The sequence below is a fragment of the Dyadobacter sandarakinus genome (genome assembly GCF_016894445.1).
Lineage (GTDB): Bacteria > Bacteroidota > Bacteroidia > Cytophagales > Spirosomataceae > Dyadobacter > Dyadobacter sandarakinus.
Genome location: NZ_CP056775.1, coordinates 3175947 through 3232981, shown reverse-complemented (window position 1 = coordinate 3232981; position 57035 = coordinate 3175947). Strand labels below are relative to the sequence as shown.

General features: G+C 48.5%; 58 protein-coding genes (2 of these 58 cut by a window edge). 28 read left to right on the top strand and 30 right to left on the bottom strand.

Annotated elements, in window-relative coordinates:
- The 3 genes from HWI92_RS13070 to HWI92_RS13060 all read right to left on the bottom strand — a co-directional run.
- On the bottom strand, positions 1–838 hold the start of the coding sequence (locus HWI92_RS13070; protein WP_204655747.1) for a bifunctional UDP-N-acetylmuramoyl-tripeptide:D-alanyl-D-alanine ligase/alanine racemase. It extends 1634 nt beyond the left edge of the window; only the first 838 of its 2472 coding nucleotides appear in the window; the start codon lies at positions 836–838; its stop codon lies beyond the left edge, outside the window.
- A 78-nt stretch (positions 839–916) separates the two neighbouring features.
- Positions 917–2020, bottom strand: a complete 1104-nt coding sequence (gene corA / locus HWI92_RS13065; RefSeq protein WP_204655745.1) for a magnesium/cobalt transporter CorA — start codon at positions 2018–2020, stop codon at positions 917–919.
- 25 nt (positions 2021–2045) lie between these two features.
- The gene (locus HWI92_RS13060; RefSeq protein ID WP_204655743.1) at positions 2046–2897 is read right to left on the bottom strand and encodes a universal stress protein; all 852 of its coding nucleotides are present in this window, start codon (positions 2895–2897) and stop codon (positions 2046–2048) included.
- 366 nt (positions 2898–3263) lie between these two features.
- On the opposite strand from HWI92_RS13060, the gene HWI92_RS13055 reads away from it, so the two are divergent.
- On the top strand, positions 3264–4664 hold the full coding sequence (locus HWI92_RS13055; RefSeq protein ID WP_204655740.1) for a dicarboxylate/amino acid:cation symporter: 1401 nt from the start codon (positions 3264–3266) through the stop codon (positions 4662–4664).
- A gap of 19 nt (positions 4665–4683) precedes the next feature.
- On the top strand, positions 4684–5037 hold the full coding sequence (locus tag HWI92_RS13050; RefSeq protein WP_204655738.1) for an ArsC family reductase: 354 nt from the start codon (positions 4684–4686) through the stop codon (positions 5035–5037).
- Here the strand turns inward: HWI92_RS13050 and HWI92_RS13045 are convergent.
- Entirely contained in the window at positions 5034–6269 is a 1236-nt protein-coding gene (locus HWI92_RS13045) for a THUMP-like domain-containing protein (RefSeq protein WP_204655736.1), read from the bottom strand. The two genes, HWI92_RS13050 and HWI92_RS13045, sit on opposite strands and share 4 nt — an antisense overlap.
- Positions 6270–6520: 251 nt before the next feature.
- On the opposite strand from HWI92_RS13045, the gene acs reads away from it, so the two are divergent.
- Positions 6521–8410, top strand: a complete 1890-nt coding sequence (gene acs / locus HWI92_RS13040; protein ID WP_204655734.1) for an acetate--CoA ligase — start codon at positions 6521–6523, stop codon at positions 8408–8410.
- Positions 8411–8470: 60 nt separating this feature from the next.
- On the opposite strand, the gene HWI92_RS13035 is transcribed toward acs, so the two are convergent.
- The 7 genes from HWI92_RS13035 to HWI92_RS13005 are packed head-to-tail and all read right to left on the bottom strand — an operon-like array spanning position 8471 to position 12589.
- A complete protein-coding gene (locus HWI92_RS13035) occupies positions 8471–8626 on the bottom strand; it encodes a FeoB-associated Cys-rich membrane protein (protein ID WP_204655732.1) in 156 nt (51 codons plus the stop codon).
- Between the two features lie 14 nt (positions 8627–8640).
- The gene (locus HWI92_RS13030) at positions 8641–9180 is read right to left on the bottom strand and encodes a YfiT family bacillithiol transferase (RefSeq protein WP_204655730.1); all 540 of its coding nucleotides are present in this window, start codon (positions 9178–9180) and stop codon (positions 8641–8643) included.
- A 25-nt stretch (positions 9181–9205) separates the two neighbouring features.
- On the bottom strand, positions 9206–9997 hold the full coding sequence (locus HWI92_RS13025; RefSeq protein WP_204655728.1) for an inositol monophosphatase family protein: 792 nt from the start codon (positions 9995–9997) through the stop codon (positions 9206–9208).
- Positions 9997–11184, bottom strand: coding sequence for a lipoprotein N-acyltransferase Lnb domain-containing protein (locus HWI92_RS13020; protein ID WP_229247914.1), 1188 nt, complete (start codon positions 11182–11184; stop codon positions 9997–9999). Before HWI92_RS13020 ends, HWI92_RS13025 begins: the two co-directional genes overlap by 1 nt.
- Positions 11174–11875, bottom strand: a complete 702-nt coding sequence (gene rsmI, locus HWI92_RS13015; RefSeq protein WP_204655726.1) for a 16S rRNA (cytidine(1402)-2'-O)-methyltransferase — start codon at positions 11873–11875, stop codon at positions 11174–11176. Before rsmI ends, HWI92_RS13020 begins: the two co-directional genes overlap by 11 nt.
- 21 nt (positions 11876–11896) lie before the next feature.
- Positions 11897–12139, bottom strand: coding sequence for a 4a-hydroxytetrahydrobiopterin dehydratase (locus tag HWI92_RS13010; protein ID WP_204655725.1), 243 nt, complete (start codon positions 12137–12139; stop codon positions 11897–11899).
- A 21-nt stretch (positions 12140–12160) separates the two neighbouring features.
- Positions 12161–12589 (bottom strand): hypothetical protein, encoded by a 429-nt coding sequence (locus tag HWI92_RS13005; RefSeq protein WP_204655723.1) that lies wholly within the window; start codon positions 12587–12589, stop codon positions 12161–12163.
- Between the two features lie 234 nt (positions 12590–12823).
- Here HWI92_RS13005 and HWI92_RS13000 point away from each other — a divergent pair, with 234 nt between their 5' ends.
- Together HWI92_RS13000 and HWI92_RS12995 are read left to right on the top strand one after the other, a co-directional pair.
- The gene (locus HWI92_RS13000) at positions 12824–13252 is read left to right on the top strand and encodes an OsmC family protein (protein ID WP_204655721.1); all 429 of its coding nucleotides are present in this window, start codon (positions 12824–12826) and stop codon (positions 13250–13252) included.
- A 31-nt stretch (positions 13253–13283) separates the two neighbouring features.
- A complete protein-coding gene (locus tag HWI92_RS12995; RefSeq protein WP_204655719.1) occupies positions 13284–14105 on the top strand; it encodes a thymidylate synthase in 822 nt (273 codons plus the stop codon).
- On the opposite strand, the gene HWI92_RS12990 is transcribed toward HWI92_RS12995, so the two are convergent.
- Positions 14106–15014, bottom strand: a complete 909-nt coding sequence (locus HWI92_RS12990; RefSeq protein WP_204655717.1) for a DUF2911 domain-containing protein — start codon at positions 15012–15014, stop codon at positions 14106–14108. It lies immediately after the preceding gene.
- A 70-nt stretch (positions 15015–15084) separates the two neighbouring features.
- Here HWI92_RS12990 and HWI92_RS12985 point away from each other — a divergent pair, with 70 nt between their 5' ends.
- Positions 15085–15621: an NUDIX hydrolase gene (locus tag HWI92_RS12985; protein WP_204655715.1), complete on the top strand. Its 537-nt coding sequence runs from the start codon at positions 15085–15087 to the stop codon at positions 15619–15621.
- On the opposite strand, the gene HWI92_RS12980 is transcribed toward HWI92_RS12985, so the two are convergent.
- From HWI92_RS12980 to HWI92_RS12965, 4 genes are all read right to left on the bottom strand, one after another.
- A complete protein-coding gene (locus HWI92_RS12980; RefSeq protein ID WP_204655713.1) occupies positions 15611–17272 on the bottom strand; it encodes a S8 family peptidase in 1662 nt (553 codons plus the stop codon). The genes HWI92_RS12985 and HWI92_RS12980 overlap by 11 nt on opposite strands.
- A 16-nt stretch (positions 17273–17288) precedes the next feature.
- Positions 17289–18524, bottom strand: a complete 1236-nt coding sequence (locus HWI92_RS12975; RefSeq protein ID WP_204655711.1) for a 3-phosphoshikimate 1-carboxyvinyltransferase — start codon at positions 18522–18524, stop codon at positions 17289–17291.
- A 45-nt stretch (positions 18525–18569) separates the two neighbouring features.
- The gene (locus tag HWI92_RS12970) at positions 18570–19184 is read right to left on the bottom strand and encodes a hypothetical protein (protein WP_204655709.1); all 615 of its coding nucleotides are present in this window, start codon (positions 19182–19184) and stop codon (positions 18570–18572) included.
- A gap of 85 nt (positions 19185–19269) precedes the next feature.
- Positions 19270–19893 carry a DUF502 domain-containing protein gene (locus HWI92_RS12965; RefSeq protein ID WP_204655707.1) on the bottom strand — a complete coding sequence of 208 codons (624 nt, stop codon included), beginning with the start codon at positions 19891–19893 and terminating at the stop codon, positions 19270–19272.
- 162 nt (positions 19894–20055) lie between these two features.
- Here HWI92_RS12965 and HWI92_RS12960 point away from each other — a divergent pair, with 162 nt between their 5' ends.
- From HWI92_RS12960 to HWI92_RS12915, 10 genes are all read left to right on the top strand, one after another.
- On the top strand, positions 20056–21135 hold the full coding sequence (locus tag HWI92_RS12960; RefSeq protein ID WP_204655705.1) for an Ldh family oxidoreductase: 1080 nt from the start codon (positions 20056–20058) through the stop codon (positions 21133–21135).
- A 52-nt stretch (positions 21136–21187) separates the two neighbouring features.
- A complete protein-coding gene (mltG, locus tag HWI92_RS12955; RefSeq protein ID WP_204655703.1) occupies positions 21188–22225 on the top strand; it encodes an endolytic transglycosylase MltG in 1038 nt (345 codons plus the stop codon).
- A gap of 32 nt (positions 22226–22257) precedes the next feature.
- Positions 22258–22674, top strand: a complete 417-nt coding sequence (locus HWI92_RS12950; RefSeq protein WP_204655701.1) for an acyl-CoA thioesterase — start codon at positions 22258–22260, stop codon at positions 22672–22674.
- A 9-nt stretch (positions 22675–22683) separates the two neighbouring features.
- Positions 22684–23598 carry a YihY/virulence factor BrkB family protein gene (locus tag HWI92_RS12945; protein ID WP_204655699.1) on the top strand — a complete coding sequence of 305 codons (915 nt, stop codon included), beginning with the start codon at positions 22684–22686 and terminating at the stop codon, positions 23596–23598.
- Between the two features lie 121 nt (positions 23599–23719).
- On the top strand, positions 23720–24712 hold the full coding sequence (locus HWI92_RS12940; RefSeq protein WP_204655698.1) for a glycosyltransferase: 993 nt from the start codon (positions 23720–23722) through the stop codon (positions 24710–24712).
- Positions 24713–24743: 31 nt separating this feature from the next.
- On the top strand, positions 24744–25370 hold the full coding sequence (locus tag HWI92_RS12935) for an L-threonylcarbamoyladenylate synthase (RefSeq protein ID WP_204655697.1): 627 nt from the start codon (positions 24744–24746) through the stop codon (positions 25368–25370).
- A 136-nt stretch (positions 25371–25506) separates the two neighbouring features.
- Positions 25507–26139 (top strand): WbqC family protein, encoded by a 633-nt coding sequence (locus tag HWI92_RS12930; RefSeq protein WP_204655696.1) that lies wholly within the window; start codon positions 25507–25509, stop codon positions 26137–26139.
- Positions 26140–26199: 60 nt separating this feature from the next.
- The gene (locus HWI92_RS12925; RefSeq protein ID WP_204655695.1) at positions 26200–28743 is read left to right on the top strand and encodes an ATP-dependent Clp protease ATP-binding subunit; all 2544 of its coding nucleotides are present in this window, start codon (positions 26200–26202) and stop codon (positions 28741–28743) included.
- 121 nt (positions 28744–28864) lie between these two features.
- Positions 28865–30541 (top strand): carboxylesterase family protein, encoded by a 1677-nt coding sequence (locus tag HWI92_RS12920; RefSeq protein ID WP_204655694.1) that lies wholly within the window; start codon positions 28865–28867, stop codon positions 30539–30541.
- Between the two features lie 30 nt (positions 30542–30571).
- Complete coding sequence (locus tag HWI92_RS12915) at positions 30572–31459, top strand: sugar phosphate isomerase/epimerase family protein (RefSeq protein ID WP_204655693.1); 888 nt, start codon at positions 30572–30574, stop codon at positions 31457–31459.
- A gap of 59 nt (positions 31460–31518) precedes the next feature.
- On the opposite strand, the gene atpH is transcribed toward HWI92_RS12915, so the two are convergent.
- The 6 genes from atpH to HWI92_RS12885 form a co-directional block, all read right to left on the bottom strand.
- Complete coding sequence (atpH, locus tag HWI92_RS12910) at positions 31519–32055, bottom strand: ATP synthase F1 subunit delta (RefSeq protein WP_204655692.1); 537 nt, start codon at positions 32053–32055, stop codon at positions 31519–31521.
- A 39-nt stretch (positions 32056–32094) separates the two neighbouring features.
- Entirely contained in the window at positions 32095–32589 is a 495-nt protein-coding gene (gene atpF, locus HWI92_RS12905) for a F0F1 ATP synthase subunit B (RefSeq protein ID WP_229247912.1), read from the bottom strand.
- Positions 32590–32740: 151 nt separating this feature from the next.
- A complete protein-coding gene (gene atpE / locus HWI92_RS12900) occupies positions 32741–33004 on the bottom strand; it encodes an ATP synthase F0 subunit C (protein WP_031525687.1) in 264 nt (87 codons plus the stop codon).
- 44 nt (positions 33005–33048) lie between these two features.
- Entirely contained in the window at positions 33049–34140 is a 1092-nt protein-coding gene (gene atpB, locus HWI92_RS12895; protein WP_204655690.1) for a F0F1 ATP synthase subunit A, read from the bottom strand.
- A gap of 25 nt (positions 34141–34165) precedes the next feature.
- Entirely contained in the window at positions 34166–34525 is a 360-nt protein-coding gene (locus HWI92_RS12890; protein ID WP_204655688.1) for a hypothetical protein, read from the bottom strand.
- A 16-nt stretch (positions 34526–34541) separates the two neighbouring features.
- Positions 34542–34784, bottom strand: a complete 243-nt coding sequence (locus tag HWI92_RS12885; protein WP_229247910.1) for an AtpZ/AtpI family protein — start codon at positions 34782–34784, stop codon at positions 34542–34544.
- 131 nt (positions 34785–34915) lie between these two features.
- On the opposite strand from HWI92_RS12885, the gene porW reads away from it, so the two are divergent.
- The 4 genes from porW to uvrC are packed head-to-tail and all read left to right on the top strand — an operon-like array spanning position 34916 to position 42461.
- Positions 34916–37123, top strand: a complete 2208-nt coding sequence (gene porW, locus HWI92_RS12880) for a type IX secretion system periplasmic lipoprotein PorW/SprE (protein WP_229247908.1) — start codon at positions 34916–34918, stop codon at positions 37121–37123.
- A 51-nt stretch (positions 37124–37174) separates the two neighbouring features.
- Complete coding sequence (locus HWI92_RS12875) at positions 37175–39475, top strand: penicillin-binding protein 1A (RefSeq protein ID WP_204655687.1); 2301 nt, start codon at positions 37175–37177, stop codon at positions 39473–39475.
- A gap of 5 nt (positions 39476–39480) precedes the next feature.
- Positions 39481–40614, top strand: a complete 1134-nt coding sequence (locus HWI92_RS12870) for a glycerate kinase (protein WP_204655680.1) — start codon at positions 39481–39483, stop codon at positions 40612–40614.
- A 38-nt stretch (positions 40615–40652) separates the two neighbouring features.
- Entirely contained in the window at positions 40653–42461 is a 1809-nt protein-coding gene (gene uvrC, locus HWI92_RS12865) for an excinuclease ABC subunit UvrC (RefSeq protein ID WP_204655678.1), read from the top strand.
- A gap of 3 nt (positions 42462–42464) precedes the next feature.
- On the opposite strand, the gene HWI92_RS12860 is transcribed toward uvrC, so the two are convergent.
- The gene (locus HWI92_RS12860; RefSeq protein ID WP_204655676.1) at positions 42465–43685 is read right to left on the bottom strand and encodes a BaiN/RdsA family NAD(P)/FAD-dependent oxidoreductase; all 1221 of its coding nucleotides are present in this window, start codon (positions 43683–43685) and stop codon (positions 42465–42467) included.
- Between the two features lie 318 nt (positions 43686–44003).
- On the opposite strand from HWI92_RS12860, the gene HWI92_RS12855 reads away from it, so the two are divergent.
- Genes HWI92_RS12855 through HWI92_RS12840 form a run of 4 tightly spaced genes read left to right on the top strand, consistent with a single transcriptional unit; the run spans position 44004 to position 46771 of the window.
- Positions 44004–44273, top strand: coding sequence for a PqqD family protein (locus HWI92_RS12855; RefSeq protein ID WP_204655674.1), 270 nt, complete (start codon positions 44004–44006; stop codon positions 44271–44273).
- Complete coding sequence (locus HWI92_RS12850) at positions 44273–44716, top strand: lasso peptide biosynthesis B2 protein (RefSeq protein ID WP_204655672.1); 444 nt, start codon at positions 44273–44275, stop codon at positions 44714–44716. Before HWI92_RS12855 ends, HWI92_RS12850 begins: the two co-directional genes overlap by 1 nt.
- Positions 44717–44733: 17 nt before the next feature.
- Complete coding sequence (locus tag HWI92_RS12845; RefSeq protein WP_204655663.1) at positions 44734–45654, top strand: phosphoenolpyruvate carboxykinase (ATP); 921 nt, start codon at positions 44734–44736, stop codon at positions 45652–45654.
- Positions 45647–46771, top strand: coding sequence for a nucleotidyltransferase family protein (locus tag HWI92_RS12840; RefSeq protein ID WP_229247906.1), 1125 nt, complete (start codon positions 45647–45649; stop codon positions 46769–46771). The genes HWI92_RS12845 and HWI92_RS12840 overlap by 8 nt, the downstream gene beginning before the upstream one ends.
- On the opposite strand, the gene HWI92_RS12835 is transcribed toward HWI92_RS12840, so the two are convergent.
- The 3 genes from HWI92_RS12835 to rsfS all read right to left on the bottom strand — a co-directional run bounded on the left by HWI92_RS12835 (position 46768) and on the right by rsfS (position 50338).
- Positions 46768–47715 carry an aldose 1-epimerase gene (locus HWI92_RS12835; RefSeq protein ID WP_204655661.1) on the bottom strand — a complete coding sequence of 316 codons (948 nt, stop codon included), beginning with the start codon at positions 47713–47715 and terminating at the stop codon, positions 46768–46770. The genes HWI92_RS12840 and HWI92_RS12835 overlap by 4 nt on opposite strands.
- Before the next feature lie 89 nt (positions 47716–47804).
- Complete coding sequence (gene ftsH / locus HWI92_RS12830) at positions 47805–49880, bottom strand: ATP-dependent zinc metalloprotease FtsH (RefSeq protein WP_204655659.1); 2076 nt, start codon at positions 49878–49880, stop codon at positions 47805–47807.
- 71 nt (positions 49881–49951) lie between these two features.
- Positions 49952–50338, bottom strand: a complete 387-nt coding sequence (gene rsfS / locus HWI92_RS12825) for a ribosome silencing factor (protein ID WP_204655657.1) — start codon at positions 50336–50338, stop codon at positions 49952–49954.
- A gap of 44 nt (positions 50339–50382) precedes the next feature.
- Between rsfS and HWI92_RS12820 the strand changes: the two genes are divergently transcribed.
- On the top strand, positions 50383–51150 hold the full coding sequence (locus tag HWI92_RS12820) for a biotin--[acetyl-CoA-carboxylase] ligase (RefSeq protein WP_204655650.1): 768 nt from the start codon (positions 50383–50385) through the stop codon (positions 51148–51150).
- Between the two features lie 2 nt (positions 51151–51152).
- Here the strand turns inward: HWI92_RS12820 and HWI92_RS12815 are convergent, their stop codons facing one another.
- Positions 51153–51482: a transmembrane 220 family protein gene (locus HWI92_RS12815; RefSeq protein WP_204655648.1), complete on the bottom strand. Its 330-nt coding sequence runs from the start codon at positions 51480–51482 to the stop codon at positions 51153–51155.
- A 14-nt stretch (positions 51483–51496) separates the two neighbouring features.
- The gene (locus HWI92_RS12810) at positions 51497–52210 is read right to left on the bottom strand and encodes a tetratricopeptide repeat protein (RefSeq protein ID WP_204655646.1); all 714 of its coding nucleotides are present in this window, start codon (positions 52208–52210) and stop codon (positions 51497–51499) included.
- 279 nt (positions 52211–52489) lie between these two features.
- Between HWI92_RS12810 and fsa the strand changes: the two genes are divergently transcribed.
- Together fsa and HWI92_RS12800 are read left to right on the top strand one after the other, a co-directional pair.
- Positions 52490–53146: a fructose-6-phosphate aldolase gene (gene fsa, locus HWI92_RS12805; RefSeq protein WP_204655644.1), complete on the top strand. Its 657-nt coding sequence runs from the start codon at positions 52490–52492 to the stop codon at positions 53144–53146.
- A 15-nt stretch (positions 53147–53161) separates the two neighbouring features.
- The gene (locus HWI92_RS12800; protein ID WP_204655642.1) at positions 53162–53839 is read left to right on the top strand and encodes a cell division ATP-binding protein FtsE; all 678 of its coding nucleotides are present in this window, start codon (positions 53162–53164) and stop codon (positions 53837–53839) included.
- 70 nt (positions 53840–53909) lie between these two features.
- Here HWI92_RS12800 and porX read toward each other — a convergent pair whose 3' ends face one another.
- Together porX and kdsB are read right to left on the bottom strand one after the other, a co-directional pair.
- Positions 53910–55475 (bottom strand): T9SS response regulator signal transducer PorX, encoded by a 1566-nt coding sequence (gene porX / locus HWI92_RS12795; RefSeq protein ID WP_204655633.1) that lies wholly within the window; start codon positions 55473–55475, stop codon positions 53910–53912.
- 150 nt (positions 55476–55625) lie between these two features.
- Positions 55626–56363 (bottom strand): 3-deoxy-manno-octulosonate cytidylyltransferase, encoded by a 738-nt coding sequence (kdsB, locus tag HWI92_RS12790; protein ID WP_204655631.1) that lies wholly within the window; start codon positions 56361–56363, stop codon positions 55626–55628.
- 99 nt (positions 56364–56462) lie between these two features.
- Between kdsB and HWI92_RS12785 the strand changes: the two genes are divergently transcribed.
- Positions 56463–57035 carry the 5' portion of a DUF4905 domain-containing protein gene (locus HWI92_RS12785; protein WP_204655629.1) on the top strand. Its footprint extends 171 nt past the window's final position, so 573 of the gene's 744 nt are visible here — the first part of the coding sequence; its start codon is at positions 56463–56465; its stop codon lies beyond the right edge, outside the window.

Genomic DNA, 57035 nt, shown 5'->3' with positions numbered 1-57035 from the left:
CGGTATGGAACCGGTGCACGCCAAGCTTTCCTGAAAGTGCAATGGTCGCGCCGGTTTGATCCGGTTCAAAGCGCACGGTTACGTCGGCTGCGGTAGCGGTAGCCCAGCTTAAAGCCTGCAGAAATGCATTGACAGGCTGTAAAATCAACACAATTTCCTGGTCTACCTGGGTATAGTCTTTCCGGTAAATGAGCTTGCGTACTTTGGTAAACAGGCGCAGTTTTTCGGTGATTTTCTGCTTGTTACTGCGGAAGCCATCATTGTGGGCGCTGCCGATATTGGTAAAAATACCTGTCGTAGGCTGCATGACAGGTTGCAGGTATTCCATTTCATGGGCCTGAGAGATCCCGGCCTCGAATATCCCCAGCGTATGCTCCGGCCCCATGTTCCAGACAGACAGCGGTACGCCGATCTGCGAATTATAGCTTTTCGGACTGGCCACGATCCGCTGATCGGGGGATAGAAGCTGCACAAGCCATTCTTTGACAATCGTTTTACCATTACTTCCCGCAATTCCGACCACCGGGATATGGAAGCTCCGGCGCCGCTGCGCTACCAGCTGCTGCATAGCCCGGATTGCAGACGGCACTACATATAGCTCCGCATCGGTCCAGGCTGCTGCCTGCTCCTGCAATTCGGCTGTCCATGAGGCTTCTTCCAGCACAAACTCCCGCACACCTTTGTCATACAGTTCCTGCACATATTGGTGTCCGTCATGACGGGCGCCTTTGATCGCGAAAAAAATGCTTTGTTCAGGAAAAGAAAGCTGGCGGCTGTCGGTAAGCAGGTAAGTGGCCTTGGTAGCAATGGTTTGCGGGTAGTATCCTGTAATGCTCATTTCAAAATGCATTTTGAGAGCACAAAGGTATCAATCCACACAGATGATCAGGACGAAAAGTGGAATTATTGCCGGCCGCTACATCCACTTTTTTGATTTAAAATAAAGGATCAGCGCAACCGTGACCACCGCCATCACTCCCCACACATAGAAGTACCCGTACCGGGAATGCAGCTCGGGCATGTTGTCGAAATTCATCCCGTACACACCCACGATAAAGGTCAGCGGCATAAATACGGCTGAAAAAATCGTCAGCGTTTTCATTACCGAATTCATCCGGTTGCTGATGGTCGACAAATGCACGTCCACCAGGCTTGCTACGAGCTCGCGGTACGAATCAATGGTGTCGATCACCTGCATTACATGGTCATAAAGATCGCGGTAGTACGGTATGATGTCTTTGCTGAGCATGGTATTGTCTTCCCGGATCAGCTGGTTGATCATGTCCCGTACCGGCCAGATCAGCCTGCGCGCCACTGTCAGCTCGCGTTTCAATGCGTACAGGTCTTTGAGCGAAAAATCATCCGCCCTGCTGATTACCTCATCTTCAGTTTTGTCCAGCGCGTCGCCGAGTTGTTCGAGCACGATGAAGTAATTGTCGATCACAATGTCGAGCAACGCAAAAAGCAGGTAGTCGGGGCCGTGGCGGCGCGTTTTGCCGGCAGAAGCTTCGAGCCGGGTCAGTACCGGGCTGAAAATATCATTGGTGAGCTCTTCCTGGAAAGAAAGCAGGTAGTCGGTGCCAAGCACAAAGCTGACATGCTCAGGGCTGATGCAAATGGGCGAAGACGACTCCACATGCAGCATTTTGAGTGTGATAAAAAGGTAGCCTGCATCATAAAATTCCAGCTTGGGCTTGTGCTCGGTATTGACCACATCTTCCAGCAGCAGCGGATGCAGATGATAAAGTTGTCCCAGCTTCTCGATCAGGCCGGTCTCGTGGATCCCGTCAACGTCCAGCCAGGTAGTAACTTTTTCGCCATTCTGCGCGGGCAGACATTCTTTCAATGATTTTACAAGCTCATTGGAAACACCATTTTCATTATACCGGATGCGCCGCACCTTGGTTTTCATCTCTACCTCGGGCCCGATGTATGTCAGCGTACCGGGTGAGGTCAGCAGGTTTTTGCGCTTGTAACGTTTGCGTTTGCCGACGTGTGTTTTCAGTTCATTTTGCTCCATAATGCATTGGTGTCAGGCACATTGCCTATTTCAGATGAAAAACGAGCAATGGAATATGGGTATCCACGATCAGCTTTTTTGTCACCGAAGGATTAATCAGAAACTCTTCTATGAACGATCTTTCGCGGGCGGACATAATCAGCAGGTCGGCCCGGGTTTCGTCACAATAATCTTCGATGCCATCGAGCGCGTGTTTTGCGGTACGAACCACAATATCTGCATCCGTAATCGCAAATTCAGACTTGATCTCATTGATGTACTGGTTGTCGGGCTGAATGTTGGGCTGGTGCTCGGCCTGTACTTTCAGCAGCGTAAGCCTGGCACCCAGGTAGTTCATGAGCACATACACCTCTTTCAGGATATCGGTTTCGTCGTACTCGAACTGTGTGGCATACACGACGTTCAGAAATTTGCGCGGCGTTGCCTGGGGCGGGATAACCATAACCGGACAAGCCGAATGCATCGCAAGCTGGGTTGCCGAGGTGCCGATCAGCTTGTCCAGAAAGCCGCCTGTGCCGGTGCGGCCAATGATGATCATGTTCGGCTTGTACTCGGCAGCGGCGTCTTCCACAGCGGATTGCAGTGACCCGAGTACCCACAGCGCCTCGGCCTGGTAACCCTCAGCCCTGAGCTCGGCCGTATATTGTTCAAGTTTTTTCTTGAACTCGTCTTCCAGGTCATTGGTGAGGGAAAGGAAATCGGGCGTGGCAATGCCCGGCATCATGTTGCCCGGCCTAACATTCACGTCGGCTATGTAAGGCTCGTAGGCATGGAGTACGAGCAGTTCGGTTTGTCCCGGTTCAGCCAAAATTTTGGCTGCGGCAAGCGCATGCACGGCGTTTTCCGAAAAATCTATCGGTATAAGAATTCTGTTCATAGCAGAAGCGGATTAGAATGGACCCTGTGGATTCCCAACATATCAAATTTAGCTGCTGAAACCAAGGCGCGTCCTGGTTTTAACAAAAACATCACAAGCCTGGTCAGCCAGCCTGCCCGTACAAAGGCGAAAATTCTATGCCCGTAGCTGAGATAGTGGTTACACCAGCTTTGCATTTATTTTTATTTAAACAGAAATAAATTTCTTCTGATTACGCATTTGCCATATAATAGTAAAATAGTATCTGCATAAAGTACTTTTTAATTTTGAAAGTAAGTGTAAATGCCTATTGCCGGGTTACTGTGCTTAAATTGATTTTTCATAAGTTTACATCTGTCATAGAACAGACTCACCTTAAAGATTTATATGAAGAGCAAGATTACCGTCATCAATTTCGCCCTCGTCACGATTGCAGCCATTACTACCGTACTCAGCGCTTACGACATCGTGCCCATAGACGGAAATGTGCTGCTCGGGCTGCGCTGGCTGGCATTGGCCGGGCTGATCATTTACGCGGTGATCAAAAAAAATCTTACTACCTCCATTCTGGTTTCCATGCTGGTAGGAACCGAGATCGGGTACGATTTTCCAAAGCTCGGTACCGAGCTGCATTTCCTGCGGCAGATCTTCCTGCAGATGATCAAAACGGTGATTGCGCCCCTGCTTTTTGCAACGCTCGTAACAGGTATAGCGGGCCACTCGGACCTGAAACAAGTAGGCCGTATGGGCTGGAAATCACTTCTTTACTTTGAAGTGGTTACTACTTTTGCACTGATTATCGGCTTGCTTTTTGCCAACTGGTTTCAGCCGGGTGCGGGCATTATTCCCCCGGAAACGCTCAATGCGGCCCTGCCCAAAGTGGAGCAGAAAGGATGGCAGGAAATTATCACTCACTCTTTTCCCGAAAACATCGCCAAATCCATCTACCACGGTGAAGTATTGCAGATTGTGGTATTCAGCGTATTGTTCGGAATCAGCCTTGCATTGCTGCCTGCCGGCAAAAAGGAGCGTTTTGTACATGGTGTGGAGCTGCTGGCCGAGGTAATGTTCAAATTTACCAAGATCATCATGCTTTTTGCGCCCATCGGCGTGGGAGCTGCCATCGCGGAAACGGTGGGTCATATGGGCATTGACGTTCTGAGAAACCTGGCTTTGCTGCTGGCTACGCTGTACTGTGCATTGTTTGTATTTATTCTGGTGGTCTTTGTGCCGGTTGCTTTGATCGCGCGTATTCCGGTATTCAAGTTTGCAAAAACCATTCTGGAACCCGTCTCCATCGCGTTTTCTACCACCAGCTCCGAGGCTGCATTACCCAAAGCCATGGAAAAAATGGAGAAGTTTGGTGTACCCCGCCAAATCGTATCCTTTGTCATGCCGACGGGTTATAGCTTCAATCTTGACGGTTCGACCCTTTACCTTGCCTTAGCAACGGTGTTCGTGGCCCAGGCTACCGGCACTGAAATGTCGTGGGGGCAGCAGCTGTCCATGGTTTTTCTACTAATGCTTACCAGCAAGGGGGTAGCGGGTATTCCGCGGGCCACACTGGTGATCCTGCTCGGCGCCATCGCCAACTTCGGTATGCCCGAGTGGCCGGTATTGCTGATTATGGGTATTGATGAGCTGATGGATATGGCCCGTACTTCGGTCAATGTGACGGGTAACTGCCTGGCTACGGCTGTGATCGCACGCTGGGAAGGCGAGCTCGATGATACCAAAATGCATGCGGAAGATGTGGCCGAAGACGAGCCGGTAATTACAGAAGTATAGTTGTTTTTCAAACCACCCTATGTTGACAGTTTACGGGATACCTAATTGTAATACAGTACAAAAAGTACGGGCCTGGCTTGATCTCCATAAGATCAGCTACGAGTTTCACGATTATAAAAAGAAAGGGATTACGGAGGAAAAACTGAATGAATGGTTCCGGGTATTTCCCTGGGACAAGCTCGTGAATAAGGCGGGTACTACCTGGAAAGCACTTACAGATGAGCAAAAGCAATCCATCACGGATGAAAAATCGGCAGCAAAGCTCATGATCGCAAATACGTCCGTCATCAAGCGTCCGGTTGTGGAGGATGCCTCGGGTAAGGCCGTGACGCTGGGCTTTTCAGAAAAAGAGTACCAAGACAAGTTTCTCTAAAAACCTGCTTTTCTGGTTACAATTACCACTTTGGACTGGTCGGAAAGGGTAGTGGCAAACAGGTAAAACGCTCCGCCCTCTTTCAGTTTCCACTTCTTGCGCAGGTCTTCTGTCTTTGCGGGGAAGTTGCGGGTAGTCAGGTTGGCTTTATCCCCGCCCATTATCCGTGCAATTTCCTTCATATCGGGCTTGCATACAGCCACTACTTCGAAGATTCTCCCCGGGAAACCGGATTGCAGCTGCTCCGAAGTATACAAGTGACTGTTTAAGGCCAGCTTTTTTACATCGAAAGTTGCCGCTACCGTCCTGAATGCTCCCGATTTGAGTACAGCGGCGTGCGGCTCGTACAAATACTGCTGAGGACCGGAGAAAGAAACCGCTGTTTCCCGCTCTGCCTGGCGGTCAAAACAAACTTCGTGCATGACCGCTCCCTCAGCATTAATCACCCTGGCCCGGATCGTTAATTCGCTCGCAGGAGCATCTTCTTCCAGAACAAAAAGCAGTTCCTTGCATTCCTGCTCATAGCCAATCACATGTACTTCTGTGACAAACCGGAGGTCGGCCACTGCCTGATCAATATCGAGTAAGGGGGAAGTTTTAACTAAAATTTTGGGTGCAAAACGGAACAGTGAGGGTACTGCCACAGTCATGTCCGGCTCACAGTCGCGCAGGAGTACGACCTTGTTTTTGTTGGCATCGCGCCGGGCCGGGTCCGCGAAGATCCAGTCCGAAGAAGGAAGGCTGCCGTGGCCCATGGCCTGCATTGCGTCGGTTGCATGCACCTGAATGTGAGTAGCACCAAGTACTCCGAAGTTAAAGGCAGCTGTACGGGCAACCTGCTCCTGCTGCTCAAAGTAGTGGACAGTCCGCAATTTTTGTCCCATATAAAAGCAGTCGATCCCCATGCCGCCTGTGAGGTCCGTCAGTACGTTCCCCGAAACCAGGGATGCCTTGTACCGGGCTGTGGCTTCCGAGGAGCATTGCTCCACAGACAACGGGGGCGGAAACACCAGTTCGGGCCGGGCAGTCCACTCCGGAAGCTTGCGTACTGCTTTTTGCCTGGACAGGATTTGGGCGGCAAGCTTCCGGACATCGAGCCCCTTGAACTGTGCTGCCCGGAGAACAAGCTGGCCGGGATCGTCGCGCAGGTGAGCCTGGATAAAAGCGACCTCTTCTTGCGTCAGGTCGGGGCCCTGCTGATGTATTTCGTGACCTTGCTGATCCTTTTCCAACTTTCTGCAAACTGTTTCTACACCCGAAAGTACTTCTTTTTGGCAGGGAGAGGCAAATGCCGGAGCATTAAAAAAGGAACAGAAACTTTAATGCGGTAATCTGCCCGGAAGGCCCGCCAGTTTGTCCTGATTATCAGTTTGGTCACGTTCTGGTGCCTGCAAATCCATTTTAGGGGGAGTAGGACTAACCAAATGAAAATTATAAATTGTCTTCCAATATCCTGTTTTCCTAAGTTAACCTTTAATCAATCATGAGAATCAGAACCTTTGAAGAGTATCAGACTGCCTACAAGCAAAGTGTAGACGATCCCGAAGGTTACTGGGCGGAAGTAGCCCAACAATTTCAATGGAAAAAACCGTGGAAGAGGGTCCTGAGCTGGGACTTCAATGAAGGCCGTACCAAATGGTTTGAAGGCGGTGTACTGAATGTCACTGAAAATGCCCTTGACCGTCATCTGGAAGTAAGGGGTGATCAGGCAGCCATCATCTGGGAACCCAATGATCCCGAAGACAGCTCAGTTACGATCACATACCGCGTCTTACACGAACGTGTTTGTCGTTTTGCCAATGTTCTTAAAAAATATGGGGTAAAAAAAGGCGACCGGGTCTGCATTTACCTGCCGATGGTGCCTGAGCTTACCGTAGCTGTGCTGGCCTGTGCGCGGATCGGTGCCATTCACTCCGTGGTATTCGGCGGTTTTTCAGCCAAGTCCATTGCCGACCGCATTAATGATGCAGCCTGCACGCTGGTGATCACGTCCGACGGGGCTTACCGCGGCTCAAAGGTAATTCCGATGAAGGATACTGTGGATGCAGCCCTGGTAACCTGCGATACCGTGCAGAAAGTGATTGTGATGACACGCACCCGTACGCCGGTTTCCATGCTCAAAGGCAGGGATCTCTGGTGGGAAGAGGAGGTAAAACACGTGGATTCCATTTGTCCGGCCGAGCCGATGGATGCGGAGGACGAGCTTTTCATCCTGTACACATCCGGATCCACGGGTAAGCCCAAAGGTGTGGTGCATACCTGCGGCGGGTACATGGTGTATGCCACCTATACCTTTACCAATGTATTTCAGTATGAGCCGGGCGAGGTGTATTTCTGTACTGCGGATATCGGCTGGATCACGGGTCACAGCTACATTGTATACGGACCCTTGTGCAGTGGGGCTACCTGTGTGATTTTCGAGGGCGTGCCTACTTACCCGGATGCGAGCCGCTTCTGGCAGATTGTAGAAAAACACAAGGTAAATATTCTTTATACAGCGCCTACCGCTATCCGTTCACTGATGAGTTTCGGGCTGGATTATGTTAAAAACCATGATCTTTCCTCACTTACCAAGCTGGGATCAGTAGGAGAGCCGATTAATGAAGAAGCCTGGCAGTGGTTTAAACATCATATCGGAGCAGACCATTGTCCGCTCGCCGATACCTGGTGGCAGACTGAAACAGGAGGAATCATGATCGCGCCGCTGGCGGGTATCACGCCGGAGAAAGCCACTTTTGCAACACTCCCGCTACCCGGCGTACAACTGGCATTGATGGATGAAAACGGGCAGGAACTGGAAGGAAATGGCGTAAGTGGCAACCTTTGCGTGAAGTTCCCATGGCCGGGCATTGTCCGCACTACTTACGGCGACCACGAGCGCTGCAAGCAAACCTATTTTTCTGCCTACCCGGGTAAATACTTTACAGGCGACGGCTGCTTGCGGGACGAGAGCGGTTACTACCGCATTACCGGCCGTGTGGACGACGTACTGAACGTGTCCGGTCACCGCATCGGTACGGCGGAAGTTGAGAATGCCATCAACATGCACCTTGGCGTGGTGGAATCTGCGGTGGTGGGTTATGCACACGATATTAAGGGGCAGGGAATTTACGCCTACGTGATCGCCGAGCATGAGCCCGATGATGCTGAAATGTTCAGGAAAGACATTGCTGCCACGGTTTCCCGGATTATTGGCCCCATTGCCAAGCCGGACAAGGTACAGTTTGTTACCGGGTTGCCGAAAACACGCTCAGGCAAAATCATGCGGCGGATTTTACGAAAAATTTCAGAGGGAGACACCGGCAATCTTGGTGATACCTCCACATTGCTCGACCCGAATGTGATTGAAGAAATCAGGAAAGGGGCATTGTAGCAAAAAGAAAAAGGAGGCCAAACGGCCTCCTTTTTTCATTTATCTCTATACATCAAAACATCAGACTTTCATAACCGGCGCCTTGTCCGAAGCACAACCACAACCTTTTGCACAACCTCCGGAATTACGCCGGTCAAATGCTTTCCAGGTTCGCCAGGAGATATAACCAGCAGCAGCCAGAAATAAAATCAGCACGATAATTGCTTGAAAGTCCATATAAGGTTAACATATTATCCTATCCAATTGTTCCTTCCGGCTAATTGAAATGCATGCTGGTAGTGGTGTTCACTATGCCAGGCATAATTGGCAATCACCTCATCAAGCCTGAAAGTACGGCCCGACTGCGGGTGAACGTAAGTACGGGCAAGCTCCTCCGGTCCGAATGAATTAAGCAGCAAAACCCAGCGAAGATGCACGTACCGCATCAGCTGCAGCGATAGCTCTACCTGCGCGGCTTTGGCATCGGGCAGCTCGGCCCACAGTTGCTCTTCATAAGGTTTAATCACCGGATTGTCCTCTGTCAGTGCAAGCCTGAAGCGGGTATATGCATTGATATGGCTATCGGCCACGTGATGGATCAGTTGCCTGATTGTCCAGCCATCCGGCCGGTACGGCGTATTGTACTGCTCATCGTTCCAGCCTCCGAGCAGATTGATAAAGCGCGATGGCAGTGCGCTGATGATCTGAATGTTGCTTTTTACTTCTGCAATCGAGTAGCTGTCCTGTCTGACAAACCTGCCGATAGGATACTTCAGTTGTTCTATGTCCATGGTGATTTTTAAATTTTCCGGGCTTTCAGAAATTTTCCCGCAGTACCTCCATCAGTTCCTGGTGCGCGCCGGCACCGGCCACGATGTCACCTCCGAACAGGTAGTTGTCGCCTCCTTTGAAGTCGGTTACCTTGCCGCCGGCCTCACGGATCATCAGTGTGCCGGCAGCCATATCCCAGGAGTTGAGATTGTATTCGTAAAAACCATCAAACCTTCCCGCCGCTACGTACGCCAGGTCCACGGCTGCTGCGCCCATCCGCCGGATACCGTGGGTTCGCTGCATGAGCAGTTCGAGGATATACATGTAACGTTTCTGCTTTTCGAATTTGTAGTAGGGAAAACCGGTAGCGATGAGGCTGTCGCTCAGCTGGGGCACTTTGGACACCTGCATGCGCTTTCCATTGCACCAGGCTCCGCCGCCCTGCCAGGCATAGAACATCTCATCGAGGCTGGGCTCGTGAATGACACCCGCCAGCAGCTCCTTACCCCTGGCTAATCCCACGCTTACGCAGTATACCGGGATGCCATGGATAAAGTTTGTAGTACCGTCAAGCGGGTCGATGATCCAGTTGAGGGCAGTGGGGTCGGGCGTCATGCCGGTGGTGCCCTCCTCGGTGATGAAGCTGGCTTCGGGCAGTAACTCGCTCAGCATGGCCACCAGCATCTTCTCGGCTTCCTTGTCCACGTACGAAACCAGGTTATTCAGGTCCTTGTACTCGATTTTATCCCGGGAAAATCCGGCTGCTTCCTGCTGGATAAAAGTGGAAGCCTTCCTTACAATTTCAATCGTTTGCTGGGTCAGGAGTTCTAAATCCATTATGCGGGCTCCGTTTGCGGGATTTTGGAAAGTGAATTATTGATATAATACAGCCGGATGATCAATGACAGCAGGATCGGGATCACCACACCATTGTGTTTATCAACATTAGCTGTCGCACAAAGTAAAAGAAATCCATAGAATATCAATAAGAACTGAAACCAGGCGGGCTTTTTTCGAGGCGAAATAAAGAATATGAGCGGCATCCAGAACGGGAATGCCCAGAGCAGGTCGTAGTTCCATTTGGTATCGCCATGCTCGGTAGCAAACCAGAGCAATGCCAGGATCCAGCCAGCTATGCCTGCCGCGCCGTACAGGACTTTGTCGTAGATAAAGCTGATCCTCTTTGCGGAAATCTGCCAGTAGGTAAATGCCAGCGTCACTGCCGCCAGGAGCCAGAATACGACCATAGGTGTGAAAATACCCTTATATACAATCGGTTCTGCTTCAAAATAATGGTTGGTAGCGGCTACGAGCGGGATCGTCCCGGAAGGCGTTTTCAGCTTTGCATCCGCAAATGCGATTGCCAGATTGTCGGGCAGGAAAGTAGCCTGAACAGGCGTGGCAATCTGGTCGGCCGGCGTACCCAGTGCCAGGTCCATTCCAAAATCCGCCCAGGGATTCTGTTTATAGGCATACCGGTCTATCCACTGCCGGAAACTCAGCTTTTCATGGGTATATCCCTGATAGGAGAGGCTGTCGCCGCAAGCTTCTTTCAGGGCAACACCGAGGCGGCTGGCGCAGTTGTCATAGAAGAACTTGTAGGGATAAATGCGGTTCTGCGGCAGGTAGTTGGTTTCAAGGTAGGTATAAAGCTTCTGTTTCTGGGCCTGACTGAGGTTGAGTACCTGCTCGCTGATAGACCGGTTCTCGGCCTTGTAGTATTCCAGCTGCGGACCGAGCGGCGACACTGAAATGCTGTATGGCAGGTAGCCCCGCATGAAGTTGATGTAAAAGTTACCCTGGTCAAAGCTGAAAGTCCCGTAGCTGTATGCATTGTCAAGCCGCAGTACCGGATCGTAAATCCAGAGTACACTATGACCGAAACCCGAGTAAAGCTCGTTACCGGGCCCGAAGGTCACCAGGCTCACTTTGGCCTCGCGGCTGAGCGTGGCAAAAGATTGTGCATGGGCAGCCTGAGCCACAAGCAGCATCACGAAAAGCGCCAGGACTTTGCTAATCCTCATATTTTTCCACCTTCTTTTTTTCCTCCTCCTTGCCGGCGAGGACAATGACAATTTCTCCTTTTATCGTCTTTTCAGAAAAATACCGGCCAACTTCCTGCACGGTACCTCTGACGGTTTCTTCATAAATCTTGGTCAGCTCCCGGGAAACACTCACCTGCCGCTCAGCCCCGAAAAACTCCTCGAATTGCAGCAAAGTTTTCAGCAGCCGATGCGGCGATTCGTAGAAAATCATGGTCCTTTCTTCATCGGCCAGGTTCTGCAGCCGGGTCTGCCTGCCTTTTTTATGCGGTAAAAAACCTTCGAAAACAAAGCGGTCGGAGGGAAGGCCTGAATTGACCAGCGCCGGAACAAAAGCTGTGGGGCCGGGCAGGCATTCTACTTCCACACCCTGCCTGATGCATTCACGCACCAGCAGAAAGCCCGGGTCCGAAACCGAGGGAGTACCGGCATCGGAGACGAGGGCCATTTTTTCTCCTTTCAGGATCCGGTCAACCAGCCGCACGACGGTCTGGTGTTCGTTGTGAATATGATAGCTCTGCATGGGCCGGGAAATGCCCAGGTGCTTCATGAGCGATCCCGAGGTGCGCGTGTCTTCGGCCAGCACCACGTCCACGCTTTTCAGCACATTGATGGCGCGCAGGGTAATATCTTCGAGGTTCCCGATGGGAGTTGGTACGAGGTAAAGTTTCATTCAGGTATATGGACGGGCAAACTACTTTCTTTTTTCAAAGATTTCGTTAACGATCCGGGCGAGTTCCCGGTCTTTGTCGGTGACGATATTGCCCGCGTCGTGGGTATGGAGTTCAAAACTGACCTTGTTGTAGGTGTTGGTCCAGGTAGGATGATGGTCGAGCTCATCCACTGCAAAAGCCACGTCGGTCATAAAGGCAAACGCTTCCTTGAAATCCCTGAACTCGAATGTATTTTTCAGCTTGTTATCTTCTTCCTTCCACATGGCTGATGAATGATTTGCGGATTACTTCTTGGTGACCCGGTACTCGATAATTCTGTCCGGACCATTGTTTTTGACGCAATGGATCGTTTCAATCACATACAGATTTTTACCTTTAAATACCCCCGTACCCTTCATCGAGATTACGCCGCAATCATCTTCGCCAATGCCGCGGTCGTAGGTAAACTCCATGCCATTCATACGGATCTGCTTGATGTGGTTAAAGGGTTTGAGCTCTTCAAGCTTCATTTCATGTTCAGAAATCCAGTCGAGTTTCAGGGATACCTGCAGAGAGTCGGTGCTGGATTTATCAAAAACCTTAAAGCCTTCGTACTCACCCGTGAGGCCCTTTTCTGAATCAATTTCCCCGGAAGCAGGCTCTTCGTCGCCCGCGGACTGGCATTGGGAAAACAGAAAAAAACAAAACAGGAACGGAAGATATATCTTCAACATATAATTTGGCTTGTTCTATTTGACAAAACGAATATACAAAGGTTACGCTGGTTTTTTAAATTATTCTGTTTGGTGCGAAGTAGGTCGTAAAGACTATATTTGAACTTTGATCGGCCCGCATGCATTATAAAAAGCATGACGGGTAAATGCCTGCAAATGCAAAACTTTTGCGCGTTTTTCCTGCCAGTATCTGGTCATTTTAACTAACCTTCCTGCGGTTCAGGATATTAGAATATGAAAGTTGAACTTGTCCGCGTTGATGACGCCTTCCACTTTGAAGGCAGCGGGTCATCTGAAATCAAAGTACATACCGATGGGTCTCCTGAAATCGGGGGTAGCAACCAGGGGGTAAGACCCATGGAATTATTGCTGATGGGCCTGGCAAGCTGCAGTGCGATCGATGTTGTTTTAATTTTGAAAAAACAACGCCAGGAAATTACGGATTTCCGGATCGTTGCCGACGGGGATCGTGAGCAGGAAGCCGATACGCAGCGCAAGCCTTTCCGTAAGATCCACCTGACTTTCAAGCTTACCGGAAACCAGCTCGACGAAAACAAGGTCAATCGGGCAATCGCACTTTCGATGGAAAAATATTGCTCTGCGACAGCCCAGCTGGAAGCGCTTGCAGCCATAACTTATGATGTTGAAATAGCTGCTGCCTGAGGCAGCTACATATTTTCCAATTACTTCCGATATGCAGCAGTACCACGATTTGCTACGTCACATTCTCGACAATGGCGTCCGTAAAACAGACCGCACAGGTACGGGCACGCTCAGCGTGTTCGGGTACCAGATGCGTTTTGACCTGAGCAAGGGCTTTCCACTGGTTACCACCAAGAAAGTACACACCAAATCGATCATTTATGAGCTGCTGTGGTTTCTGCAGGGGGATACCAATATCAAGTACCTGAAAGATCACGGCGTGTCGATCTGGGATGAATGGGCGGATGAGCAGGGTAACCTTGGGCCGGTTTACGGCAAGCAATGGAGATCGTGGGAGGGAGCAAACGGGAAGTCGGTGGACCAGCTTCAGGAAGTATTGAAGCTGCTGAAAAATACACCCGATTCCCGGCGGATACTCGTTTCGGCCTGGAATCCGGCTGAGCTTCCGGATATGAAGCTGCAACCCTGCCATGCGCTGTTCCAATTTTACGTAGCACCTCCTGATACGGAGAAAGGTGAGACAAAAGGCAGGCTTTCATGCCAGCTTTACCAGCGTAGTGCGGATGTGTTCCTGGGTGTGCCTTTCAATATTGCGAGCTATGCATTGCTAACCCTCATGATCGCGCAGGAATGCGGGCTTGAGGCGGGAGATTTTGTGTGGACAGGCGGAGATACGCACATTTACCTCAACCATTTGGAACAGGTGGAGCTGCAACTCAGCCGCGAGCCGCGCCCATTGCCCACCATGCACCTGAATCCGGACGTGAAAAATGTACTTGACTTCCGGTATGAAGATTTTGAGCTGCGGGACTACCATCCGTGGCCGGGTATCAAGGCACCGGTAGCTGTATAGTTACCGGTTGTTTTTCTTCTTTTTAGTTTTTGCTGCAACCGCTTTTCCCGCAGGGATTTTTGCCTGCATGTCTGCAATGCCCTTCTCGATCTGTCCTTTGTAAAAACCAAAAGCCTGATCATTGGCTGCCGGCCCAAGCGTAAGTGCCTTTTGTGCCACGGGCAATGCTTCCGCTGTCTTTCCCAGCTTGTTCAGGATTTGCGCTTTGAGCCACAGGTTCATATAAGTTTCCTTCAAACCGATGGCTTTGTCGGCCATACCGAGCGCTATCTGCAGATCTTTGCCTTTACTCAGCAGAAATCCGGCTGCACTTTGCAATACCGCAACATCCTCAGGGTTTTCTGCAACTGCTTTATTCAGGGCAGTCATCGTCAGCAAGCCGGTTTCCACAGCGAGCGGTACGGTCACATTCACCGACGACCATGCCAGGTTCAATGCAGCGGTGCTATCGGTTATGGGATCAATGGAAATGGTGAAGGCCTCGTGAAAATCGGATGAGGAAGGTACCGCCATGATGCGCGCCACGTCATTATCAGCTGAGTACGTATCTGCGCCGGTCTGGTAGTTTTTGTTTAAAATAACAGTCCAGGCTGCGCCGGAAGGAATGCTGTACAGGGCGTACTTGCCTGCGGGCACTTTACGGTCGCCGAACATGAATGGGGTGGAAGCCTCGAAGGTAGTCGGCATGTTGGCTCCGGTACGCCACAGCTGGTTGTAGGGCGCCAGCGCAGCACTGTCTGCAAACACTTTTCTTCCTTTTAAAAACGGCCTGGAATAATGCACTGTGAAATCCGTAATTCCGATGGTCTGGGACACAGTGGCAGAGGGACTTGCTGCCGGGATGCGCTGGGCAGAGACGGTGGTAAGCAGGTATACGGACAGGATTATGGCGAGGATATACTTCTTCATGTGATGGCTGTTATGCAGCTGAAATGTTAAACTTGCGGTGAAAATAGAATGAAAAAGTCAATTCGCTACTATGGAAAGAGACAGTTTGATCAGGTTGCTGGAAGCATACCAGCCCGAACCCGGGCAAGAGGCCGGTATGTACCTGCGTACACTCGCATTTGTGAAAGCTGAACCCGACTGTTTTGAACGCACATTGCTGAAAGGTCACGTAACAGCGTCGGGGTGGGTACTTTCACCTGATAAAAACTCGGTACTATTGCTGCACCACCGTAAACTCGACAAATGGTTCCAGCCCGGCGGGCATTGTGACGGCGACCCCGATGTAGTGCGTGTTGCGCGGAAGGAAGTGGAAGAGGAAACAGGACTTACCAGTCTGCAATTTTTACAGGAAGGTGTTTTTGATGTTGATATTCATACCATACCGGCAGGCAAGGACACCGGGGAACATGAGCATTTCGATGTCCGGTTTGCATTCCTTGCTTCCGAAAGCCAGCAGGTGGTTATCAATAATGAGTCGCGGGATGTGCGCTGGATACCACTGGAAGAGGTACCGCAGTACAACCATTCAGAGTCTATCCTCAGAATGGTAAGGAAGGTTACTGTTTGAAAAAGCGAAAAGTTTTTTCCTGGTTTTCAACCATCACATGCAGCAGGTAAATGCCGGAGGGAAGATCTGCTATTGCAATCATCTCTTTTGTCTGCAGGCGCCGGGCCGCCGACCAGTACTTTGCCCCGCTCACGGAAAAAAGGCTGAATGAAGCCTGCTTTCCTGCTAATGCAGCGGGTACTGCAATGCTGATCTCTTTTTGGGTAGGATTGGGCGACAGTGCCATTTGCCCGATGATTTCGGGTTCGGTACCCAGCGGTGTAAACTGCTCTTCAATAATGGTCTCTGCCCTGACAACGTCGGGAACGCCGTATCCAAGGAAATTATCGGGCCTGTCGGCCTGGTGGCCGGAATGTTTCAATGCATAAATCAGCTGCTGGGCTGTGAGTTCAGGGTGCGCCTGCCATAAGATTGCAGCCAGGCCGGCCACCAGGGGAGAAGCAAAAGAGGTCCCGTTCCCGCTGGACACATTGCCGGAGATACCTCCTATAATGGCACCTACCCCTACTGCCGCGACGTCCGGTTTTTGCTGGCCGGCTGCATTAGGACCTACGGAGCTCAGCGAAGCATAGCTTCTGTCGTAGGTACTGGCACCTACCGTAAGTACCGAGTCCACATCGGCAGGAGCGGTAATGTACCGCCAGGAGTTCCCGCCTTCATTTCCGGCTGCTGTTACCACCACCATACCCGTGCGCGAAGCATACCGTGCTGCCCGGCTGATGATCGTGGTTTTGCCATCCATATCCGCATAAGTATGATTGTACGCGGCATTGTTAAACGGTCCTTCAAAAGTATTATAGCCCAGTGAAGAGTTGATCACATCGGCTCCCAGGCTATCGGCTCGCTCTGCGGCAAGCAGCCAGGTAATTTCCTCATAGGGGGCTTCAATGTCGTCGTTTTCGGTGCGGTAGAGGGCGTAGCTTGCTTTGAAAGCACCGCCTACCATGCGGCCCGGATCATAGGCAGCCATGGTGGAAAGCACATTGAGTCCATGCGAACCATCGTTATATACATCGCCGTCCCTGGCTACAAAGTCATGCGTATCAGCAATGCGGTTTTCATCCCTTAATGCTTTCAGGTACCCTACTGTATTTCCATTCACAAAGCCATTATCCAGCACAGCGATGATCATACCCTGTCCCTCAAACCCCCTTTGATGCAGCACAGGCACCTGCATTAAGGCAAGCTGCGCCCGGGCATTTCCGTAATCAATATCTTCCGTAGTACCGAACTTGTGGGTGACCGCTGCGGACCGCAACACTCCTTCCGAAGGCATGGTCAGATTGGCAACGGGGAGGTTCAGCTCGGTTCCTTTGTAAAAGGACAGCTCTTTAATTGCCTTTAACTGACTATCCGAAGCTTCCACAAGCGTACCGTTGAACCAGCGGGAGGTATAAATGACCATTGCCCCTGTTTTTCGTACGGCATCCACATAGGCGGGATTCACCGGCAGATCGGCTGTTGTCAGCGCAATACCCTGGCGGTTCCGCCGCGAAATTGCGCGTTGCGAAAGGTACTCAGCCGGTTTTTCAATGGAGTAGGGAGAATTCTTTTTGTCTTTAAATAAAATCAGGTACCGTGGATTGCTCTGCGCGCGGCAGTTTGTATAAACACTGAACACAAAGAGGGTCAGGAGCAAAATCCGGTTCATAGCAGCTTGTTTAGGGTTATACTTCCTCCCACTGGGTAACTTTTGCAAGATCATCCCAGTAGCCCGGATACGATTTCACAACGACGCCTGGCTCTTCAATGATAAGCGGGCTCACCATTGCCGCAGGCGCAAATGCCATTGCCATGCGGTGGTCATCATAGGTATGGATGGAAGTGGTAGCAGGCCAGGCTTCGCCGGCTACCGGGCTTACTTCATACAAATGGTTTGTCTCAACTTCAATCAGTTCCGCTCCAAGTTTGTGCAGCTCCTGCTGCAATGCAAGAACCCGGTCCGTTTCTTTGATTTTCAGACTTTCGATGCCGGTCAATGTCAGTTTGATCTTTTTCACAGCCGCACATACGGCCACTGTTTGTGCCAGGTCGGGGCAGGCACTGAAATCCCAGGCTACTGCCGCTGCATGAGGAATCTTGGATAGTTTGACTCCTTTTTCGGTAAATACACTTTTTACACCCAAAAGCTCCATAATCTGGACAATCGCACTGTCGCCTTGGAGAGAATTTTCTTTCAACCCCAGCAGCTCTACTTCGGCACTTTTGGCCAGCGCTACGATGCTGTACCAGTAGCTCGCACCCGACCAGTCCGACTCGATGGCGTAGGGTTTGGGATGGTATTTAAATGGGGGTATGTGTAAAATATTGTGCGTCCAGTCAGCATGGTATTCGATTCCGAAATGCGCCATCTGGTTCAATGTCATTTCTATATAGGGCCGCGAGCCGACTTCTCCTTCCAGCGTGATCTTCAGACCATCGGGGAGCTGCGGAGCGATCAGCAGAAGCGCCGAGATATACTGGCTGCTCACATCGCCGCGCATGGTCAGTTCGTTAACGCCCGAGTAGGTAAACCCATTGATCTGCAAAGGAGGATAGCCGGGTACTTTTTCGTAAGTAATGTCTGCACCCAATGTCCGTAATGCGTCCACCAGTATCCCGATCGGCCGCTCGCACATTCGCGGCGTGCCTGTCATGCGTTTTTGCTGATTGGTCACAGCGAAGTAGGCTGTGAGAAAACGCATGGTAGTGCCCGCATCAATTACATCCGCTACCGGACCGTCATCATTGAGCAGGCGGAGCATGGTTTGGGAGTCACGTGCTTCCGAAATATTGGAAAGCTCACAGGCAAATCCGGTAAGTGCATTGATGATCAGTGCACGGTTGCATTCACTTTTGGAAGCTGCAAGCCTGATTTCGGCACGTATGGGTTGCTGGGGGGAATGTACGAGAATGGAGTTCACTATAAAATCGGATTATACAGCAGTGAACACTGCCGGCGTTTTATGTCAGTAGGTTTCGAGTACCTTAAGTTTGTTTTTCCCGTTGATTTTCAGGGAAGAAAATGTCAGTTTATAGCAGATAATGCCCGCTGCAATCAGTGCTCCGCCCACGATCAGCGATGAGCCGTCTGTGGTGAACCGCTTATTATCAACACCTTTATTAAAAAAGTCGGCACCCATGTAAATCAGTCCGGCCAGGGGCAGGAGCGGCGCAGCCTGGGAGATAAAGGGGATGTTGCGGGAGACTTTCATCAGCCTTACATCTTTCAGCAGGATTTCCTGGTAATCCACCCTGCCGACCGCTTCATTGACAATCCCGATGGTAAACGAGGAGTCCGAAACAGCGGCTATGGTTTCATTGAACCGGATGGTTTCATTGCGCATCCTGAACTTGATATTGTCTCCCGGAAAAAAGCGGTACCGGTGAAAGCCGCCCAGGAAAGGGGAGGCGTCGAGGACAAGGTACTTCTGGCCAGGCGACGAAATGGCCCTGCTGCTGTTGCCCTGTTTGAGGAAAAGTGCTTCGCTGGACATCACTTTGGTGGAGTCGTAGCGGTCCTGCGACCAGGCGGGGAGATTCCCAAGCAGAAAAAGGGCGACAATAACAGAAAGTTGTCTCATAAGCCGGTAAGAATGGTCAAAGATAGGGAATCCATTCTTTTAAACGGCTAAAATGCCCGCTTTGTTGCTGCCGGATACAATCAACTTAAAGGCTTTCAGGGGCTTCTTCTTTGGGTACTTTCATGGATATTCCACCCGAAACAAGCATTTTCATCACGTCGGTGGCGGATGCATCCAGTACGGTAACCTGATCACCCGGCACAATGAAGAGCTCACCGGAAAGCGAATACGAAAGCGGCATGTACACGGCTACATGATCGCTGATTTTCAGGTGACTGAGATCTGTTTGTGTGATAAAACCAATTTTTTTAATGCCCGTATCACGGTACATGGTTACCAGCACGGGCTGGTTGAATTTTTTATTGTCTCCTACGAAAGCAAGTATGAGGTCTTTGATGGAGTAATAAATGATACTGACCAGCGGTACTTTCCGGAGCAGTCGCTCGGCGAAGGAAAAAAACGATTGGGGAACGATCGTGGAAAAGAAAAAGCCCAGCAGGATAATACCGACAAAGATCACGAGCACACCCAGTCCCGGCATGTACAGCGTGCGGTTTCCCGAAATCGGAATCTCGGTGTTAAGAATGTTGTCAAGGTATCCGACACCGCTCCAGATGATGATGATTGTGGCGTAAATAGGAGCAACCAGCACCAGTCCGCGAATGAAGTAGCTGACAATCCGCTTGGCAAAAGAATTTTTGATTTCCATGGGGATGATGGTGTCTGCAAAGAATAAACGGACCCGAATAAATCAGCCGATCGGCGTAGAATATTGGACAGTGCCAATCGAATTTGGATATTTGCAGCGCCACGCAGCGCCGCACGGACCTGTGTCTGGTAAAATTAGAAAGAAGTTATCTCATTAACGTATATGTACCAGGCGGGTTATTTAAAACATTTTACGGAGCAGGTTTTTCTGGCATTGGGCTGTTCCGAGGCTGATGCGCAGCTGGCTGCCCGGGTACTGATCAGTGCCGACCTGCGCGGGGTGGACTCCCACGGAATTGCGCGGCTTGCGGGGTATGTCAGGCTTTATGATCATGGCAGGCTCAATCCCAATCCTGATATCAGGGTGGTGTATGAAACGCCAAGTACAGCGGTGGTGGACGGGGACCGCGGGTTGGGCCTGGTAGTTGCTCCCAAAGCCATGCAGATCGCGATCGAAAAGGCGAAAGTGGCGGGCTCCGGATGGATTTCAGTACGGAACTCCAATCACTTTGGCATTGCGGGCTATCATGCCATGATGGCATTGGAGCATGATATGATCGGCTGGACGATGACCAATGCGGCTCCGCTCGTGACACCTACTTTTTCGTTGGATAAAATGCTGGGTACAAACCCGATTGCGGTTGCGGTACCTGCTGGAGAAGAGACTCCTTTCGTGGCCGACTTTGCTTCTACTGCGGTAGCTTACGGGAAATTTGAAATTCTGCAGCGGAAAGGATTGCCCGCGCCGCTGGGATGGGCGCAGGATGCGGATGGCAATCCCACCACAGACTCCAATGCAGTTAAAAGCGGGGGCGGTTTGTTGCCGCTGGGCTCGGATCGAGAGCATGGCAGTCACAAAGGTTATGGATTGGGCGCGATTGTCGATATATTTTCAGGTGTGTTGTCTGGTGCGAACTTCGGGCCTTGGGTGCCTCCTTTTGCAACGGCTGGATTCATGAGTGCGGGTGAAGGTGTGGGTCTGGGAACCGGACATTTTGTCGGTGCTATGCGTGTGGATGGGTTCAGGCCGGCAGATGAGTTCAAAAAAGATATGGACAAGTGGATCAGGGCATTCCAGAATGCACGTCCGGTCGATGGCCGGAAAGTACTGGTGCCCGGCGATCCCGAGCGGGAAATTGAAGCCGAGCGCCGTGTAAATGGGATTGCATTGCTGGAACCGGTAGTTTTGTCACTCGATGAGCTTGCCAAGCGGTTCAGCATACCTTTTGAGATTAATTTATAAAAAACATTAACCAGCCGACGGCCCATAGCCGGAAGCTGACAGCCAGCACAATATGTCTCGTAATTTCAAGATCGGGTTGTTTGTTACCATTGCAATCCTTTTTACCACATTCTCTTTCTATTTCTGGCAGATTTTCAAAACGCCTAACCTCATGGTCGACAAGCAGTCCAGCTTTGCACTGCTGATCCCGGAAGGAGCATCGTACGAATCTGTGATAGATACCCTTAATAAGCATGAGGTTATTAATGACCACATTTCTTTCCGCTTTCTGGCCAAGTTGCTGAAGTATCCTGAAAAGGTGAAGGCAGGCCGCTACCTGATCAAGCCCAACTCCAATAACTATACGATTGTAAGAAAACTGAGTGCGGGCAGCCAGGATGCGGTACGGCTTACATTCAACAACATCAGGCTGAAAGAGGACCTGATCAAAAGGATCGGTAACAGGTTTGCGTTCGGGGAAGATGGTTTCAGAAAAGCACTCGACAGCCCCAAGGTCTGTGAAAAGTACGGCCTGGATACACTGACGATCGTGTCCATGTTTTTACCAAATACCTATGATGTGTACTGGACTACCGGCACCGAGAAGTTTCTGGACAGAATGCATAGTGAGTACAAAAAGTATTGGACCGACGAGCGCCTGGCCAAAGCCAAAGAGATTGGTCTCACGCCGGTACAGGTGTCGATACTGGCATCGATTGTGGAAGAGGAGCAGGCCCGGAAAGTGGACGAGCGTGCCCGGGTAGCAGGATTGTACATCAACAGGCTGCGTGCTCAGATGCCTTTACAGGCTGACCCGACCATCAAGTTTGCATTGCAGAACTTTGGTATAAAAAGGATCTTAAATGATCAGCTGCGGATTATTTCTCCTTACAATACGTATGTCAATACAGGCCTTCCTCCCGGCCCGATCCGTGTGGCTGACTTTAATTCATTGAATGCGGTTCTTAATTATGAAAAGCATGACTATGTGTACATGTGCGCGAAGGCAGACTTGTCGGGCTACCATGCATTTGCTACCAATTACACCGATCACTTGAAAAATGCACGGATGTACCAGGCCGAGTTGAACCGTCTTCAGATCATGAACTAGGGTCTCCACGAACCTGTAAACCAAGGTACTGCATGTTTACCTATGAAGTAAAAGGAGTGCGCGTCCGGTATGCGGATACTGACCAGATGGGTTATGTATATTATGGAAATTACGCACGCTACTATGAAATCGGCAGGGTAGAGGCATTGCGGAGCCTCGACTTTCATTATAAAGCCATGGAGGATGAAGGCGTGATGATGCCGGTTTATGAAAACCACTCGCGCTACATCAGGCCTGCGCGCTATGATGACCTGCTGAGTATCCGCGTCAGCCTTCAGGAACTGCCCGGTGTGCGGGTTACCTTTCATTATGAGATCCGCAATCAGGATGATGTGCTGCTGAATACGGGTGAAACAAAGCTTGTATTTCAGAGGCGGGATAATGGCAGGCTGTGTGCGGCGCCCGGTCCATTGCTGGAAAAGCTAAGGCCTTATTTTGAAGGCAAATAGAAAAACGCCATGCGTGAAAGATTGCTCAGAATCCGGTTTGTCGGTCGCATTATTGTGTGGTTACAGCAAACCAGGCTCGGGAGAGGAACGGCTTCCCTGTACGACATTCTTCAGAACCTGATCCAGAGCAACCGCGATTACGATATCGACCAGCGTGCCTCTGCTGTGGCTTACAGCCTGACCCTCGCCCTTTTTCCGGGTATCATCTTTCTTTTTACACTGATCCCCTACATTCCGATCGAGCATCTGGACATGCAGATCATGGAAGTACTGCGCGAAAACATTCCCAAGGGTATTTACCAGGATGCCGACCAGACTATCCTGGATATCATCGGCAGGCCGAGAAGCGGCGTACTTTCATTGGGTTTCTTCTTTGCACTGCTCGCATCGACCAATGGCATGCTGTCGCTGATGCGCTCGTTTGATATGGTTTATGAGGATAAAGAGACGAGGGGTTTCCTGAAAACCCGGGGTATTGCAATTGTACTGACACTGCTGCTGATTGCCGTGCTTTTCCTCTCAGTCATTTTGCTGATCGTGGGTGATGCTGTGATGCACCTGATCGGAGAGTGGAATATCATCCAGGAAAACTGGGTAATTTTCCTGCTGAACATGACGCGCTACCTGATCAGTTTCGGTTCGCTGATGCTGGCAATTTCACTCGTGTATCGCTTTGCTCCTTCTCATGGAAGGCAGTACGGGTTTGTCAATGCAGGCTCAGTGATCGCGTCTGTGTTGATACTTCTTTCGACATACGGCTTTTCGTATTATCTCTCCCGTTTCAGCTCCTACAACAAGCTTTATGGGTCTATAGGTACGATGATCGCACTCATGATCTGGCTGTACCTGCTGGCCCTAGTGATCATCCTGGGGTTTGAAATCAATGCCAGTATTCGCGCTGCCTCAATGAGAAAAACAGCCTGAAAACTCTTGCCGGCCGGATAATAACTGTTTGGATCACTTCTGTTTATTGTTGGTAGTTTTGCCTTAATGGTGCTTTCAAACCGCACCATTAACGGACGGAGTCAGGACTTTGCTAAGCAAAATGAAACAGGATAAGCAGCCGCTGGTAAGCGTCATTGTGACGGCTTACAATCATGAACTATACATACAGGAAGCACTCATATCGGTTTTCCAGCAAACGTACCGCCAAATCGAGGTGATCGTTATTGATAATGGAAGTACCGATCATACGCTGGGTGTGCTGGAATGCCAGCAGGAAATTCTGCCCTACTTCAAACTGATCAGGAATAACAGTAATTACGGACTCTGCAAAGCATTCAACCAGGGGCTGGCACTGGCAGGAGGCAAGTATATTATTGATCTTTCCGGCGACGACACACTGATGCCGGAGCGCATTGCGCACCAGGTCGCATTGTTTGAATCCCTGCCCGACGACTATGCTGTGGTTTTTTCCAATGCAGCTTACATGGATGCGGAGGGAAGGGAGCTGCGCAAGCATTTTCCGGTGGGTAAAAACGGGTGTGCATTGCGCAGGGTACCGTCAGGGGACGTTTACAAAAATATCCTGCAAAGATATTTTATCTGCACGCCTACCATGATGATCCGCACGTCCGTTTTGCGGCAGCTGGGCGGGTATGATGAGTCACTTTGCTTTGAAGATTTTGATTTCTGGATACGCTCGGCCGTACGTTTCAAATATTTTTACCAGGATGAAATCCTGACCAGGAAAAGAATTCTGCCGAAGTCACTGGCTTCCCGCGTTTATCAGAAAGGCAGCGGCATGCTCGACTCTTATTATGCGGTCTGTAACAAAGCCTACGACCTTAACCGCGACCAGGAGGAGTTTGATTTGCTTGCAGCCCGCATCCGTACTTTCATCCGTAAATGTTTGTATGCACAGGAGTTTGAGCTGGCACTCCGTTTCAGGAAATTGCTCAACTTTATTGAGAATCCGGGACTGGCGACGGACCTCGTTGTGCTGCTTTGCAGGCTCCATTTGCCGGTTAATTTTGCCTACCGTTTTTATCTTAAAAATCTAAAAAAAGCATTCAGACAGGAAGGATTTAGCTTTTAGGATTGTTCTCCTGAAAAGATAAATTCTGATTATGGCTGCCGAATTTGTAAAGATATACCCGAAAAATCCTGACGAAAGGCGTATTCGTCAGGTAGTGGACTGCCTTCGTGACGGAGGACTTGTCATTTATCCTACCGATACTGTTTACGGGCTTGGGTGTGATATTTACAACACCCGGTCGGTGGAACGGATTGCGCGCATCAAGGGGATCAAGCCTCAAAAAAATGATTTCTCCTTTATCTGCTACGATCTCAGCCACATTGCAGATTTTGCAAAGGTGGGAAACATCGCATTTAAGACGATGAAAAAAGTGCTTCCGGGTCCTTACACCTTTATTCTGGAAGCCAACAGCAATGTTCCCAAACTGCTGAATACCAATAAAAAAACAGTTGGTATCAGGGTCCCCGGCAACATGATTCCCCGCCTGATCGTCAAAGAGCTGGGTAATCCCATTGTGACTACCTCCATCAAAGACGATGATGAAATTATCGAGTACTCTACAGATCCTGAGCTCATTTACGAGAAGTTTCAGCACCAGGTAGACATGGTTGTGGACGGCGGTTACGGAGGTAACATTCCATCTACCATTGTACAGGCTGATCAGGATACTTTTGAGGTCATACGGGAAGGATTGGGCGATGCCAGCATTTTCATGTAAGCGCTAAATTGTGCCCGTACAGGCATGTGCCGCATATTCTTTAACAGTGAAAATAATTATCAGAATTTTTTTGACATTGTGCCTGTGCTTCGCCATATTTGGTTAAAGCAGAGTTCATCAGTGGTCGCGATTATCCGTGGAGGTTAAAATAGAGTTACAGTATCTTCCTTGTCTAGAATATTTTGCCTGTATTCTTTCCTCCGACCGGATTTACATTGATGTTAACGAAAAGTATCAGAAGCAAACTTACCGGAACCGGTGCAGTGTACTCACTGCAAATAAAGTTGATACTTTAACAGTTCCGGTCAAAAGCTACGAAGCGGCCAGCCTTACCCGAGACATACAAATTGATTACAGCCAGGATTGGATGCGCCGGCATTTGGGGTGCTTCAAATCAGCATATGGGAAGTCGCCTTTTTACGAATATTATGCGCCTGAATTGCTGGATGTTTTTCAAAGAAAGTTGTCATTTCTGGTCGATCTGAATTATGAATTATTGACATTTTGTCTTAGATTGGTAGGAATAAAGAAAGATATTCAGTACAATTTGTCAGGTTACTCCGAAGAGGAAAAAGGCACTTTTAATGCTATATCTCTAATTAACAACCGCAAAGCGTCAAAATCTTCTGATTTTTATCAGCCGGAGCCATATTATCAGACTTTCGGGAATGATTTTGTGGGTAATTTAAGCATCGTTGATTTGTTGTTTAATATGGGTCCTGAGTCCCGCCTGATTTTGTCTAGATCCTGCAAATCGCTTTCGAGCTGAAATTGAACAAAGTAGATTCACTCAGCGTTTACAATACTATAACACTTTTATTGCTGCATAATGGAAGCAAAATTTTCGAATAGAGTGAAGGAAGTAATTTCAATGAGCCGTGAGGAAGCCCTTCGCCTCGGCCATGATTACATTGGAGCAGAGCACTTGTTATTGGGAATGATTCGTGAGGGCGATGGTGTTGCAATTGGGTTGTTGAAAAAGCTCGGGGTTTCGCTGGACGATGTGCGGCAAACAATTGAGCAGGCAACCAAGGGTGCAGCTACCAACAATGTAAAAAATCTGCAGAATATTCCTCTTACCAGGCAGTCTGAAAAAGTGCTGAAAATTACCTACCTGGAAGCCAAGATATTTAAAAGCAGCCTCATTGGTACAGAGCATTTGCTGCTGTCCATTCTTAGGGATGTTGACAATGTAGGAACGCAGATATTGCACAAGTTTAATGTTAACTACGAAGTCATTAAAGAGATGTTAGAATATCAATCATCCGGATCAAGACCTCATATGGGTCCTGAGACCGAAGACGGAGATGACGAAGCAAGAGGCGGAATGTTTGGAGGTGGCGGCAGTGGCTCTTCATCCGGAAAGGAATCAAAAGGAGCAGAGAAATCGCGTACACCGGTTTTAGATAATTTTGGCCGTGATCTTACCAAAATGGCCGAGATGGGCAAGCTTGACCCGATCGTAGGACGTGAAAAGGAAATTGAGCGTGTAGCGCAGATCCTGAGCCGTCGTAAGAAAAATAATCCGATCCTGATCGGTGAGCCTGGTGTTGGTAAGACAGCGATTGCAGAAGGTCTTGCTCTGCGCATTGTTCAGAAAAAGGTATCACGCGTACTTTTTGGAAAACGTGTGGTCACATTGGATCTGGCATCGCTGGTAGCAGGTACCAAGTACCGCGGCCAGTTTGAAGAGCGTATGAAAGCTGTAATGAACGAGCTTGAAAAGTCGCCCGATGTGATCCTTTTCATTGATGAGCTGCATACGATTGTAGGTGCTGGTGGCGCTTCCGGCTCCCTGGATGCTTCTAACATGTTCAAGCCTGCATTGTCACGCGGAGAGATTCAATGTATTGGTGCTACTACGCTGGATGAGTACCGTCAGTACATCGAGAAAGACGGTGCCCTGGCCCGCCGGTTCCAGATGGTCATGGTAGATGCAACTTCCATTGAGGAAACTGTTCAGATTCTTCAGAACATCAAAGACAAGTATGAAGATCACCACCATGTAAACTATACACCGGAATCCATCAGCACGGCTGTGAAACTTTCGGAACGGTATATTACCGACAGGTTTTTACCAGATAAAGCAATTGACGTACTGGATGAAGTAGGTGCACGGGTGCATATCAGCAACATTACGGTTCCTGAAGACATTCTTGTGCTTGAAGAGCAGATCGAGAATATCAAGCAGGAGAAAAACCGGGTTGTAAAAAGCCAGAAATACGAGGAAGCTGCACAGCTGAGAGATCGTGAGAAAAAGCTGATCGACCAGCTGGAACGTGCAAAACAAGCCTGGGAAGAAGAAACCAAGCAAAAACGCTACACGGTAACAGAGCAGAATGTTGCGGAAGTAGTAGCGATGATGACAGGCATTCCTGTTACCAACGTTTCCATGGACGAAGGCAAAAAGCTGCTGAACATGGGCGAAGAGTTGAAAAACAAGGTAATTGGCCAGGATCCTGCTATCGAGAAGCTGGTGAAAGCCATTCAGCGCACGCGTGTCGGTCTGAAAGATCCTAAAAAGCCAATTGGTTCATTTATTTTCCTTGGACCAACCGGGGTAGGTAAGACAGAGCTTGCAAAGGTACTGGCAACTTATCTATTTGATAAAGACGATTCGCTGGTTCGTATTGACATGAGTGAATACATGGAGAAATTCAGTGTATCACGTCTGGTAGGAGCGCCTCCGGGATATGTGGGTTACGAAGAAGGTGGTCAGCTGACAGAGAAAATCAGAAGAAAACCATACAGTGTAGTACTGCTCGACGAGATCGAGAAAGCGCACCCGGATGTATTCAATATCCTGTTGCAGGTATTGGATGATGGTATTTTGACTGACGGTCTCGGACGTCGCGTAGACTTCCGGAATACGATCATTATCATGACCTCCAACATTGGTGCCCGTGACTTGAAAGATTTTGGATCAGGTATTGGTTTTTCAACCCGCGCCAGATCTGAAAACCAGGACGAGATCATGAAAGGGACAATTCAGAGTGCACTGCGGAAGGCTTTCTCTCCTGAGTTCCTCAACCGTCTTGATGATGTGATTGTATTCAATTCGCTCCAACGTGAAGATCTGCACCGCATCATTGATATTTCACTTGGCAAACTGTTCAGCCGCGTGAAAGGATTGGGATATGAAATCGAGCTGACCGTTGCTGCTAAAGATTTCCTGTCAGGCAAAGGATATGATCCCCAGTATGGAGCCCGTCCTTTAAACAGGGCGATCCAGAAATACCTGGAAGATCCCGTCGCTGAGGAAATTTTGAAAGGTGACCTTCGCGAAGGCGATGTACTGGTTGCTGATCATGAAGAAAACAGCGAGCAGCTTGTAATTACTGTTCGGAAAAAAGAAGAGCAGCTGGCCGACTAGGTGAGCAGTTTCTCTGAATACATATTAAAGGCAGGTCATCATGACCTGCCTTTTTGTTTTCCAACTTACCGGTAATTCCTTATGAATTCCTTTATATTTAGCCCTCGAAAATTCTCATAATATGAAGCACTTCGTACAAGGATTCTTGTTCACGTTATTGTTTGCATTGGTACTTCTGCCGCAGCATTCACAGGCCCAAAAACTAAAATCCGGACCGCAGGTACTGACCTTCTTTTCGGATGCTGATGATACTGATCAGCCTTATGGACTGTATCTCCCCAAAAATTACGATGAAAATAAAAAGTACCCTCTGGTTATCATGTTGCATGGAGCAGGCTCCAATCACCGGCTTGATCTGCGACGTGTGTTTGGTAAAAGTAACCAGAATGAAGAGACGGACGTAGAAGCTACCAGGTACTTTCCGGCCTGGGATGATGTGGACTTTATCGTAGCCGCACCGCTTGCGCGCGGTACGATCGGGTACCAGGGCATTCCGGAACAGGACGTGTATGATGTACTCGACGATGTACAAAAACGCTTTCAGATTGATGAAAACAGGATTTATCTCACAGGATTGTCGATGGGAGGAGGAGGTACCCTGTGGATTGGACTTACCCGCCCGGATATCTGGGCAGCCATCGCGCCGGTATGTCCGGCACCACCAGAAGGTACCTTTGATCTTGCTTCCAATGCATTGAATTTTCCAATCCACTTTTTTCATGGCGATGCCGACCCGGTTGTACCTGTTGCAGGTACGCGCAAGTGGGTGGAGCATTTGCAGCAGATCGGTGCTGAGGTAAGTTATAAGGAGTTTGTGGATGTGAAGCACGATAGCTGGGTAAGTGCCTACGATAATGAATTTATCTTTGAGTGGTTCAGCCATGCCGTGCGTGATCCGCATCCTGATCGCGTATTTTTTTCCGCTAAGCAGTACAAGTATAATAAGGCATACTGGGTAACGTTTGATAAAATCGTACAGGGTGCAGTAGCCAAAATCGAGGCAAGGATCACATCCGGCAACATAATTACGATTACTTCTGAAAACCTGAATGCATTCACATTAAACCTGAAAGGACATCCGAAATTTAAGGCAGGATCAACACTTACATTGAAAGTAGACGGAGCGACACTGACTGCCAAAACGGACAGTACGGTTTCATTCAATAAGGCCGGCAGCGCCTGGCGAGTTGGTAAAGTATCTGCTACGGAAGAATTGGTGAAGAAAAAGGGAGCCGAGGGACCTATATTCGATGCATTCTCATCCAGGCACATTTATGTATATGGGACGGCAGGCAATCCCTCGCCCGAAGAATTAAAGAAGCGCATGACAACGGCCAGCCAGGCTGCTGACTGGGCTTATTACAGGGGTACGTTTCCGGGCAGGGTCATGTTTTTTCCAAGGGTAGTCGCAGACAAAGATGTACGGCCCAGCGATCTGGAAAGCTGTAATCTCATATTGTTTGGTACCAAAGAAGATAACCTGCTGATCAACAAATATGCCGCTCAGCTGCCTATGCATCTGAATGCCGGTGCCGGTGATTACGGGCTTTTCTATGTGTTTCCGGTGGGTACGCATTATGTGGCGATTAATTCGGGCCTACCCTGGTGGAGTGGGGATCAAAGCCATGATTATCCGTTTATGCCGGTCAACCATCGCAAACTAGCGGGGTATAAAGATTATATTCTTTTCAAGGACAATGCCTCCAATGTAGTAGCCGACGGCTATTTTACGGAACAATGGAAAGTAACTCCCGAGGCTCAGCAGAAGCTATCAGGTGCCGTTAATTTTAACAAGTAGCATTTACCATCTAATTACTGAATTATAAAGATGAAAAGCAGCGTAAAGATTTCCCGGAAATCATTCATCAAAGCCAGCGCCTTTGCCCTCATGGCGCCAGCAGTGTCCCGGTTGGATTGGGATGTAAAAGCTTCCTCAAAGGTAGGTTTGCAGTTATATACCCTTCGTGATCAACTTTCGAAAGATCTGGAAGGTACCCTCAAAAAAGTGGCTGAGATCGGCTATAAAGAAGTGGAGCTTTTTGGCTATACAGACGGCAAGTTTTTCGGAAAAACACCGAAGGAGTTTAAAGCTTTGCTGAAAGGCTTGGGCCTTGATCCTGTAAGCGGGCATTATGGAGCTGGTGTGGAGCGTAAAGATGTAAAAGGTACACTCAGCAATGACTGGCAGCGCGCAGTGGACGACGCGGCAGAAATTGGTCAGAAATATGTCAACTGTGCCTATCTCACAGATACCGAACGTAAGTCCATCGATGACTACAAGAAATACGTAGATCTTTTTAACAAATCGGGAGAAGTAGCTAAGAAAGCAGGACTACAATTTGGCTACCACAACCATGACTTTGAATTTAAAAAACTGGACGGTCAAATTCCTTATGACATCATCGCAGGGCAAACAGACCCTAACCTGGTAAAGTTGGAGCTTGACCTGTACTGGGCTGTCCGTGCCGGCCTTGATCCGGTTGAATTGTTCAAAAAATATCCCGGACGGTTCCCTTTATGGCATGTGAAGGATATGGATAAGGGAGATCAATCCTTTGCTGAAGTAGGTACGGGCTCCATTAACTTTGGAAAAATATTTGCTGCCCGGAAAACAGCAGGATTGACGCACTTTTTCGTAGAGCAGGACGTCGCGAAACGTCCGCCGCTGGAAGCGATTGAAATCAGCTATAAGAATATCGCCAAGATGAAGGTATAGCATAAAAAAAGACCCGGCGCATAGCAGCCGGGTCTTTCCAAATTATGCAGATAAAAATATCAGTTTGTTAACTGTAATTTAAGTTCGTTCAATCTGCTGCGGAGCGATGCGTCAATCTGACGGTCATCTATGCGCAGCAAAAAGCCGCCGATCAGGCTTGGATCTACTTTTTCGGAAAGTTGTACCTGTTTTCCGGTAGATGATAATACAAGGTTGGAAATCCGCTGGCGCAGCTCATCTGTCAATGGAGTAGAGCTTACGACTGTGGCATTTTGAATGCCTTTGTAAAGGTTGTAGCTCTTAATGAACTCCAATGCAATTTCATCCAGGATCGACTCCCTGTTTTTACGCGTAATAATGGTAAAGATCGCGTAAGTGATGGGATTGACGCGTGCTTCAAAAAGGGATTTGAGTATACCCAGTTTTTTCTCATGACGAACGATTGGGCTTTTCAGCGCAAGCATCAGGCCGCGGTTCTTGTCGGCTGTATCTTTGAACAAAAGCATATCCTGGTACACTGCCTCTAAAGAGTTTTGTTCTTTGGCCAGCTCGATCAACGACTTTGCGTACCTGGAAGCAACTATACTTACTGACATGGAATCTTAAATTGAAAGTGAGTAAAAAGTACAGCCGGCTTAGTTAAGGCGGGCAGTGGAAGCCAGTTCGCCGATAAGTTGCTCCTGTGCTTCCTTGTCTTTCAGTTCACGCTGCAATACTTTTTCAGCGATTTCCAGCGACAGGGTAGCTACTTCCTTACGGATTTTGGCAACTGCAGTCTGCTGCTCGTTACGGATTGTTTCACGGGCTGCATCAATGATTCTTTGTCCCTCGACAGCAGCCTTTTCTTTTGACTCTTCAATGTTGCGGTCGGCTGCCTCTTTGGCATCGCGCAAAATGCGGTCACGTACAGCATTCGCTTCTGCGATCAGTTTTTCATTGTCGGATTTAAGCTGAATCATCTCGGCACGTGTCCTTTCAGCAAGGTCCAGCGCACCCTGAATTTCATTCTCACGGTCTTTCAATCCTTTGATAATCGGCTTCCATGCAAATTTGGCCAGGATGAAAACAACCAGTAAAAAGACCACAATCATCCAGAAAATAAGTCCGGGGTTGGGGGTTAGCAATGACATGTTTTGTAAATGTTTTGAGTTAAACTGTTCGTAGTAACTGTCTCTTTTTTTACTAAAAAGTGTGGAAGCCTAATGCTTCCACGCTCAATTTCTTTACCAGTTTTTACCTAATGTGAAAACAGGCAGGGATCGTCTTCCCGCAGATTTTTTGTTAAAGCTTAAACGAAATAAGCAGACAGATAACCGCTGCAAAAAGCGCTACCGCTTCGATAAGTGCCGCGATGATAAGCATGGCAGTCTGGATAGCACCGGCAGCTTCTGGCTGACGAGCGATACCTTCTACTGCGCTACCACCGATTTTACCAATACCCAGACCAGCGCCGATAGCAGCCAGACCAGCGCCGATAGCAGCACCGAAAACAGCCAGACCTGCACCACTTTGTTCAGCAGCCTGAAGCAAAATTTGAAGCAACATAATTGTGTTAGTTTAAAATATAATTAATAAAAAAGAGATTCAGATCAATGTCCGTGATCAGCGTGGCCATGCTCTTCGATGGCGCTGCCGATGTACATGGACGACAACAGGGTAAAGATAAATGCCTGGATAAACGCTACCATGATCTCGATAAAGTTCAGGAACAGCGCGAAAAGGGAAATAACAGGCGCAATGAAAATGCTTTGAAAGATAAAGATCAGACCGAACAAGCTCAGGAGGATAATGTGGCCTGCGGTAATGTTGGCGAACAACCGGACCATCAGTGAAAACGGCTTCATGAATACACCCACAATCTCAACCGGAATCATGATCAGCAACAGCGGTGCCGGTACGCCCGGAGGGCTCAGCAAGTGCTTGTAGTAGTTACCATTCGCATTCAGGTGAACGATGATAAATGTAAGTATTGCCAGTGTCATCGTCACGGCGATATTACCGGTGAGGTTGGCTGACCCCGGAAGGAGACCCAGGATATTGTTGATCAGAATAAAGAAAAACAATGTCAGCAGGTAGGGAAGGTATTTCTCGTATTTGGGACCTACATTCGGTTTAACCACCTCATCACGAATGAACAGGATGATCACCTCCATGGCAGACTGGAATCCTTTCGGCGCCTTACCCTTGTTGTTTTTATACCAGCTTGCGATGCTTGTAAATACCAGGATCAGGATCAATGCACTCAGCAGCATGGACGCCACATTCTTGGTAATGGAAAAGTCGTAAACTTTACGGCTTTCATCTACCGGCTGAATCACTTCAGAATCACCGTGTACCAAGTGATAACCATTGTATTCGTGGTGTTCGTTGTGGAAATTGGAAGAGGAGAAAACTTCCAGGCCGCGATCTTGTGAGTACAGGATCACAGGAAGCGGGAGGACAGCACCATGTGAAAACTCCCACTCATGGGAATCCGCAATGTGGTGCATGATCATATCACCGATGTTGAACTTCTGCTCGTTCTCTTCAAGATTATGTTCAATTTCTTGCTCCTTCTCATGGACGCTGCTTTCCACTTTCTCAGCTTCGTGCTGGGTTGGTTCAGCGGCCTTCGCGAGCGGGCTGAAAAGGCAGGCTATCGCGATAAATGCAGTAAAAAACAGGCGGAAACGAGTATACATAAAGGCTTGAAATACATTGGCTTTGTCAATCGCGGCGCAAGTTACGATACAAACCATATATTTCAAAGCAGGTATAAAATAAATAGAGTGCAAAAAAGTTGGTAACAAATAAGAATGAATCGGTTAGCCCGCGGTATAAAAAAACGCCGATGAAAATCAGGCTGAGAACAATCCGGCCCGCAATGGTAGCCATGTAAAAAGTCACGAATTTTTCACGCCTGTTGCGCAGGCCAACTTCCATCAGCTGGTGCTGGAAAAAAGAGAGTCCTGCAAAAAATGCGAGTATGTACCAGATATAGGGATGGAGAATGGAATCGGCATGAAAATACCTGGCAAGGAAAAATACAATTCCGAGTAGGAGGGTAGCAATGAAGGTCCGGAGCATGTCTGGTTGTATGTACTTACTTTTTGGTAAAGCTTCTGATCAGCATGTAGAGCGAAGCTGCAATGGAAAGCAGGGAAAGTACGAGCGTCCAAACGGGAATCTTGTTTCCCGAGCGGCCATCGAGCCAGTAGCCTGCATAGGTAAATGCGAGAATTGTTCCCAGCATTTGCATGGCAGCACCGGAGTAACGCATCCATTTCGCTGACTCTCTGGCAGGGAGCCCTGGCTTGTGCGGCATTTTTCTATCATCTGGTTCCATATCCTGCGCTGTTTTATTCTTGTAAAATTGAGCCAAATTTTACAAATGCGCTATATTCGATACGTTAATGTAAAATTAGCCGTTTTATTTTTGCTTGTTTTGATCTCAGACAGGGCCCTAACACATTATTCGTGAACCGTATATTCTACATCTTTTCGCGCTGCACAGCCTCTCTGATGATTGCCGGCGTTTTGCTTTCGGCCTGCTCCCAATATAGTACGAGGCCCGGAGCGATCAGCTTTCACAACCTTTCTGCACGTTATAATGCCTATTTTATGGCGCAGCAGGACCTGCTGAATGCCGAGTATGATGTTCAGAAGGCCTATAAGGAAAACTACAACCAGCTTTTGCCCCTATTACTTCCGATGGATTCCGTGCTTTTCAGGCCGGTGAAGGCGAAGCTGGAAGATGCCGTGCGCAAAGCATCCATCGTGGCGGAAAAGCACCAGAACAGTAAATGGCTCGACAACAGTTACCTGATACTCGGGAAAGCGCGCCTTTATATGGGACAGTGGGCCGATGGTCTGGAAGCGCTTCGTTATATATATGCCAATGGCAAAGACGAAGGAGATAAGAATGATGCATTGATCCTGCTGATGCGTGCTTACATAACCAGAAAGGACTATTCGAATGCATTGGGCGTGGCGGAATACCTGAGCCAGCAGCCGCTTGACAAATCATCCACCAGGGACTTTTACCTGACAAAAGCTTACCTCCACCAGCAAAGCGGGGAATACCTGACTTCGGTTGCGATCCTGGAAGAGACGTTCCCGTTACTTGGAAAATCGCCTGAGACTGCACGTATCCATTTTGCAGCGGCACAAATGTATGATCAGCTCGGTCAGTATGCATTGGCGAACAGGCATTATAAAGCAGTAAGTAAAAATCGCGCAGGCTACGACCTGAATTTTTACGCCTCCATGAATTCCCTGCAGAACCAGGTGGTACTCAGTCCTGAAAAAGACCTGAATGAGGTGGGTTTCAGTAAAATGCTGAATGATCGTAAAAATGATGATCTGAAAGACAAAATTTACTTCACGATGGGTTTGCTTGCTGAGCACCGGAAGCAAATCCCGGAAGCACTCGGCTATCTTCAGAAGTCTGCGGCAGCCTCCAAGGGAACCAATCCGCAACAAAAAGCATACACCTACCTGCAACTTGCCAGGATCAACTACGAGCGTCTTGAGAAATTCAATGCAGCCAAATCCTATTATGACAGCGCACTTGCCTTAATGCCCGAAACCGCACCGGAGTACCGGCTGGTAGCCGACCGCAAGATGGCCCTGGATGAATTTGTTTCAAAATACGAAGTTGTGGCAAGGGAAGATAGCCTTCAAAAGCTTGCAGGAATGAATCCCGCCGCATTGGACAACTACATTGATACCTACATGGAAGCGCAGGAAAAAGCGCGGCAGGAAGAGGAAGAAAAAGCCAGGAAGGAAGCCGAGGCGGCTCAGGCCCTGAATCCGCAGAGTAATCCCAGCCCGCTTTTAGGCCCAAATGAACGAAGGTGGGAGCTGTATGATCCTGCACTCGTAAATCAGGGTAAAATTGACTTCAAGAGAATCTGGGGAAACCGGGCACTCGAAGATGACTGGCGGCGAAGCAAGCGCCAGATGCGCGCGCTGGCCAGCGGTAATCCGGCTGCTGCGGCAGACTCTCTGACCATGGAGCAGGAAGAACCGGAGAACAAAAGTCTTGTAAAAGGTACGCCTGCCTGGCAGGAAATGCATGACCGTCTCAAACAGGATATTCCGCTTACGGCTGAAACCATGGCCGAGTCACAGGGCCGGAAAGAAAATGCATTGTACCAGCTAGGAAAAATTTACCGGTTTGACTTGCAGGAACCACAAAGGTCCATCGCAAGCTTCGAGCGTTTGTTAGCCGATTATCCGGGTACTACGTATAAGGAGGAGCTTTATTACCTGCTGTACCTGACCTACCCGGACAATGATGCCGCCAAAAACACGTACAAGGATAGACTATTGAAAGAGTATCCAAATTCTACTTACGCGCGGCTTGTGACGAAGCCCGGGAGCGCCGGTCCCGAGGGAGCCAGCAGTCAGTTGAAAGAGTACGAAGCCGCATACAGTCTGTATTCGCAGGGTAATTATACCAAGGCGCTTGAAGATATTGAAGCCAATCTGCCTGCCTATAAAGGTGGTCCGCTGGAAGACAAGTTTGCCCTGCTGCGCGTTTTTCTGATAGGAAAAGTGAGAGGTAAAGATGCTTATTCACAAGCTATTGCCGAGTTCATCAGCCTTTATCCGGATAGTATTTACCTGCCCCGTCTCAAAGAAATGCAGGAGCTTAATTCACTTTCGATGGGGAAAAGATAACTTCCCGAAATAGTATCTTTGTCCTTTGTACCTCAAATAACCCTACCATTTATGATTGAATTGCAGCCTGGAAGGTATCGTCGCAACATTATCCGCCTATGGCAAATTGTTACGTTCGGTCTGGGTCTTTTGATTCTTTACATCGTTGCCGTCAGATTTAATTTTTTGTGGCTTTTTGGTGGCATGCCCGACCTAAAAACGCTGGAAAATCCCAAAAGTGAACTGGCATCCGAGCTGATCAGTGAAGATGGCAAGTCGCTCGGAAAGTACTTTTTTGAAAACCGCACCCAGATTGATATTGCGCAGATTTCGCCCAACCTGATTGATGCGCTTGTAGCTACCGAGGATGCCCGGTTTGTAAATCACTCGGGCATTGACCCGCGAAGTCTGCTGCGGGTTTTCAAGGGGGTTGTAAGTGGAAATTCAAGTTCCGGCGGAGGTAGCACGCTTACCCAGCAGGTCGCCAAAAACCTGTTCAATACGCGATCCGAGGAGTTTGAAGGTATATTCGGGAAAATTCCGGTTGTCCGGATTGTCATTGCCAAGACCAAAGAATGGATATTGGCGGTAATCCTGGAAAGGAAATATACCAAGCAGGAAATTATGCAGATGTACCTGAACACGGTGTCATTTGGTAACAATACCTATGGTATCAAGGTCGCTGCCAAGACGTACTTCGACAAGGAAGCCTGGGACCTGAATGTGACCGAGGCGGCGTTGCTTGTAGGAATGCTGCAGAATCCCACGCTCTTCAATCCGCTTCGCTTTCCGACCAATGCATTGAACCGCAGGAATACAGTACTTGCCCAGATGGCCAAATACGAATACCTGCCACGTGAAGATTTTGATAAGCTGAAAGAAAAACCGCTGGGACTTGAATTTACGGTAGATAGTCACAATACGGGACTGGCCCCTTACTTCCGTGAATCAATGCGGGGATATCTGAAAAGCTGGGTCAAAATCTACAATGAAGAGCACGGAACCAGCTATGATCTGTATACCAGTGGTCTGCGTATTTACACGACCATTGATTCACGCATGCAGCGTTACCAGGAAGATGCATTGACGCAGCACATGAAACAGCAGCAGAAGTTGTTTGATGACCACTGGAAGGGCCGTAACCCGTGGACCTACGATACAGGTAAGGAAATTCCCGGCTTCATCAATGCAGCCGCCCGGAAATCCCCTCATTACCTGGCGTTGAAACGTGACCTGGGCGAGGAGGAAGCCTGGAAAATTATGAAGAAGCCCTACAAAATGAAGGTTTTTTCATGGAATGGGGAGAAAGAGGTGACCATGAGTCCGATTGATTCCATTGCCTACTACAAGCGCTTTCTGCGGGCTGGTATCATGTCCATGGATCCGCGCAATGGGCATGTGAAAGCGTGGGTAGGAGGTATTAATTTTAAATATTTCAAATACGACCACGTAAAACAGGGAAGACGCCAGCCAGGCTCCACGTTCAAGCCATTTGTGTATGTATCTGCGCTGGACAAAAACTTTCTTACCCCTTGTGACCATGTTGTGGACGAACCTGTTTACTTCTCCCGGGAGGAAGGAGGAGGACCCAATGGCTGGTCGCCGCATAACTCTACAAACAAGTATTCGTATCAGTCACTGTCTCTCCGGCAGGCTTTGGGTAAATCGGTCAATACGGTAAGCGCTTACCTGATGAAGATGGTACGGCCTAAAACTGTGATTGAGTATGCACACAAGCTGGGAATTGACAGCCGTCTTCAGGAAGTTCCGTCTTTGTGTCTTGGGATCAGTGATGTGTCGGTATTTGAGATGGTAGGGGCCTATTGCGCATTTGCAAATGGTGGTCATCGCACTGAACCCATGACCGTGCTCCGCATTGAAGATCGCTATGGTAATGTCCTGCAGGAGTTTTTTCAGAAGCAAAATCAGGAAATCAGCGAGAATATGGCTTACAACATGCTATACCTGATGCGCGGAGCGGTGGAAGATCCGGGTGGTACTGCCGGGAGGCTGCGGCAGTTTGGCGTGACTGAGGGTAATGAAATTGCTGCCAAAACTGGTACTACCTCCAATTACTCTGACGGCTGGTTTATGGGCATGACCCAGCACCTGGTCTCGGGGATCTGGGTTGGGGGAGAAGACAGGAGTATCCACTTCCGGACAATTACTTATGGTCAGGGTGGACGCATTGCAATGCCGGCCTGGGGATTATTTATGCAAAAAGTATATGCTGATCCCAGCCTTGTCCAATATCGCAAAGGTCCGTTTATCAAGCCTGAAAACTATGTGCAGGGTTGTGGAGGCGTGGTTTCTGACAGTACCGACACTTACATTCCTCCGTCCCGCTCTGACGACGAAGGCGTTCTTTTCTGAAAATTGTGAAAATTCTGATTGCTCCTGACAAATTTCGTGGTTCCCTTGAAGCTGACGAAGTTTGTCAGGCAGCAGAAAAGGGTATTCTGCGCGCCTTTCCGCAAGCCGAAGTTACATGCATTCCGCTCGCGGATGGAGGCGAAGGTACTGCCGCTATTTTAACGCACTATGCGGGAGGAGTATCTGTTTCTACGCAGGTAAATGATCCGCTGGGCAGACCGATTGAAGCCTCTTACGGCCTTTCTGCCGATGGTACCACTGCCTTTATTGAAATGGCTGCTGCCTCGGGCCTTGCTTTGTTATCCAAAATGGAGCGGAATCCCGAACGTACCAGCACCTTTGGCAGCGGGCAGCTGATCCGTGATGCATTGGACCGCGGTGCCAGAAAGTTGGTGCTCGGCATAGGAGGGAGCGCCACTACTGACGCAGGCATCGGAATGGCAGCTGCACTCGGATTTTTATTTAAAGATCAAAATGGCCGGCCGGTCAGTCCGGCTGGCCATGCTCTTTCCAGCATTGCATTTATCGACAGCTCACAGGCAGATCCCCGTCTTGCAGAAACTTCCGTCACTGTTGCCTGCGACGTAACCAATCCTCTTTTTGGAAGTACAGGTGCAGCCGTCATTTATGGTCCGCAAAAAGGCGCTGATCCAGCGATGGTGCAACGCCTAGATGCGGGTTTAAAGCACTTTGCAGGCATAGCTGAATCTCATTTCGGTAAAAAAGCGAGCAGCTTGCCTGGTGCAGGCGCAGCTGGCGGGCTGGGTGCGGGCGCAATCTGGTTTCTGAATGCCACCCTGCGCGACGGCGTAAGCATTGTCATGGAGTACTCCCGGATTTTCGAGCTGATCCGGCAGTCCGATCTGGTCATTACCGGCGAAGGAAAAGTGGATAATCAGACTCTGAGCGGAAAAGTAGTAAAGGGCCTCGCCGATGCATGTACCAGCGCGGGTGTGCCGCTGGCTGTTATTTGCGGAACATTGCATATAAAACCCGAAGCTGCCGCTGCTGCGGGCATGACCTTTGTAACATCCGTGCTCGACCGCCCTGTGACGCTTGAACAGGCGCAGCAAAATGCCCCCAGGCTGGTCAGTGACGCAACTTTTCACCTGGCGAGGTTGTTTTTTTACAATAGATAGGGCAAATTTTACAATGCTCAAACGATCAGAGGCCGCAGATGTCCGAGTTTAATTATAAAGAAGAACTTTCAAAAATACCTACCGAGCCAGGGGTTTACCGGTACTTCGATGAGACCGGCGAGGTGATTTATGTCGGTAAAGCAAAAAGCCTGAAAAGCCGGGTTTCCAGCTACTTTCTAAAATCTAACCAGCACGACCGGAAGACCAAGCGGCTCGTAAGCCAGATCCGCCGGATTGAATATACCATTGTTCACAGTGAGTGGGATGCATTGCTGCTAGAAAACCAGCTGATCAAGCAATTGCAGCCTAAGTTTAACATCCTGCTGAAAGATGATAAGACTTACCCGTTTATCTGCGTAACCGACGAGCCTTTTCCAAGAGTATATCCTACACGGAACATGGACCGTACCAAAGGAACTTACTATGGTCCTTTCGCCAATCTGCGGTCTATGCATACGCTGCTGGATATGTTCAAATCTTTGTATCAGATACGTTCCTGCCAGCTGCCGCTGAACAAGCAGAACATCGGGGCCGGCAAGTGGAAGGTTTGTCTCGAATTTCATATCGGTAACTGCAAAGGACCTTGTGAAGGCTTTCAGGACGAAGCTGATTATAATGCAGAAATTGATCAGGTACAGCATATCCTGAAAGGAAATCTGTCTGCGCCGCAGCAATATTTTAAGGAAAAAATGCTTGCTGCCGCGGAACAAATGGCATTTGAGCATGCGCACGCCTGGAAAACGAAAATTGAGCACCTTTCCAGCTTTCAGAGTAAAGCCACGGTAATCAATCCCAGAATCGGGAATGTAGATGTGCTCACGATTGTGTCCGACGAGGAGGCAGCGTACCTTAATTTTATGAAAATAAAACAAGGGTACATGGTCGCTACCCAGACCCTTGAAGTCAAGAAAAAACTGGAAGAAAGCGATGCCGAAATCCTGGCCATGATGATCGTGGAAATGCGGTCTGTATATGGAACTGAGTCGCGTGAACTGATCTGCAACATCAAGCCCGAGCTGGAAATGCGCCTTGACGTGATTGTTCCGCAGATCGGCGATAAGAAGAAGCTGCTGGATATGTCCATGAAAAATGTGATGTACTTCCGCCGTGAAAAGGCCGAGCGCCGCGAAGTCGAAGCATCTGCGTCGGCATCCAAAAAAGACAGAGTACTCATTCGCCTAAAAGCCGATTTGCAGATCAAAACCCTTCCGCGCCACATTGAATGTTTTGACAACTCCAACATTCAGGGTACGAACCCGGTTGCAGCGATGGTGTGCTTCAAGGAGGGCAAGCCTTCCAAAAAGGATTACAGGCATTTTAACATCAAAACAGTACAGGGACCCAATGACTTTGCGTCTATGAACGAGGTAGTTGGCCGCAGGTACCTGAGGCTGATTGCGGAGGAGCAACCTTTGCCCGACCTGATTGTAATAGATGGCGGTAAGGGACAGCTTGGAGCCGCGTGTGATGCATTGAAAAGTTTGGGTATTTACGGTCAGGTACCAGTGATTGGTATTGCTAAAAGGCTGGAAGAGATCTATTTCCCGGAAGATTCACTGCCTTTATATATTGATAAGAAATCGGAATCACTGAAACTGATCCAGCAGATCAGGGACGAAGCTCACCGGTTTGCGATTACTTTTCACCGGGATAAACGCAGCAAGAGCAGCCTGGTGAGTGAATTGGAAGGTATGAATGGGGTAGGGAAGGTAACTGCCGCCAAGTTGCTCAGACACTTCGGTACGGTACGCGGCATACGTGAAAGTTCCCTGGAAGAACTTGCCGGCCTGATCGGTCTCGACCGGGCCAGAAAGGTGCGGGCGTACTTTGATGCAATGGCTGAGTAAGAGCTATTTTCCAATATTTTGTCCGGCAATGTATCCGGTGGTCCAGGCATTCTGAAAGTTAAAGCCTCCCGTAATGCCATCTACATCCAGGACTTCACCTGCGAAGAACACGCCTGGAACAGTCTTGCTTTGAAGCGTTTCGGGGTCAATATTTTGCAATGCAATGCCGCCGCAGGTCACAAATTCTTCCTTAAAAGTCGTTTTACCACGCACTTCAAACTGACTGTTGATAAGCAGTTCTACTAGTCTGTTCAGCACCTTATTGCCGGCATCACCCCACCGTAAATTGTCAGGTATTTCACATTTTTCGGTAAAAGCTTTCCACAGCCTGGCAGGCAGTCCGAAGCGGGCGTGAGAGCTTATCTGCTGTTTGGGTGTGTTGGTTTTCTCTCCCAGCAGGAAATAACGGATCTGCTGCTCGGTCAGTGCAGGAAGCCAGTTGATCCTGCATGTAAAGTTGTAATCCATATTTGCCAGTTCGCGCGCAGCAAATGCTGAAAGCTTTAAAACAGCCGGTCCGCTGAATCCCCAGTGCGTAACCAGCAGCGGCCCGCGCCACTCATGCTTGCTGGCCGAAATTCTTACGGATGCATCCGGCACCGACACGCCCGCAAGCGGAAGCAGGTAGTTGTCAGGAGTATTAAAAGTAAAAAGCGAAGGCAGCGGACTGATAATTTCATGATCATGGCGGGCCACCCATTCAAAACTTTCAGCTTTGGGATAGCCACCGGTAGCAATCAGAAGCCGGTCAGCAGAAATCACGTCTTCACGGTCTGTATTTAACAAAAACCCCCTGCCATCTTCCCTACGCAAAAAGCTGCGTATGCCCGTGCTTGTCACAATATCGATGTTCAGGTTTTTGGCAGTACGCAACATGCATTCGATGATGGTATGAGAGGAGTCGGTAACAGGAAACATGCGGCCGTCGGGCTCAGTTTTAAGCTTTACACCTTTCCCTTCAAACCACCTGACCGTATCTTCGGCGCTGAATGTGTTCAGCATCCGGCGCAGCAGCTTTTCACCCCTGGGATAGTTTTTTACAAAAAAACGAATGTCGGAAGGCTGGTGCGTTACATTGCATCTTCCTCCACCTGAGATTCTTACCTTATTCAGTACTGTCCTGCTTTTTTCAATGATCATAACCCGTGCTTCCGGGAAAGCCTCGGCTGCCGTAATAGCAGCCATAAATCCCGAAGCGCCTCCCCCAATTACTGCTATCTGCATGACAAGATGTTTTTGTTGTACAAAATTGACGCTAAGATTGATAAATAGCTAGGCAACGGTATATGATTTATCAATTCGTATGGCTGGTGTAAAAAAGTACTGAACCAAAAAGCGAATGCAGCTGCAATGGATTATGCCGCAGCATAAGGTTTCAGCGAATGAAATTCCGCAGCATCCGCAAATTGGCTTTTTGCTTTCCGAAAGAAAAATAAGTACTGCCGCTGGTACATTGCGTAGTATTTTCCAGCCGGATGATAAAGTTTGGAGACGGTAGATTAAAAATTAACTTTGTATATAGCCACACCAAAGTGCATTTGTATGAAATACGAGCTTACCGAAGACCAGATTTCTTCCAAAGTAGGAGAGGACACTGTCATTTTAAACCATAATAAAGGAGCCTATTACGGACTTAACCAGGTGGGTCTCGTTGTCTGGGATACGCTGGAACAGGGGCCGCAGACCGTGGATGAGCTTTGTGACGCGGTGATCAGCGAGTACGAGGTTGACGAGCTTACGTGCCGCAGGGATGTGGATGCATTACTGAAAGATCTGGTGTCGGAAAAGCTTGTCAGGGTAATCAAGGAGTAATGTTCAGGAAGAGCCGGACATATTTTGCCAAATGGGCTGCATTGTCTCAGCTGGAAAGAAAGTTCTTCCTGCGGGCTGCTGTGGTGCTGGTACTGGTAAAATGCGGATTAACGGTACTGCCTTTTTCAACATTCAGAAACATCTTCCACTACCTGAGTCAAGGCCCTAAGTTGCCTGATCTTCCATCAGCAGATATCAATGCTGCGGTTTGGGCGGTGGATACGGCTGCCAACCTGCTGCCATTGAAGCTGCTTTGCCTGCCAAGAGCACTGGCGCTGAAATATATACTTCGCCATGCCCAAGCATTGACACTGGAAATTGGCGTTGAAATTAATCCTAATAAATCATTTGAAGCCCATGCCTGGGTAGAGCGCAACGGTACAATCCTGATCGGCGACTGGTCCGATTCGGTGTGTTATCAGCGCATCTGGGTGTGGAGCTAAGCTTTGAACCTCTATTCATGTATTCTTACCGCGCTTTCGGACTGCATATATTTTCAGAAATCGAGCTGCCGGAGCTGGTACCTGTCAGTTCCGAGGATCCTTACGACCTGCACATTGTGCAAGCTGCATTTCCAGTTCCGGCAGTCAGGCCAACGCATATTTACAGACGTGGGATTTGTGCGGATTTTGCACAAAGTGAGAACAGCCTTTTCCTGCATTGGAAAGGCCTGGCAAGCTACAAAGCGGCAGATGGTAATATGCTTTATGTACAACCGTTTACTAGCGATCCTTCTTTGCTCAGCCTCTTTACGGTAAGTGAAGCATTGGGCCTGATCCTCTTTCAGCGGGGCATGTTTTTATTGCATGCCAGTGCAGTACAGATTGGTAAGGAAAGCTGGTGCTTCATGGGTACGCCTGGTGCCGGCAAATCCACCACAGCAGCAGCGTTTGTCAAGGCCGGGTGTGCATTATTGAGCGATGACCTCACAGCAATAAGCTTTAAGCACGGAGTCCCCTATATCGTACCCGCCTATCCGCAGCTTAAAATCTGGGAAAAAACAGTAGAAGGGCTGGGCTACAATACTGCTCATCTTAGTCCGGTGAGCGAGGGAGTGAACAAGTTTGCCTATCATCCCCAAGCTGGTTTTCCGGAGGAGCCCGTCAGGTTAGGGCGTATTTATTTTTTGCATAAAATCCGCAATCGTAAAAAGGAAGAGGTACTGAGTGCTCCTGCCATTCCTGCCGAGATGCTGAGGAATTTTCCATTACCCGCAGAGCTTCTTGCCGCGCCGGCTTTGAAAAAGCATTTTATAGAAAGTCTGCAATGCGCGAGCCATGCTCAAATTATGAAGAAGCGCCGGCCTGCCGGCTTCGCAGAGCTGGAACTTTGGGTTGCCGAGAATTTGACCAATGAGCCCACCCTAGCTCACCATGCATAGTCCGAAAGTCTCTGCTGAGCTGCAAATGCTTATTGATGCTACGCTGGAAAATGAGCCCGGCGAAAGGTATTCTGATTTGCAGCATATTAACTGGAAGCGCATTGCCAAGCTGGCAAAATGGCACCAGGTACGTCCATCACTTTTCGATTTTATCCCAGCTGAGCGCGTGCCTGAATCAGCAGTTCCTTTTTATCAATCACTAAAAGAGTTCGCGCTGGGACAAGCGGTGGCCAATATGGCTTTTCTCGGACTTTCGGTGAAGTTGTACGATGCATTACAGGAAAATGGCGTACCTGTATTCCCGATGAAAGGTGCCTTATGGTCGTGGATGCTGTACAAAAAACCAACGAACCGGGAATTTGGCGACATCGATTTCTTCATTGAGCGCAGCAGCGTACGCAAAAGTTTGGATATTCTCGCGCAGTACGATTTCTATCCCGATAAGTACAGGGCATACCTGTTAGACCAGCATGAAAAAGATTATCTGAACACCGACTATCAGCTTCCGCTGGTACCGGCCGACGAGCATACCCTTCAATCCCTGGAAGTACAATGGAGTATCAGCTACCCTCGGTATTGCTACAACCTTTTTTGGGCCGATCTGGCTGGAAATATGATTAGTTTTAAAATGATGCAGCGCACGGTGAATGTTCCAAACATGGAAAATCAGCTGCTCATGATGGTTGTTCACCATGGTGGGGTAGAGCAGTGGGATAAATTAAAGTACCTGGGCGACTTCGTGAGGCTGTTGAGAAAGTTTGCTCCCCAGCTTGACTGGGCTTTCATCGAGGCTGCCGCCAGGTCAGGATCCTTTTACGGACTACTGGTACAGTCACTGGAGCTGGTTAAAGTCGTATCCGGTGAAAATTATGTCTCATACCTTGGTCCGTCCGCTGACCAGCTCAGGAGCGCAGCATTCATCACTTCAACGGTTGGACATTGGGAAAATGCCCGACCTGCCCCGCAAACGAAAACCTGGCAAATTTTTTCTTTTAACTTCAAATACCGTGATGGATGGGAATGCAGGCTAAGTCTGGTCAAAGCCCACATTTCCTATTTCCTGCATTGGCGCCTACTTGTCGCCAAATGGAAGTGGTATCGAAAAAATTGCTTCTAAATAAGTCGAAGGCTGATGGTTCCGGAAATATGATGACCATGCGCCAGTATGTTCAATCCTTCTCCTGTATTAAAGGAATCCACATTGGCAGTAAGCGGCTCAATGGCAACACAGTCCCGGGCAGGCGGCGTGTACACGACGAGGTAATTGAACTTTCCTTCTCCTGTTTCCTGATCTATTTTTAATGTTACATTCTGGTTTGCGGAAATTAGCTCGGTGGATACTCCTGAACCAGATGTTTTTACGACAAAGCAGTTATCGAAGTCGCGGCGGTGCAGCAGAACCGGCATTTCTGTGGTAAATTGATCTTTTCCGACAGGTATCAGGTTTTCGTTAAAACGTACAACCGTATCCGAAGGAATGTTGATTTTCCAGGCATCCACATCCTCATTGCCCAGAAAAAAGTAGGGATGCCATCCAAACATAACTGGTGCCGGATCTTTACCATTATTGACGGCATCATAGGTTAACTCAAACCGCCCGTCAGCATGCAGCGTGTACTTTACGGAAAATGTGATATCAAACGGGTATCCGGCTGTTTCCTGTACATGATAATGCAGCTGGATCGATGCGTGATCAGCTTCAATCACCTGATCACCCAACTCAAAATGCTTTTTGCGAACAAGACCGTGGATAGCATTCAGGTTACCATCTTCATTTTTTTCCAGCTGGTACTCCTTGCCCAGAAACTTGTACTTCCCGTCAGGTATGCGGCTTGCAAAAGGGAACAGGAGCTCGCTGTGACTCTTCGTGTCTGCCAGTATTGCCTGAGGAGTAGGCGGCGTTTTTAGGATTGAAAAAAGTGTCAGGTTTTTACGCAATGAGAGCTGCCGGATAATCGCGCCATGTTCAGGTACCACCACGAACCGGTTGCCGGTAGCAGCATCCTGTACGACATATTCAGTCAATTCTCCAAAGTGCTGTTCAAATATTTCGAAGGCCATTTCTGCAACATTTAATTTGATTGAAAATTATGTATAAAAAAATAGCCGGACAAGTTCATTGTCCGGCTACTATAACTGTTATTTCAATACTAGTCGTTGGATTCTTCTTTGGCAGCTTCTGCCATTTCTTCTTCCTTGCTTTCCTGAGATTTGTTCTTCTCGCCTTCATGCGTATGCTTCAGAACTTCTTCATGAATAGCAGCCTCCTCATTGGAGCGACGGTTGATATAAGCCTGGTAACTTGTTTCCTTCTCATAAGGCCGTTTTCCGATCAGCTTTTCAAGATCACTCTGGAATAAGATCTCTTTTTCAAGAAGTTCTTTAGCAAGTACTTCCAATGCATCGCGCTTATCAGCAAGCAAACCTTTCACAAACTGGTATGCCTGATCCACCAGCTTTCTTACTTCTTCATCAATAGCCTGAGAGGTATTTTCAGAATAAGGCTTGGTAAAAGCGTAATCAGCTTGTTTCGAATCGTAGAAAGAAATGTTACCAATGCGCTCGTTCATTCCATACATGGTAACCATGCTGTAAGCAACCTTCGTTACACGTTCAAGGTCACTCAATGCGCCGGTGGAAATTTTTCCGAACACTACATCCTCGGCAGCACGTCCGCCCAGCGTCATGCACATTTCATCAAAAAGCTGCTCCGTACGGTACAAATACTGCTCACGCGGAAGGTACTGAGCGTAACCCAAGGCCGCTACACCACGGGGAACAATCGATACCTTAACCAAAGGATCGGCATGTTCCAGGAACCAGCCAGCTACTGCATGACCTGCTTCGTGATACGCTACAATTTCTTTTTCCTCGGGTGAAATCAGCTTGTTCTTTTTCTCAAGACCGCCGATGACACGATCCATTGCATCCTGAAAGTCCTGCATGGTAACTTCATCTCGGTTACGGCGTGCAGCGATCAATGCAGCTTCATTACAAACGTTGGCAATTTCTGCACCGGCAAAGCCCGGAGTCTGAGAAGAAAGCTTTTGAATGTTAACATCAGTTGACAATTTCAAAGGCTTTAAATGCACTTTGAAAATGGCTTCCCGGCCGATTACATCCGGCTTGTCAACAGAAATCTGACGGTCAAAACGTCCGGGACGCAGCAAAGCCGGGTCAAGGACATCAGGACGGTTGGTTGCTGCAACGATAATAATACCGGAGTCAGTAGCAAATCCATCCATTTCAACCAACAGAGAATTCAATGTATTTTCCCGCTCATCATTGGAACCAGGCATTGCGCCACGTCCCCGTGAACGTCCTACCGCATCTATTTCATCAATAAAAATGATACAAGGCGCTTTTTCTTTGGCTTGCTTAAAAAGGTCACGTACCCTCGCAGCACCCACACCCACAAACATTTCCACAAAGTCTGAACCTGAAAGCGAAAAGAAAGGTACACCTGCCTCGCCAGCCACAGCTTTTGCAAGCAAGGTTTTACCAGTTCCCGGAGGTCCTACCAGCAACGCGCCTTTTGGAATCTTTGCACCCAGTTTTTTAAACTTTTCAGGACTTTGCAGGTATTCTACAATTTCCTTGATCTCTTCTTTTGCCTCATCAAGACCCGCTACGTCATTGAACGTGATTTTAACCTTGTTCTCAGCATCAAAAAGTGTAGCGCGCGACCGGCCGATGTTGAAAATCTGACCACCCGGGCCCACACCACCTGACATTCTGCCGAGAATGAAGTACATCACCAGGATCATGACAATAAAGAATCCCCAAGTGCCGAGAAAGCTGGTCCAGTCATTACGGGTATCTACTACAAAAGGTACCTTGTCATCGTCAGGTACCCCTTCCTGCATTTTATCAAAATCCTTTTTGAAGGTTTCCGCGGAGGTTACCTGAAACTGGAAATGAGAAGGTGATTCCCCGCTGAAGTAGCTGTTCTCTTTGCCAACAACCTTGTATTTATCAAGTTTAAGCGCTTCGGGTTTAAGTGTTACTTCTACCGACTTATCATTGACGATGGTCACTCTTTCCACCTCTTTGTCGGCCATCATCTTTTCAAAACGCTTCTGAGTAGTCTCCCTTATGGTTGATGTCCTGTTGAGGTACGTTATTCCGAGTATAGTGGCGATCAAAGCCGCGATAATCCAGCCCTGATATCCCTTTTGAGGACTTTTAGGACTTAAAGGCCCCCTTTTGTTATCGTTTTCAGACATTCTGTGTATTAATTAAGAGGAAATATATAAACAACAACGCGCCGGAAAAGTACTTTGTTCAACTTGTCCGGTTATGATACCATGGAATCTTCCAGGTATGTTACCTCTGCATCTCCCCAAAGTTCTTCAAGATCGTAGTATTTGCGGCGTTCCTTGTTGAAAATGTGAGCGACTACATCGACATAGTCTATCAAAACCCATTCCCCGTTTGCTTTCCCTTCTTTCTGCCAGGGTTCCGTATTGGAGGATTTGTAAACTTCTTCTTCGACCGAGTTGGCCAAAGCATCTATCTGGGTGTCGGAGTTACCCGAGCAAATTACAAAAAAATCAGTGATTGAATTCTTTACGTTTCTGAGGTCAAGTATTGCTATGTCCAGGCCCTTCTTTTCTATCATCCCTTTGGCTACAAGCTCTGAGAGGTCTTTTGAGGATAGTTCTTTATTTTTGCGTTCTTTCATTCGTTATCTTTTCCATTTCTAAACCCTAAAGTAAAGCAAAAAAATTGTACAACTCTATACAGGATACTGTAATAATCGGCAAAAAAGTTATATATCTGCCATCTTGTCACTCTACAAACGACATAGCGGCTGAAATAGTGCAGGCGGGCCTATTTGCAGAGGGAACCGTCATCATAACCGATCAGCAACTGGTTGGAAGAGGGCAGCGCGGAACGTCCTGGAACACCAATCCGGGTGAAAACCTGACATTTTCGGTGATATTTTCGCCTGACTTTTTGCCGGTTTCAGAGCAGTTCCTTTTGAGCCAGGCGATTGCAGTTGCGGTATGTAGTTACTGCAAAAACTACTGCGCTGATGCCTCGGTCAAATGGCCGAATGACATTCTGATCGGTCAGGGCAAGGTCGCAGGTATCTTGATTGAAAATTCCATTCAGGGAAGCCGGATTCATCATGCCATAGCAGGTATAGGGTTAAATATTAATCAGGCAGCATTTTCTGCAGGCAAGGCAACTTCCCTTTTTCTTGAAACTGGAAGCGTACTGAATCTTCAGGAAGAATTTGTTAAAGTCTGCCGGCACCTGGACCAGTGTTACCTGGCGCTCAAAAACCCTCAAACAGTGGGCACGATCCGGGAACAATACATAGCCAGCCTTTTTGGCTTTGGTGCAAAAAGGCGGTTTTTACTTGAAGGAGAGATGAGGGAAGGGGAAGTTACAGGCGTAACTTCCCAAGGGAAAATGCTTGTCAGATTTACTGACGAATTACAAGACCGGGCATTCGGACTGAAAGAGATTGAATGGGTCTGGGACTGATTTCAACCCCATTTACCGATCACTGCCATCACCGCTGCGCAGATTGTCAAGCCGAGGGACTCTCTTGCAAGTTCAATATTCAAACTTCTCATGGCTGTTTCACCAAAGAAAATACCTTCAAACTGTGGTGGCCACTGCAAGACGGCAGCAATCAGGTACCCGCCCGCCAATACATAAAATACCCACGACGGCCATAAATTGCGGATGCTCATAAAGCAGGCCAGGGCGGCAAAGCTGTAAATCGCAATCCAGACTCCTGAATCCGGATCATTGAGCTGGAAATACGAAAAAATCACAAAAACGATCCCGAAAAATATCTTGAATAGTCTCATAAGGTTAGGATTAATTATAAAGATTGTTGTGAACAATATTGCGCCAGGGCATTTGCTGCATCACCATATCCCAGGTTCTGCGCCTGTTTGAGGCTGGTACATCCCAGATCCTTCTCGCCGCTATTCCATTGAGCCAGCCCCAGTCCGTAAAAAGCTTTACCATTCTGACCGTCAAGCTTGATCGTCTGCCGGAAAGCCAGGGTTGCCTTTTGAAAATCCTCCATACGGAAATACGTGTTGCCGAGATTATACCATGCCTGCTTATTTTCAGGGTCCAGGCGTGTTGCTTTTTCAAAATCGGCAACTGCTTCCGGCATTTTTTCCATCAACACCAGCAGTTGGCCACGGTTAAGATAAATATCCGCCGTGTCAGGCGCAAGCTGAGCTGATTTATTATAGTCCGCAAAGGCCGAATCGAGTTTATTTTCATTGGTATAAAGCAATGCCCTGTTAAAATAGGGCCGGTAAGTCGAAGGATTTAACTGAATTGCACGGGCAAAATCCAGGGCTGCATTCTGATTTTCTTTCAGTTCAAAGTAGGCCACGCCACGCAGGTTAAAAGCCTCTGCACTCTCCGTGTTTTTTTCGATTGCTTTATTGATAAACTCAATAGCCTCAAGGGTTTTACCCTCCTGCATTAATGATTTTCCCTTCTGTAAAAACGCGTCCGATGATTGGGAACAAGCCCAGGGCAGGAGCAGAAAAATGATGTAAAAATAGCGCAGCATAACAGGCAGTACTGGAAATGGTTCTTGCAAAAATAAGCCGGAATCAGTGAACAGGGTTTCTTTTTCTCAACAAAATGTCTTTATCTTTGCACCGGCAAATCGGAACTACCAGCTCCTGCCGAATCCCCCAGGTCCTGACGGAAGCAAGGGTAGGTGGTCGATGCGGTGAGATTCTCGGTTTGCCTTTTTTTGTTTTCTGCATACCCCGTTTCTTCTTTCTTTTTGGTTTTGTCGGGGGTTTTCTACTTTTGTGGAATATCTTAACCAATTAGTCCTGATATGAAATTTTTTATTGATACTGCCAACCTTCAAGAAATTCGGGAGGCACAGGCACTCGGCGTACTGGATGGCGTAACCACCAATCCGTCTTTGATGGCCAAAGAAGGCATTACCGGAAGGGAAAACATCATGCGTCATTATAAAGCGATCTGCGATATCGTGGATGGAGACGTAAGTGCCGAGGTAATATCGATTGATCTTGAAGGAATGATCCGCGAGGGTGAGGAGCTGGTGGAGATTGATGATAAAATTGTAGTGAAAATCCCGATGACAAAAGAAGGGGTTAAAGCACTCAAATATTTTTCAGGAAAAGGTATCCGTACCAACTGCACATTGATTTTCTCGGCCGGACAAGCTTTGCTGGCTGCCAAGGCCGGTGCCACTTACGTATCTCCGTTTGTTGGACGCCTGGACGATATTTCCACGGATGGTATCGGGCTCATCGAGCAGATTCTGACCATTTACCGAAACTACAATTTTGAAACACAAGTACTTGCGGCTTCCGTACGGCACCCGATGCACATCATCCAGTGTGCCGAAGTAGGTGCTGACGTAATGACCGGCCCGCTGAGCGCGATGGAGGCATTGCTAAAACACCCGCTTACCGATATCGGGCTCGAGAAGTTCCTGTCCGACTACAAAAAAGGTAATTCATAACCCATTCTGAATAATATGACTGAGTCGGCAGAGCCAATTATAGTCGTGGATCGCGCAGATATTTACCAGGGCGACCGGCCTGTTTTGAACGACGTCCATTTTGAAGTGAAAAGAGGCGAGTTCGTGTACCTGATCGGCAGGACGGGCAGTGGAAAAAGCTCTCTGCTGAAAACGCTCTATGCTGATCTCTGGCTGCATACCGGATCCGCCAAGGTGGCAGGTTTCGAACTGCACAATATCAAGCGGAGCCAGATTCCTTTTTTGCGACGTAAAATCGGGATTGTATTTCAGGATTTTCAATTGCTGTCTGACCGTTCCGTAGAAGATAACTTGTCTTTTGTACTCCGGGCCACCGGCTGGGAGCAGCAAAACAAAATTTCCAAGCGGATCGCTGAAGTACTGATGCAGGTGGGACTGGGTACAGCCCAGAAACGCATGCCGCATCAGCTTTCGGGAGGCGAGCAGCAGCGTGTTGTAATCGCACGCGCCATGCTCAATGAGCCCTCCATTCTGATTGCTGATGAGCCGACAGGTAACCTGGATCCCGAGGTAGGAGAGCAGATCATGCAGGTTTTCCGCACGATCAACAATGCGGGTACGGCCATTCTGATGGCAACCCACAACCACGATTTTCTGAAAAGATTTCCTTCACGGGTTATCAAATGTGAAAACGGGAATGTTATCGAGGGATAAATGAGCACTATAAAACAGAAAACCACCTGTGTCAAACACAGGTGGTTTTCTGTTTTATAACCTTCAATAATTACTTAGCTGTCATATCGATCACCGGGATGATCATCTCTTCCAATGAAACCCCGCCATGCTGGAAGGTGTCACGATAAAGATTCACATATTGGTTATAGTTGTTCGGGTATGCGAAAAAGTAATCCTCTTTGGTAAACACATAAGACGTGGATACATGCGGCTTGGGCAGAAAAATCCGCTCAGGCTTACGGCATACCATCAGGTGATTGTCGTCAAATCCCAGGTTTTTTCCGTGTTTATAACGCAAATTCGTATTTGTTTCGCGGTACCCGATGATCTTCACAGGTTTTTGAACACGTATCATCCCGTGATCAGTTGTCAGAATCAGACGGCCTTTCTTTTCGGCTACTTTACGGATAAAGTCAAGCAAAGGCGAATGCTGGAACCATGACCTGGTGATGGAGCGGTAAGCAGCTTCATCCGGCGCCAGTTCTTTAATCATCTGAACATCGGTACGGGCATGTGACAGCATATCTACAAAGTTGTACACCACCACATTCAGCTGATTGGTCAGCAGATTGCTGAAATTATCAATCAGTGCTTTTCCCTGGTTTGTATTCAGAATTTTATGGTAGGAGAACTTGATGTTGAAGTGGTTCATTTCCAGCTGCTTCTGCAGAAAATCCGCCTCGTGGTTGTTAAGCCCTTCCTCGCCTTCCGGGGTATTTTCATCACTTACCCACCATTGCGGATGTTTCCGCTCCATTTCACTGGGCATCAGGCCCGAGAAAATAGCATTACGTGCATAGCCTGTGGTAGTAGGAAGGATCGAGTAATAAGATGACTCTTCTTCAATGTTAAAATACTCCTGCAAAATCGGCTGGATCATCTTCCACTGATCATACCGGAAGTTGTCGATCAGCAGAAAAAAGACGGGTTCATTCGCATTTTTAAGATGTGGGAAAACCTTCTGCTTCATCAGTTGATGCGACAAAATCGGTTTATCCGAGCGCGGATCATTCAGCCAGTCTTCATACTCATCCTCTATAAATTTGCAGAAATTGGCATTCGCTTCACTTTTCTGCATGCTGAAAACTTCTGCCATTCCCGGATCGTCAGAGCTTTCCAGTTCGAGCTCCCAGTAGATCAGCTTTTTATAAATATCCGCCCATTCTTCATGCCCGATCCTGTCCTGGTACTGCATAGCCAGGTTCCTGAATTCCTGCTGGTAGCTGAGCGTGGTTTTCTCGGTCACCAGGCGCTTGTTGTCCAGAATTTTCTTAACCGATAGCAAGATCTGATTGGGGTTCAGTGGCTTGATCAGGTAATCGTCGATTTTGGAACCGATTGCATCCTCCATGATGTGCTCTTCTTCACTTTTGGTGATCATCACTACAGGCAGGTTGGGCTGCTGCTGCTTGATCTGCGCAAGGGTTTCGAGCCCCGTCATCCCCGGCATCATTTCGTCCAGGAAAACAATGTCAAACCGGTCATTTTCAATGCGGTCCAATGCATCGGCACCGCTGTTGACAGGCGTGACACCATATCCCTTGTTTGTCAGGAACATGATATGCGGTTTAAGAAGATCTATCTCATCATCTGCCCAAAGAATGTTGTATTGCATAAAACTGGGTTTTCGTAATAGTTATAAGTTTAACGAGGCGGAGAGGGTGCTCGTATAAAAATATGGGTTTTAACATATTTTAATAACACTGTTCCCTTCCTCTATACGTTACGCAGTGTTTGCAAATAGTGTTCCAAAATAAGGAACCTCCTACAAAAACCTGCGGGCTACACGTTCAAGATCGTCGGGCGTATCCACCCCATGTGAGTCATCCGAAGTAATGACCGCTTTGATCGCGTACCCGTTTTCAAGCCAGCGGAGCTGTTCGAGTGCCTCCGCTTTTTCAAGTGGTGAAACAGGCAGCCTGGTAATGCTTTCCAGTACGTCTGCACGGTAGGCATAAATGCCGATATGCTTGTAAAAAGTATGGGTTTTCAGCCATTCACTCTCTGCTGCATTGCGGAGGTAAGGGATGGTTTGCCGGCTGAAATACATAACTTCATTGCGGCTGTTCAGCACAGCTTTAGGAACATTAACATTGAAAAGGATATCCTGCTGATCAATGATCTTGACCAGTGTCGCGAGCTCGGTTTTTCCGTCCAGTACCTTTGCAAGACTGTCTATGGGCTCTGGACTGATAAAAGGTTCGTCACCCTGAATATTGATCACATAGTCGTACTTTCCGGCAACCTTTGTAAATGCTTCAAAACACCGGTCGGTACCGCTGTGGTGGGATGTTGAAGTCATCACAGCGTGGCCGCCGAAGCCGGTAACATGGTCGAGAATGCGCTGATCATCCGTCGCAACAATCACCTGGTGAAGCATTGTGGCTTTTGTGGATTGCTCGTATACCCGCTGGATCATACTTTTGCCCCCGATATCAACAAGCGCCTTGGCAGGGAAGCGGGTGGATGCATAGCGCGCGGGAATAATTCCTAGGATTTGCACTGGTCGGTTTTTTGTTTGCCTGGTAGATTTTGTTTCAAATTAAGGCTAAAAAAATTGCAAAATCCTTTCACACATCAGTTTTCCGGTAACATCTGGCGCATGATCCCTGACCCGGACCCTGCCGGCAACCGGTGGGCCATAGAGCTCAGGCATATCGGGGCAAAGTCGGTTTCATTTGCGATCCTCGATCTGGATCAGCAAAGGCTGCTTTGGGAAAAGCACCTGGAAGGAGCCGACTGGTGGAGCTCACTCACCGCATTCGCCTACAACCGGATTTACATTCACCAGTACCGCGTACCCGAAGTGCCGGAGCCTTCCGACCTCCTGTGTATTTCGGGCATTGATGCTTCCGAATTGTGGGTGTTGCCCAGACATATACTTGTAAGTGTGCATGGCGCGGGTCTGCTGGAAGTTGCTGTGAAATCAGGCGAAACTTTCCGTAAGCTGGCATGTGACCCGGATACCGGTGCAACTACTCCATGGGAAGCAGGCGCCCAGCTTGAAGATGCAGAGGTAATTTTAAAGGAACCGGTTCGTTACAAGGTGAGAAATGCCTATTTCGACAGGCTGGCTGCCTTTATCGAGAAGGTCACAGGGCACAAGGCCGATGCCGTCGATTATCTGGAGAAGCGACCCTATATTGTCTTTTCTTACTATATTTACGAGCAGGAA

Bases quoted from the DNA above. Each gene is read 5' to 3' on its own strand.
- HWI92_RS12885 (WP_229247910.1), bottom strand. From the start codon at position 34,784: ATGGAACCAGATGATAGAAAAATGCCGCACAAGCCAGGGCTCCCTGCC.
- HWI92_RS13060 (WP_204655743.1), bottom strand. From the start codon at position 2,897: ATGAACAGAATTCTTATACCGATAGATTTTTCGGAAAACGCCGTGCAT.
- HWI92_RS12995 (WP_204655719.1), top strand. From the start codon at position 13,284: ATGCAGCAGTACCACGATTTGCTACGTCACATTCTCGACAATGGCGTC.
- fsa (WP_204655644.1), top strand. From the start codon at position 52,490: ATGAAATTTTTTATTGATACTGCCAACCTTCAAGAAATTCGGGAGGCA.
- HWI92_RS12815 (WP_204655648.1), bottom strand. From the start codon at position 51,482: ATGAGACTATTCAAGATATTTTTCGGGATCGTTTTTGTGATTTTTTCG.
- HWI92_RS12800 (WP_204655642.1), top strand. From the start codon at position 53,162: ATGACTGAGTCGGCAGAGCCAATTATAGTCGTGGATCGCGCAGATATT.
- corA (WP_204655745.1), bottom strand. From the start codon at position 2,020: ATGGAGCAAAATGAACTGAAAACACACGTCGGCAAACGCAAACGTTAC.
- HWI92_RS13055 (WP_204655740.1), top strand. From the start codon at position 3,264: ATGAAGAGCAAGATTACCGTCATCAATTTCGCCCTCGTCACGATTGCA.
- HWI92_RS12845 (WP_204655663.1), top strand. From the start codon at position 44,734: ATGTATTCTTACCGCGCTTTCGGACTGCATATATTTTCAGAAATCGAG.
- HWI92_RS13050 (WP_204655738.1), top strand. From the start codon at position 4,684: ATGTTGACAGTTTACGGGATACCTAATTGTAATACAGTACAAAAAGTA.
- HWI92_RS12850 (WP_204655672.1), top strand. From the start codon at position 44,273: ATGTTCAGGAAGAGCCGGACATATTTTGCCAAATGGGCTGCATTGTCT.
- HWI92_RS12980 (WP_204655713.1), bottom strand. From the start codon at position 17,272: ATGAACCGGATTTTGCTCCTGACCCTCTTTGTGTTCAGTGTTTATACA.
- HWI92_RS12940 (WP_204655698.1), top strand. From the start codon at position 23,720: ATGAAACAGGATAAGCAGCCGCTGGTAAGCGTCATTGTGACGGCTTAC.
- HWI92_RS12945 (WP_204655699.1), top strand. From the start codon at position 22,684: ATGCGTGAAAGATTGCTCAGAATCCGGTTTGTCGGTCGCATTATTGTG.
- HWI92_RS12835 (WP_204655661.1), bottom strand. From the start codon at position 47,715: ATGGCCTTCGAAATATTTGAACAGCACTTTGGAGAATTGACTGAATAT.
- porX (WP_204655633.1), bottom strand. From the start codon at position 55,475: ATGCAATACAACATTCTTTGGGCAGATGATGAGATAGATCTTCTTAAA.
- HWI92_RS12925 (WP_204655695.1), top strand. From the start codon at position 26,200: ATGGAAGCAAAATTTTCGAATAGAGTGAAGGAAGTAATTTCAATGAGC.
- HWI92_RS12915 (WP_204655693.1), top strand. From the start codon at position 30,572: ATGAAAAGCAGCGTAAAGATTTCCCGGAAATCATTCATCAAAGCCAGC.
- HWI92_RS12860 (WP_204655676.1), bottom strand. From the start codon at position 43,685: ATGCAGATAGCAGTAATTGGGGGAGGCGCTTCGGGATTTATGGCTGCT.
- HWI92_RS12875 (WP_204655687.1), top strand. From the start codon at position 37,175: ATGATTGAATTGCAGCCTGGAAGGTATCGTCGCAACATTATCCGCCTA.
- atpH (WP_204655692.1), bottom strand. From the start codon at position 32,055: ATGTCAGTAAGTATAGTTGCTTCCAGGTACGCAAAGTCGTTGATCGAG.
- HWI92_RS12970 (WP_204655709.1), bottom strand. From the start codon at position 19,184: ATGAGACAACTTTCTGTTATTGTCGCCCTTTTTCTGCTTGGGAATCTC.
- HWI92_RS13020 (WP_229247914.1), bottom strand. From the start codon at position 11,184: ATGAGGATTAGCAAAGTCCTGGCGCTTTTCGTGATGCTGCTTGTGGCT.
- HWI92_RS12890 (WP_204655688.1), bottom strand. From the start codon at position 34,525: ATGCTCCGGACCTTCATTGCTACCCTCCTACTCGGAATTGTATTTTTC.
- HWI92_RS12985 (WP_204655715.1), top strand. From the start codon at position 15,085: ATGGAAAGAGACAGTTTGATCAGGTTGCTGGAAGCATACCAGCCCGAA.
- HWI92_RS12810 (WP_204655646.1), bottom strand. From the start codon at position 52,210: ATGCTGCGCTATTTTTACATCATTTTTCTGCTCCTGCCCTGGGCTTGT.
- HWI92_RS13030 (WP_204655730.1), bottom strand. From the start codon at position 9,180: ATGGACATAGAACAACTGAAGTATCCTATCGGCAGGTTTGTCAGACAG.
- HWI92_RS12965 (WP_204655707.1), bottom strand. From the start codon at position 19,893: ATGGAAATCAAAAATTCTTTTGCCAAGCGGATTGTCAGCTACTTCATT.
- atpE (WP_031525687.1), bottom strand. From the start codon at position 33,004: ATGTTGCTTCAAATTTTGCTTCAGGCTGCTGAACAAAGTGGTGCAGGT.
- atpF (WP_229247912.1), bottom strand. From the start codon at position 32,589: ATGTCATTGCTAACCCCCAACCCCGGACTTATTTTCTGGATGATTGTG.
- HWI92_RS12855 (WP_204655674.1), top strand. From the start codon at position 44,004: ATGAAATACGAGCTTACCGAAGACCAGATTTCTTCCAAAGTAGGAGAG.
- rsmI (WP_204655726.1), bottom strand. From the start codon at position 11,875: ATGAAACTTTACCTCGTACCAACTCCCATCGGGAACCTCGAAGATATT.
- HWI92_RS13035 (WP_204655732.1), bottom strand. From the start codon at position 8,626: ATGGACTTTCAAGCAATTATCGTGCTGATTTTATTTCTGGCTGCTGCT.
- HWI92_RS12920 (WP_204655694.1), top strand. From the start codon at position 28,865: ATGAAGCACTTCGTACAAGGATTCTTGTTCACGTTATTGTTTGCATTG.
- HWI92_RS13010 (WP_204655725.1), bottom strand. From the start codon at position 12,139: ATGTGGAAGGAAGAAGATAACAAGCTGAAAAATACATTCGAGTTCAGG.
- acs (WP_204655734.1), top strand. From the start codon at position 6,521: ATGAGAATCAGAACCTTTGAAGAGTATCAGACTGCCTACAAGCAAAGT.
- ftsH (WP_204655659.1), bottom strand. From the start codon at position 49,880: ATGTCTGAAAACGATAACAAAAGGGGGCCTTTAAGTCCTAAAAGTCCT.
- HWI92_RS12990 (WP_204655717.1), bottom strand. From the start codon at position 15,014: ATGAAGAAGTATATCCTCGCCATAATCCTGTCCGTATACCTGCTTACC.
- HWI92_RS13025 (WP_204655728.1), bottom strand. From the start codon at position 9,997: ATGGATTTAGAACTCCTGACCCAGCAAACGATTGAAATTGTAAGGAAG.
- uvrC (WP_204655678.1), top strand. From the start codon at position 40,653: ATGTCCGAGTTTAATTATAAAGAAGAACTTTCAAAAATACCTACCGAG.
- rsfS (WP_204655657.1), bottom strand. From the start codon at position 50,338: ATGAAAGAACGCAAAAATAAAGAACTATCCTCAAAAGACCTCTCAGAG.
- HWI92_RS12950 (WP_204655701.1), top strand. From the start codon at position 22,258: ATGTTTACCTATGAAGTAAAAGGAGTGCGCGTCCGGTATGCGGATACT.
- HWI92_RS13005 (WP_204655723.1), bottom strand. From the start codon at position 12,589: ATGTTGAAGATATATCTTCCGTTCCTGTTTTGTTTTTTTCTGTTTTCC.
- atpB (WP_204655690.1), bottom strand. From the start codon at position 34,140: ATGTATACTCGTTTCCGCCTGTTTTTTACTGCATTTATCGCGATAGCC.
- HWI92_RS13000 (WP_204655721.1), top strand. From the start codon at position 12,824: ATGAAAGTTGAACTTGTCCGCGTTGATGACGCCTTCCACTTTGAAGGC.
- HWI92_RS12960 (WP_204655705.1), top strand. From the start codon at position 20,056: ATGTACCAGGCGGGTTATTTAAAACATTTTACGGAGCAGGTTTTTCTG.
- HWI92_RS12840 (WP_229247906.1), top strand. From the start codon at position 45,647: ATGCATAGTCCGAAAGTCTCTGCTGAGCTGCAAATGCTTATTGATGCT.
- mltG (WP_204655703.1), top strand. From the start codon at position 21,188: ATGTCTCGTAATTTCAAGATCGGGTTGTTTGTTACCATTGCAATCCTT.
- HWI92_RS12935 (WP_204655697.1), top strand. From the start codon at position 24,744: ATGGCTGCCGAATTTGTAAAGATATACCCGAAAAATCCTGACGAAAGG.